This is a genomic window from Pseudomonas guariconensis (assembly GCF_040822035.1).
Classification (GTDB): Bacteria; Pseudomonadota; Gammaproteobacteria; order Pseudomonadales; family Pseudomonadaceae; genus Aquipseudomonas; species Aquipseudomonas guariconensis.
The window spans coordinates 2,248,945-2,306,049 of the sequence record NZ_CP162012.1 but is presented as its reverse complement, the minus strand read 5'-3'; the positions used below and the strand labels follow the sequence as shown (position 1 = coordinate 2,306,049).

The following is a 57,105-nucleotide window of genomic DNA, read 5'->3' as shown; positions in this document are numbered from 1 at the left end:
CTTGAGGCTGGGCAGTTCCAGCGTATTGAATGAATTGCCTTGGTCGATGAACGTCGCCACACGCCACTTTTCGGCGACTGAGTACTGGTACTCGGCGCTGCCTGCCACCAAGTAGCGGCCACCGATTCGGTCGCCGTCGCTGTTTTTCGGAGACAAGCTCTGGTAGTCGTAGCCGCGCACGCTCTGGTCGCCACCTGCGAAAAAGCGCAACGAAGGCGGGATGTTCTGTTTGTAGCCATTGGTAGCGCTACCGCCGAACTGCACACGGCCAAGCAGGCGGTGGCGCTGGCCGAGGGTGGTCAGGCCCTTGAGCAGCACGTTCCCGTGCAGCAGGTTGGTGTCGGACACCAGCCCTTCTTTTGCCCCTTGCAGGTCGAACTGCAGCCGGTAGCCGTTGTGCGGATCGATGCGGTTGTCGCTACGCAGGTAGGAGAAACTGACCCCGGGCATCAACAGGTTGCTCAACCCCGAATCATCACCCAAGCGGTACTCTTCGCGCTGGTACTTGAGCGAGACGACCCGCTGCCAACCGCTGGGCAGCTTGCTGTGCCACTCTGGGCCCACGGTCAGCAGTTTACTCAGGGTGTCGGTTCCGGCGATCTCCTCGTTTTGGTAACCGCCGGCAAAGCGCAGCTTGTCGGTCAGCGGTGGGTCCAGAGGCACGTCGTACCACAGACCGACGTTTTGCCGCGGCGCGGACAGCTCGGTTTCCCAGCCATAGCTGTGCCCTTGAGCATTGACCCAATGACGGGTCCAGTTGGCCTTGCCGCGTGGCCCGACGTCGGTCGAGAACCCCAGGCCCAGCCCCATGGTACGAGGCTTACGGGTTTGCAGGTGAACGTCCACCGGGATTTCCTCATTGACCGCCGCGGTCGGCGCCGCGTCGACGCGTACGCCTTCGAAATAGCCACTCGATTGGAGGTCGTTGTTGAGCTCGGCGATCAGCTCGGAATCATAGGGTGTGCCGGGTTTGAAGGAGACCATGCGCTGCAGCAGGTCGTTGTCCAAGGGCGTATCGCCGCCGAACGTGACAGCCCCCATGCGGTAGCGGGGACCACTTTGGTAGATGAGTTCGATATCGGCCACGCCCGCCTGGGGGTCGACCGACAGGCGCTGGCGGGTGAAGTGGCCGCTGAAGAAACCATAACGCGATGCCTGGTTCTGGATCAGACGCTTGGCGTCTTCGTAGACCCCGTGATTGAGTGGCTCGCCTGGGCGCAACGCCTTGCTGTCGGGAATGCGAAATGCCCTGAGCTCGCTGGCCGGGCCTTCGATACGCACGGTGACGTTGCGCAAGTGCACAGGCTCGCCGGGCTCGATGCTGATGATCAGTTGCGGGGGATGGTCCTTGTCGCTCGGTGGCTTGACCTCGGTGTCGATCTGCGCCTGGTAGTAGCCCAGGGCCTGGGCGGCCTTGCGCGCCTGCTCCTGAGCACCACGACTGAAGCGTAGCAAGGCTTCTTCGTCACGGTTGCCGAGGCTGCCAATGTAGTTTTCGATATTGCTCTTGAGCGCTTTGTTGGCCGGTTTTACCTGCACCTTCAATTCGCTCTGGGCCCATGCTGCGGTACTGGCGGCCCAAAAAATCAGGCCCCAGGTTAGTCTTCCTGAATACGTCATGGGGCGAATGCTACCAGAGGCGACCCGTTCAGGGTGCCGCTTGTCGAACGTCTTACCCAATCGCAGTCTCCACGGACATCGGGTTGGGACGCATGAAAACGCGCTCACGGATCGGCCCTACCGCAATTTCACCCACCTCCTGATAGCCCACACGCTGGTAGAACGCCAGAAAATGAGCATTTCCAGTATTGAGCACCACGCCTTGGCTCTGCGGGTCTTCGCTGCACCAGTCATGAACAGCTTGTAACAATTGTTCACCATAACGTTGCCTCTGGTACCGAGGATGCACGCCCACCAGCGACAGCACATGCACCCTGCCCGGCGGCAAGGCACTGGACAGCGCCGCTTGGTAATCCAGGTAGCGCCGGGTGCAACGTATGCCTGTGCCGAGGATCATGCGCAGACGCCAGGCCCAACTGTCGGTCACCCCCAGGCGCCGCAGCGAAGGTGCAATCAGCGCCAGACCGACCAAACGATCGTCCACCAGCAAGCCGATGGCTGGCAGTTGAAGGTAGAAGTGCTGTCGCACCCATTCACGCAGCATCATTCGAAGACGCCGCTCATACCCTGGGCGCTGGGCCTCGAAGACATAGGCGAGCGTGGGATCGTGACGATAAGCGTGATAAAGGAGCGAGCGCACCTCGCGGTGGTATCCATCATCGAGCAGACAGACACGGGCCGAGGCAGCAGTGACGTCGGGCATTGCAGGTGATCCTCCTGGAACGGACTTGGACGGGCCGGTAAACGCCTTGAGTGTATCGTTTCAGCTGCCTTGGCACGTTAGCAGCCAGGGCCTTAGGGTGCCATGCTGGTGGTGGTCGCCGATGTCAGCTAGCATCCCTGCTTTTATCAGGATTATCTTTCAATGAAGATCGTCTCGTTCAACATCAATGGTTTACGCGCGCGCCCCCATCAACTGGCGGCGCTGATCGACAAGCACCAGCCGGATGTAATCGGCCTGCAGGAAACCAAAGTCAGCGACGATCAGTTCCCGTTGGCCGAGGTACAGGCCCTGGGCTATCACGTGCACTATCACGGCCAGAAAGGCCACTACGGCGTCGCCCTGCTCTCGCGTCGGGAGCCTCTGTCGTTGTTCAAAGGCTTTGCCAGCGACGAGGAGGATGCGCAACGGCGTTTCATCTGGGGCACCTTTGCCGATGCACAGGGCACCCCCATCACTGTCATGAACGGTTATTTCCCGCAGGGAGAAAGCCGAGATCACCCCACCAAGTTTCCGGCCAAGCAACGGTTCTATGGTGACTTGCAGGCATTGCTCGAAAGCCAGTTCAGCAGCGAGCAACCCTTGTTGGTGATGGGCGACATGAACATTTCGCCCCAAGACTGCGATATCGGTATCGGGCCTGACAACGCCAAGCGCTGGCTGCGCACGGGCAAATGCAGTTTCCTGCCTGAGGAGCGTGAATGGATGGAGCGGCTCAAGGGCTGGGGATTGGTCGACAGCTTCAGGCATTTGCATCCTGAGGTGGATGACCGGTTCAGTTGGTTCGACTATCGCAGCCGGGGGTTCGAGGATGAGCCCAAGCGGGGACTGCGCATCGACTTGATCATGGCGTCGCAGGGGTTGGTGTCGCGGCTCAAGGCGGCTGGGGTCGATTATGAGTTGCGGGGGATGGAGAAGCCTTCGGATCATGCGCCTATTTGGTTGGAGTTGGGGTGAGGGGTTTGGGCTTGGGCTTGGGCTTGGGCTTGGGCTTGGGCTTGGGCTTGGGCTTGGGCTTTCAGGCTGTGTGAATATCCGGGTTTGGTGGGGGCGCCACCGGCGCTTTTCGCCTTTACGGCGACCTACTTTTGCTCTTGGGCAAAAGTAGGCAAAAACCGCTGGCTCCCACATCCGGCCCCTGCGCTGCGCTCCGGGGTCCCCTCGCTGCGGTGTCTTGCGGGGCTTCGCGGCCTCCGGCTGGCTACGCCAGCCTCCATCTCGCGTCTTCGGCTACCGCCGAAGGGCGCTGCGCGCCTGCCCCTTCAGACACCTTCACTCGGCCTTCTGAGGTCGCGATGGGTGGTGTCTGGACTATCGCGCATCAAAAGCAACGGCAAACAAGTTAATTGTTTGGCTGTTTGTTCCGGCCTATTTGCGGGTAGGAGCGCCGCCGCTCCTACAGGCACAGCGCCGTTCTCAAGAGCTGTGAGCCTGTGTGTGCGGCGGTTCGGCGCCCCGATTTACCCGCGAATAGGCCCAAAAGCTCACCACAAAAACCACTGAATGAAACAACGCCAGCCCAGGCGCCGCCCGTAACTTGCGCCCCATCAGCAGGCCGAGTGGAGGTGTTTGTAGGGGCAGGCGCGTAGCGCCCTTCGGCGTAGCCCAAGTCGCGAGATGGAGGCTGGCGTAGCCCCGCAAGACACCGCAGCGAGGGGACCCGGTGAGAAGCGCCGGGCCGGATGCAGGGCGCGCGGCTTTTGGTTACTTTTGGCCAAGACCCAAAGTGACCCGCCGTAAAGGCAGAAAGGTGACTACCTGTCGATAAAACAATCGGATAAGCCCACCAACAAGAAACCAACAGAAACCAACGATTCACTGCAAAAGAATCTGAATCTGCTCCCGCAAACTATCCAGATCGAACGGCTTGGCCAGTATCGGCGCCCGCCGCGCAATCGGGCTCTGGCACTCGCGGATCTCCGCCGGATACCCACTGATGAAAATCACCTTCAAGTCCGGCCTCAACTTGACCGCAGGCTCAGCGATCTCCACCCCCGAAATCCCACCCGGCAAACGAAAATCCGTCACCATCAAATCCAGATGCGGCTTGCTCGCCAAGATGGCAAAGGCCTGTTCACCGTCTTCGGCCACCAGCACGTGATACCCCTCCCCAGCCAGATAATCACGCAGGATCATGCGAATCGCCGGTTCATCCTCGACGACCAATACGACATCTTGTGCATCTTCACTCATGACTTCGCCTTGGGATTCAATAACTTGGCCATCAGACCGTCACCTCAGGCAGAGGTTGCCTGCGTCTGGTCGCTTTGTCGACGTTGTGCCGCCAGCGGCAGGTAGAGGCTGAACGTCGCGCCTTTACCTTCCTCGCTGTCGACATGAATGCGTCCGCCATGGGCCTGGGCGATCTGTTCGGAGATATACAGCCCCAGCCCCAGGCCCGCGCTGGATTGCTGCGTCGCGACGCGTTCGAACTGCTGGAAAATACGCTGCTGATTGGCCGCGCTGATGCCGATCCCTTGATCCTGCACCTGCACGCAGGCCATGGCGTCGTGCTCGAACACTCGCACTCGCACCGGTCGCCGTTCGCCGTAACGCAAGGCATTGGACAACAGATTGGCCACCACTTGCTCAATCCTGAACTCGTCCCACTCTCCCGGTAACGCCTCGCAACGCTCCAGTTCGAGATGGGTTTCCAGGGCCGCGGCCTGTGCCGCGAAATTCTCCACGAGCCCTCGCACCAGTTGCGCCAGGTCGAACGCCTTGGGTCGGATCGACAGCTTGCCGGTACGGATGCGGGCCACATCGAGCATGTCTTCGATCAAGCGGATCAGGCTGTTGATCTGCCGTTCGTCACGCTCGACCATCGCCCGCAAGCGATCTTCACTGAACGCCGCAATATTGCCCTTGGCCAGATGCATCTTGCGCAGTTGGGTTTCCAGAATCAGGCCATTGAGCGGCGTGCGCACCTCATGGGAGACGATCGACATGAAGTCGTCGCGCATGCGCACCGCGCGCTCCAGCTCGCTACGCGCCACTTCGAGCTCGGCCAGCAGTTGCGCCTGCTCCTGGCGGCTGCGCTCCAGGGCTTCCAGCTGACGCCCCAGCGCCTTGCGCTGGCGGAACAGGTCGACGAAGACCGAGACCTTGCTCTTGACCGCCAGGGTGTCCAGGGGCTTGTGCATGAAGTCCACCGCGCCGCTTTCATAGCCTTTGAACGCGTAGTTCATCTCGCGACCGGCCGCACTGACGAAGACGATCGGAATGTTCTTGGTCTTTTCGGTGCCACGCATCAGTTCGGCCAGCTCGAACCCGTTCATGCCAGGCATCTGCACATCGAGAATGGCCAGCGCGAATTCATGCTCGAGCAACAACGACAGCGCCTGCTCGGCGGACTGGGCCCGGTGCACTTCGCGGTCCTCACCCTGGATCAGGGCTTCGAGGGCCAACAGGTTTTCCGTCAGATCGTCAACGATCAACAGTTTGGCGGTGATATCGCTCAGCATGCGCGCGGTTCCAGGGTAGCGAGCAAATGCCCGATACCACTCAGGGAAAGAATATGGTCGGGCTGCTGCAAGGCCAGCGCGGCCTCCGGCATCTGCGCGACCTGTGCGTCGCGAGGGTCCTGGATCACGGTCCGGCCCCCGCTGTTTTTGATCTGAAGCAAACCCTCGGCACCGTCTTCGTTGGCACCGGTGAGCAGCACGCCGAGCAGGCCGGCGCCATAGGCATCCGCCGCCGACTGAAACAGAAAATCGATTGCCGGGCGGGAGAAATGCACCGGGTCTTCCTGGCTCAACGACAGGGTCAGGTCGCGTTCAATCGACAAATGGTAACCGGGTCCGGCCACATAGATCACCCCGTCGACGATGCGCTCTTTGTCCCGGGCCTCATGTACCGGTCGATGCAAGCGTCGCTGCAACACCGTGGCCAGCTGGCTATGGCGATCATCGGGCAGGTGCAATACGCACAGCACCGGAATGGCAAAACCTTCGGGCAGCCCGCCTAATACTTGCAACAGCGCCGAAACGCCGCCCGCCGAGGCACCGATGACCACCGCCGCCACGCCACTCATGACTTGCGATAGATCCGTTCAGGCCGCACGAGCGCTTCGAAGCGCTCGCTGTAGGCGGAAAAATCCAAGGACTCCTTGCTGCCGAGTACCAGGAACCCACGATGGCACAAGGACTCATGGAACAGGCCCAAGGCGCGATCCTGCAGCGCCTTGTTGAAATAGATCAGGACATTGCGGCACGACACCAATTGGGTTTCGGAAAACACACTGTCGGTGGCCAGGCTATGGTCGGCGAAAGTCACGTTCTCGCGCAGGCTGCTATCAATGATCGCGTTGCCGTAGGCGGCCGTGTAGTACTCGGACAAGTCCCGGCGTCCTCCAGCCTTGCGGTAGTTCTCGGCGTAGGTCTGCATGGCCTTCAGGGGGTAGATACCCTGCTTGGCTTTTTCCAGTGAATGGGGGTTGATGTCGGTGGCATAGAGGATGGTGCGCTCCAGCAAACCCTCCTCGCGCAGCAGGATCGCCATCGAGTAGACCTCCTCACCCGTGCTGCAACCGGCGATCCAGACCTTGAGCGACGGCCAGGTGCGCAGCAGCGGTACCACCTCCCTGCGCACGGCCAGAAAGTGCTCAGGATCGCGGAACATCTCACTGACCGGAATCGTCAGGAACTGCAGCAACTGCATGAATGCTGCCGGATCGTGCAAGACCCGCTCCTGCAAGGCCGATACCGTGCGGCAATCGAACTGGCGCACGGCGTGCAGGATCCGGCGCTTGATCGAAGCGCCGGAATAATCGCGAAAATCGTAGCTGTACTTGAGGTAGATCGCCTCGATCAACAGCCGGATCTCGATATCGGTGTTGCGTTCGTTACTCAAATTCGCTCCAGTTGCGGCAGCCATACACGGATCAGTGAGAACAATCGGTCCAGTTCGATCGGTTTGGCCAGGTAATCATTGGCGCCAGCCTGCAGGCAGCGTTGCTGGTCGTCCTTCATGGCCTTGGCGGTCACGGCGATGATCGGCAACTTGCGCCAGCGCGCTTGCTGGCGGATCAACCGAGTGGCCTCGTAGCCGTCCATCCCGGGCATCATCACGTCCATGAGCACCAGGTCGATGTCCGGGTGCTGCTCCAGACGCTCGATGGCCTCATGCCCATTGCGACCGATCTCGACGATGGCGCCCTTATGCTCAAGGGCGCTGGTCAAGGCGAAGATATTGCGCACATCATCGTCCACCAAAAGGATCTTGCGCCCTTCGAACACTTTGTCACGACTGCGTGCGGTCTTGAGCATGCGCTGGCGCTCATGGGAGAGCTGCGATTCGACCTTGTGCAGGAACAGCGTGACCTCATCGAGCAGCCGTTCAGGCGAGCGTGCGCCTTTGATGATGATCGAGCGCGAGTACTTGAGCAGGTCCGCCTCCTCCTCACGGGTGAGGTTGCGCCCGGTGTAGACGATCACGGGCGGGAAGGACCGGATCGTCTCGGACGTCATGCGCTTGAGCAACTCGTTGCCAAGCATGTCCGGCAGCTTGAGGTCGATGATCATGCAGTCGTAGATGTTTTCGCGAAGCAGCGCCAGGGCATCCTGTGCCAGAGCCACTGCAGTGATCTCGACATCCTCATCGCCGATCAGGCGGGCGATGCTCTCGCGCTGCAGATCATCGTCCTCCACCAGCAGGATGTGCTTGAGCTTCTGGGTGAGTTTGGCTTCCAGGCGACCGAACACCGCCTTGAGTTCCTCACGGCTGGCCGGTTTGACTGCATAACCCACCGCGCCCATGTGCATGGCCGCCTCGATGCGATCCTCCACCGAGATGACATGCACCGGGATGTGCCGGGTGCTGGCCTGTTCCTTGAGCCGTTGCAGCACCGTCAGCCCCGAATGATCGGGCAGGCGCATGTCCAGCAAAATGGCATCCGGCGTGTACTGGGCGGCCAACGCGTAACCCTCGTCGGCCCCTTGGGCCACCAGGCAGCTGTACCCCAGCTCATGGGCAAGGTCATAGAGGATACGGGCGAAACTTGGCTCGTCCTCCACCACCAGGATGCAGCGGTTGGCGAATGGCGCCTGCTCGCGGTCATCGGCAAAAGCCGGTGCCTTGGCAGGTGGCGGCGCGGCAGGCAGCGTTGCCGGTGGCGTCGGCGCCGGCGCGCTCACCCGCGGCGCAGAGGGTCCTACCTCATCGGCTTCGAGCTGCTCGGGCAGGACAAGACTGAACGCGCTGCCCTGCCCTGGCGCGCTCTCGACCTTGATCTGCCCGCCCAGCAACCGCGCCAGGTCACGAGAGATCGACAGCCCCAGACCGGTGCCGCCGTAACGGCGGTTACTGGTGCCATCGACTTGATGGAAGGCGTCGAAGATCGCCTGGTGCTGGTCGGTCGCGATGCCGATGCCGGTGTCACGGACTGTGAAAACGACACTACGGTCCTGCTGCTGGTCGATGGTCAGGCTGACCTTTCCGTGCTCGGTGAACTTGATGGCGTTGGACAGCAGGTTCTTCAGGATCTGCTCCAGGCGCTGACGGTCGGTGAGCAGCGTTGCCGGTACCCCCGGCTCGAGTCGTACGTCGAACGCCAAGCCTTTGTCCTGGGCAAGCGGCTGGAACAAGCTGCGCAAGCCATCGGCCAGGCTATCGACCTGGGTGACCTGTGGCCGCACTTCGAGCTTGCCCGCCTCGACCTTGGCAATGTCGAGAATATCGTTGATCAGATTGAGCAAGTCGTTGCCCGCTGAATAGATGGATTCGGCGAACTTGACCTGTTCGCTGCTCAAATTGCCCTGCGCGTTCTCGGCCAGCAATTTGGCCAGGATCAACGAGCTGTTGAGCGGCGTGCGCAGTTCGTGGGACATGTTGGCGAGAAACTCGGACTTGTAGCGATTGGTGCGCTGTAAATCCTCGGCTCGGGCCTGCAGCTCCAACTGCGCCTGATTGAGCTCGCCATTCTTGCGGCCCAGGGCATCGGTGCGCTCGGCCAACTGCTCGTTGGTCTGCTCAAGCTCCGCCTGTTGAATCTCCAGATGCGCCTGGGACTCCTTGAGTACGCGGGACTGCTCCTCAAGCTCCTCGTTGGCGGTCTTGAGCTCTTCCTGCTGCACTTGCAGCTCTTCGTTGAGCTGTTGCGTCTCGGCCAGTACCTGCTGCAGGCGATGTCGGTAGCGTGCGCTTTCTATGCTGATGCCCAGGCTGCCCGCCACTTGCTGCAGCAGCTCCACATCGCGCTCCTGCAAAGGCCGCAGGAACCCCAGCTCCAACACGCCATTGACCTGACCATCATCGTGGGTCGGCAGCAGCAAGGCACTGCGTGGCAGACCGCTGCCCAGGCTCGAGCTCAGCCGCAGGTAGTCCTCAGGCAGGTTGTCCAGGCGCAACGGCGCCCGTTGACGGACCGCCTCGTCCAACAGGCCTCCCTGGCCAGCGGTCAATGGCCCTTGGGCCTGTTCGGTGTCCAGGCCGTAGCTGGCCACACGCACCAGTTGCCCTTGTTCATCGCGTACATGGAAGGCCCCCACCACGCTGCCCAGGTAACTGGCGAAAAAGCGCAGGATATTGTCGCCGAGCATCGCCAGGGTCAGTTGGCCCAGGACCTGTTCGGCGAGCTGGGTCTGGCCGCTGCGCAGCCATGCCTGGTGCTCCAGGCGCTCGGTGGCGCGGCGCTGGGCCTGCAAGTTGTCCACGTAGCTGTTCGACAGCAGCAGCAGGTCGCGACGGCCAAGATACGCCAGCAAGGCACTGAGCGTGACGATGAACAACACAAAGGCCGTGATCGCCCAGACCGTGACACTGTTGACCTTCTCGTTGCGCGCCATGCGCAGTTGCTGCTCGGTGACAATGAAATCGTCGAACTCCTTGCGGATTTCATCGGTCAAGCGCTTTCCGCGGCCATTGCCTATGGAAGTCTGGTAATCGCCCTGGTTGCGCCGCGAGGCGATCATTTGGCTGCTGAAATCGTTCCAGGCCTGTTGCAGGGCCACCAGGCGGTCAATGCGCTCTGTCTGTTGCGGGTTGTCCTGCACCATCGCTCGCAAGGCCTTCAGACTCGTGAAAATGCGAGGCTTGGCCACTTCGTAGGGGTCGAGGAAGCGCTCGTCCCCGGTGATCAGGAACCCGCGCATACCCGTTTCCATGTCGATCGACAGTTTGACGGTTTCGTTGGCATTGCCGATCACCCGATCGGTGTGCTCGACCCATTGCATGGCCGAGAGCAGGTAGTTGATCACCGCGACGAAAGCCACGGCGCCCAGCAGGCCTACCCCCAGGGGGAGCCCTACGTTGCGGCTCAACAGTTTGCGAAAGCTCTGTTGATCCATCGAGGCTGCTTGAATCATCTGAAAACGCCCGGGTAAAAAAGTCCATTGAAAGGATCGCGGCCACTACGCAAGGCGGACGCTATAGCGAGTCTAACCAGCTTTGCCCGCTCTGACAGGGCAGTTAGCCAGTATTTGAAGGTTGCTAGCGCCAATCGTTCCATCGATCGACAGGGGCCGTTATGCTGGGGAACTTCTGCAACGTACGCACCACACAAGTAAGGACAACCCATCTGAACAGGACGCCCCCATGCAACTTCTGGTAGTCGAAGACGACGACATCGTTCGGATGTTGATGGTCGAAGTGCTCGACGAACTGGGCTACACCGCCATCGAAGCCGAGAACGCCACCGCGGCCTTGAAGATCCTCGAGGACGCCAACCAGCCATTGGCACTACTGATGACCGATGTAGGCCTGCCGGACATGCGCGGCGAGGAACTGGCAGCCAAGGCCCGAGCACTGCGTCCAGCGCTGCCCGTGCTGTTTGCCAGTGGTTTTGCCGAGAGCTTCGATGTACCGCAGGGCATGCACCTGATTGGCAAGCCCTTTGGTATCGATCAGTTGCGCGACAAGGTGATGGGGATACTGGGAACGCCTTGAGCGCAGGCGCCGCCCTAGGGTCGGCGCTCGCCGAAATAGTAGCGATCCAGACTGCCTTTGCCAAAATAGCGCTCGTATTCCTGGATGGCGTACAGGTCCATCATGCCTGCGATGTAGTCGATGATCAGCCTGTGCCTGTCCGCCTTGAGTGAGCGAAGCTCCGGCGGCAGCAACCTGTTTTTCTCGTTATAACGCTCATCGCTGTACACCTCGAACAGCCCCTTGATCACCTGCTCGCCTCGTTTTTCGTAGAGCTGTACGTCTTTCTTGCGCAGGATGGCCTTGAACAAGAGTTTCTTGAGGCCCTCCGCCAACTTGGCATAACGCGTGTAACCGAGTTTGCCATCCACCAGGCCGATGTCCGAACACAGCGTGTTGACGATCTTGGAGGTCAGCTCCTTCTTCAACACCATGGCGTACTCTTCCGACGACCCCAGTCGATGCGAGCACATCGCATCGTTCTGCACCGCCTGCGCCAGTTGCTCCATCATTGGATACGCCTCGGCGAAAGTGTCGCTGATCTTGAACTCGTGCAGGATCTCTCCCAGGCTGATCAGACCAAAACTCAAGGCGTCCTCCAGATCATGGGCGGCATAGGCGATTTCATCGGCAAGGTCCATGATCTGGGCGTCGATGCTTTTGCTGCCTTCGAAACCCTGCTTCGCCAGTTCGGCACAGAGGAACTGGTAATCCTCGTCGTAGAGGAACTTCGCCGGATTGTCCTCCCGGCGATGAAAGTACTTGGTCACCGCCATCAGCGTACGGACATTGAGGTTGAGCCCGTCGTACAAATGATGCTTGCGCTCCAGGGTACGCAGAATACGAAAGGCCTGGGCATTGCCTTCATATCCGCCACAGTCGCCACACAGTTCGTTGAGCACTTTTTCTCCATGGTGCCCGAATGGCGGGTTGCCGATGTCATGGGCCAGCGCTGCAGTCTCGGCGACGACAGTGTCATTGAGCGCCAGGTCAATGGCTATCGAACGCGCGATCTGTGCGACCTCCAGGCTGTGGGTGAGGCGATTGCGGTTGAAGCGCCCGGCGTCGATACCCAGCAGTTGCATCTTGCCTTGCAAGCGCCGGAAGGAAGAGGAGTACAGGACCCTGGCATAGTCGCGCATGAGTTCCTGACGCCCATTGGATCGTCCATCGTCATGGACGAAGACTCGGTACTCCAATTTCGCAGCTTCGATTTCTTGTTCCTTGGCGTAGGCCTTTACATCGCTGTCGTACATGTCATCCCTTTCCTCGGTTGTACGTAAGTCTCATCGTGGCCGCTATGGCCGAAACGGCAAGCAGGCCGCATCCGATGTCGCGACATCCGCCTCGAACGCCTGCTCACTGTAATCGCGTGGGTAATAGGAAAAGCGCTTCAGATCAAAGTAATCCTGCTTTGCCATGTAGCGCCTGGACAGCGCCAGGCTCTCGCGCTCCACCTGCTCAGCGTCCAGTTCAGGGCTCAGGTTCAACTGCGTGATGCCATAGTCCTCGGCGCTTGCTGGGTCGACAGGTGTCGCGCCCCGTGCCCTTAGTGCCGTCAGAAACTCAGAACAATGGCTGGGCGGGCCATAGACCACCACTGGCCCGACCGACACGCCCTTGATGCAATGGGCATGGGCATTGAGCCACTGTCGGGTCTGCTCAAGGGTGTGCGCCGTTTCACCGGCGTAAAGCATCACGTTTACCTTGACCCAAATGCCGTGACGGGCACAGGCCTGCAGTAATTTTGACGCCGCCCCTAGGTAGCGCGCCGGGTCCCGGGCCTTGTTCATCGCCAGGATCTGCTCGGGCGCCGCCGACTCAAGGCCAAGGTCGATGACTTTCATGCCCGCCGCAGCCAGGCTTGGGACTATCTCGGGTTTGATGCCATCGACCCGGCTCTCGCAGCGCCAGAGAATCCTGGCATTACAGCGCTGGAACTGTTCGGCCAGCGCCTGGGCCCATCGCGGGTTGGGCAGGAAGAAGGACGACTGGAAGTACGGATGGATGCCGTGGTCGCCATAGTCGCCTGCAAGCTGGCGCAGCTCGTCGGCGATCCGTTCAGGGGCTTTGAGCTTTTGCAGCGGGACGTCTCGCTCTTGGCAAAAAGTGCAGCCCTTGCCACATCCGCGCGAGGTCTCGATGCTGGGCTGATAACGATGATGCCCCTCGACCAGCAGATGGTTGAGCCCAGCGGCCCGCCCATCCCATGCACCCTGAAACCCCAGCAACGAAGGCAACAGGTCTTCACCCAAGCCTTGAACGATCGATCGACCAGCGGCAGCTTGCCGTGCAGCCATTGCCGGTCAGGCCCTGTCACCCATCGCCCACCGAGTACGATACGCACCCGTGGCTCCATGCCCTTGACCGCAGAACAGAACACGCGCGCCCACTCCAGAGCATGGAAGCTGGTCATCGACAGCATCAGCGGCGCATCGACCCGGAGCAACCCCTGCCGGTGAAGACGCTCGGCGAGCGCAACGGGAGCCTCGTGTTCGCCATGCACCAACAGGGTCTCGAGGCCGTTTCGCTGACACAGGGTCGCCAGACCTAACGCGCCGTAGTTCAGGTACAGCTGCCGACGGGCCAGGGCGTGATCCCGCTTCTTGGGGCGCAGCAGGCCGGCGGACACGAACAGCACCGGTACACGTCCCGCGCCGATCAGCATTCGCCGAGTTCTCGGGCACACCAGTCACACTCGCCGTCCTCGGACTCGCCCTGCACGAAGAGTATCTGGCCGGCTTCACCGGCTTTGCGGTCGTCTTCGATGCAGCCGTCACAAAGGGTGATCGTGGGGTATTGCTCTGCGGCGCGATCAGACATCAGATCGCCATACACTACGCATTTCTTCATGGTCGCATCCCAGGTGATGAGGGCCTTTCGTTAGCCGTTGGCATCCTTTGCCTCGGTCTGGACACCTTCAGCCAGGCCACTCCGACCTGTCAAAAACGCAGTGTTTAGACAACGCCTGGAAAACCAAGCGCCTTCTTACAACGCACGACTGAACGACCGACACAGACCTTCTTGTCGATGGATCGAAAGCCTGTCGGTGTTCTGAAGTACACTTGCCGTCCAACCTGACCAAGGCTTACCTCATGGCTCGCTTCCCTCGCCTGCTGCTCCCCTTGCTGCTGCTCGCCACTCTCGCCGCCTGCGACCAGAAACCCACCCGCGAAGAAAAGATCCTGGCCAACCTGCCGCTGCAGGAAGCCTACGAGCACAACATCGAGAAGATCGCCACACTGCTCGCACCCAAGCATCCGCAGTTGTCCGAGCAACAGATCCAGGCCGTGCTGCGCAAGCACCTCACCGCCGAGGACCAGCGTCAGGACCTGTTCAAGCTCTACAGTGAACAGCACTTCAGCGATGCCGAATTCGACCTCATCGTCGCCGCCACACACGATCCGCAGAAAGCCAAGGCGCTGGAAAACAGCGACGAAGGAAAGCGCCTTAGCGAGAAGCTGACCGCCTTTATGCGCGAAAGCGCCAGCGACGAGCAGGTGCAGGCCCTGGCCGAGCAACGCATGCAGCAGGTCGAGGACGAACTGAGCGAGCTGGAAACCTCCCAGGAGTGAAAACGGCTGCGACTGAGCCCTGTAACAGGTAAGGTTGTTTCTCTTCCCCGCCCAAGAGGTCAGGATTGCCACACACCAAGAAAGGCCTGCGCCTGGATCTGCGCACGCTGATTCTCGTACTTGCGGCACTCACCGCCACCGTGATGCTGCTGACCAGCTACTTCGCCAGCTACCGCGTGCAGCGCCAGCTGCTGATCGACCATGCGCTGGAAGCCAATCGGGTGTACGCCGCGAAACTGGCCTCGATCACCGAGATGTTCCTCGGTAACGCCCTGCAACAACTGGCCTTCAGTGCTTCGGTCCAGGGCCGCCAGCTCGACGATGCTTTGGCGATGCAGAACGAAACCCAACGGCTGCTGCGCCAGAGCAGCGCCTTCAACTCGACGTTCGTGGTCGATGCCCAAGGCGTCCTGCAGGCCATTTCACCGGCGCCGCTGCGAAAGATGATCGGTGCCCGCCTGCAGACCCCTGGCGCCACCCAGGCACTGCGCGAACGGCACGCGTTGGTGTCGACGCCGTTTCTTTCCACCGCCAGCAACCTGGTAGTGGTGCTATCGCAACCTATCTTCGACGCCAAGGGTGGCTACCTTGGTTATGTAGGCGGCACGCTGTACCTGCGCGAGCACAACATTCTCAAAAGCCTGCTAGGCGAGCATTTCTACAAGGATGGCTCCTACCTCTATGTGGTCGATCGCAACCGACGCCTGCTCTATCACCCGGATGCCGAGCGCGTGGGCACAGTGGTCCAAGGCAATGCGTTGATCGATGAACTGGAGGCCCTGGGCAATGGCACGCAGCAGGTGCGCAACAGCACCGGCGTGGACATGCTGGCGGGCTTCGCCACCGTGCCCAGCACGGGCTGGGGCATCGTTGCCCAGCAGCCGTTGGCGCAAACCGTCGCCCCACTCAAGCGCCTGATACTCGATGTGGTCGGCATTTCCGCGCCGCTGGCCCTGCTGGGCTGCCTGGTGCTCTGGTGGCTGGCCGTGGCCATCACTCGACCATTGCAACAACTGGCCGCCAGTGCACGCGCCCTGGACCGTCCCGGAACGGCCGAGGGCTTGCAACGGGTCAAGGCCTGGTACTTCGAAGCCGCCGAGCTCAAGCGAGCGCTGCTGTTTGGCTTGAACCTGTTGCAGGAGCGCATCGGCCGGCTCAACCGGGCAGCCCAGACCGATCCGCTCACCGGCCTGGGCAACCGTCGCCACCTGGACTTCAGCCTGTCGCTGCTGGAGGCTGAAGCCTGTGACTTTTGCGTCGTGGCACTGGACATCGACCACTTCAAGCAGGTCAACGATGGCCATGGGCATGAGGTGGGCGACCAGGTGCTGCGTCGACTGACCGAACTGATGCGCCGCTGTTGCCGGGAAGGCGATGTGCTGTGCCGCACCGGCGGCGAAGAGTTCTTGATGCTACTGCCCGACGCCAGCCTGCAAGCCGCCCTCGCCGTGGCCGAGCGCTTGCGCAAGGGCGTGCAGGATACCCCCATCGAGCCGGTGGGTGCGGTGACGCTCTCGCTGGGCGTGGCGCGTTGGGAAGCAGACAGCAACGAGGCGCCCAGCGAAGCCCTCAACCGCGCCGACCGGGCGCTCTACGCGGCCAAGCAGGCCGGGCGCAATCGCGTGATGACCAGTGACTGAGGACACCGTCCGTCGCGGTTTCGGCACCCACCTTGGCATCGAGGGTTCCAATGCACGCAGACCTGATCCAGGAGACGTGCCATGAGACACCCACACCTGCTTTCATTGAGCCTTGCCCTGTGTCTGGGCGCCAGCGCGCCTTTGGCGCTGGCGGCCGGCACTGCCAATACCGTACGCACTCCCAGCGAGCAGATACCCGGCACCGGCACCATCGATCGCGACGGCGGTGCCATGGGCTCTGGCACTCCCGGTGATGCCACGGGCAGCGGCAACGGTGGCACCGATGCCAACGACACCGACAACACCGGCGGCGACGGCACCTCCCAAGGCAGCAAGGGCGACCAAGGCCCGGGCACCGGCAACAGCGGCGATGTCGATGACGCCGGCACCTCGGGCAGTTCGGACATCCACGATGATCGTGAAGCACCCTGAGGCCTGCACCTGCTCTAGTACAGGGCCTCTGCCCGACATGTAACAAGCCTTGTCTTAATACTGTCATCTTACGGTCATAGGATTGACCTCGATCTGCAACCTATCAGGGATGAAGTACCATGCGTCGTGTCGTGTTCAACCACAAAGGCGGTGTAGGCAAGTCCAGCATCGCCTGTAACCTCGCTGCCGCCAGCGCCGCCGAAGGTTATCGAACCTTGCTGGTCGATCTGGACCCGCAGGCCAACGCCACCTACTACTTGACCGGCCTTGCCCACGATGCAATCCCTGCCGGCATCACCGATTTCTTCCGCCAGACCTTGACCACCACGGCGGCCGGCAATAAGCACCGCGTGACGATCACCGAAACACGCTACGACAACCTGCACCTGGTCACCGCCAGCCAGGACCTCACCGACCTGCAGCACAAGCTCGAAAGCAAATTCAAAATCAACAAGCTACGCAAATTGCTCGTGCAGCTGTCGGATGATTACGAGCGCATCTACATCGATACGCCCCCAGCCCTGAACTTCTATACCTTCAGTGCCCTGGTGGCGGCCGAGCGGCTACTCATCCCGTTCGATTGCGACAGTTTTTCGCGCCAGGCGCTACGCAGTGTTCTGGTGGAAGTGGAGGAACTGCGCCAGGACCACAACGCCAACTTGGTGGTCGAAGGGGTGGTGGTCAATCAGTTCGCCGGGCGTACGGCCCTGCACCAAACCCTGGTCGATCAGTTGCGCGCCGAGGGGCTGCCGGTGCTGCCGGTGTACTTGAGCAGTTCGATCAAGATGCGCCAATCCCATGAAGCGGCGATGCCGCTTGTACACCTGGCGCCCCGACACCGCTTGTCCCAGGAGTTCGTCGATCTGCTGGATGTGCTGGAGCGGGCAGCCTGAACCGGCGCAGCATCTGGGCGCCATGCTGCGACAATCCACCACATCACGACCGTTCGTCCGAATGGTAGATTCGCCGCCATGAAAACCTTGCGCCGGACACGTGTGTTGACCGCCTGGACGCTCTATGCCAGCGTCCTGTTCAGCCTATTGCTGTGCGGCCTGCACCATGGCCAGATGAGTGGCCTTCGCCTGTCCGGACTGGAAGGCGGGTTCTGCTCGCTGTCGAGTGACCACGGCCCGGCCGTCGACCTAGGCGACAGCGGCAGCGACTCGCACATGGCGCAGCTCGATTGCCCAGTGTGCTCTTCCTTCGCCCTGGCAGTACCGCTGACCAGCAGCGCTTGGACTTTCACCCAGGCCCAAGGCAATTCGCCCTCGCCGATCGTGGTGCGCAGCTGGGCGCAACCGCCACCGCGCTACCTGCGCCCTGCCCTCAACCCTCGCGCCTCCCCCTCCGATTTCCTCGCAGCAGCAACTTCAGCCTGACCTCGACCGGGTGCTTTCGCGTGCACGGTCGTGGCCAGCCATGACCTTTGCGTGGAATCCCTGACAACATGATCCGCAATACTTCCCTGGTGCTCCTGATGGGCACCTGCAGCTACGCCTGGGCGGGTGCCAACCCCGTCGAACTGACCGCCACCACCATCGATGGCGAACGCGAGGCACCCAGTGGCGTGCAACTGGACGAGCCGATCCAGACCGGCTCCCGATTGGGCCTGACTGCGCGGCAGACGCCAGCCTCGGTGAGCGTTTCGGACCGCCGCGTGATCGAGGAACGTGATGCCAAGGACACCCAGGACGTACTCAACACCATGACCGGCGTGAACGCGTCGGCCAATCCGGGCTACGGTGGGTTCGTGTCCTACCGGGGCTTTACCCAGAACCAGGTCACCCAGCTCTACAACGGCATCAACCTGGGCTACAGCAGCGCCACCCGCCCGGTGGACGCCTGGGTCGTCGACCGGGTCGAACTGATCGGCGGGCCGTCGTCGTTCCTGCATGGCACAGGCGCCGTGGGAGGCTCGATCAACACCATCACCAAGCTGGCCAGCCGTGATGAACAGACCTTCGACGGCCGGGTGCGCTATGGCAGCTACGACGATTCGGAAGTCGCCTTCGGCATCAACCAGGCCCTGGCCAGCAACCCGGCCGACGCCCGGCATTTCGCCCGACTGGACTTCAGCCGTGGCCATGGAAACGGATACGTGGACCGCAACGAACGCTGGACCGACAGCCTGGCCTTCTCCGTGCTCAGCGACCTTGCCCCCGACCTCACCCACACCCTGGCCCTGGAATACCAGCAAGACAAGGAAGACAGCCCCTACTGGGGCTCGCCCATCCTGCCCGGGCGCAGCACGATGAAGATCGACCGCAGCCGGCGCTTCGAGAACTACAACGTCGCCGATGGCCGCTATGAGCAGCGGGTTCGTTGGCTGCGTTCGATCCTCGATTACCAGATCAGCGACACGACGAGCGTGCAGAACACCCTGTACCACTACAACGCTCAGCGCGACTACCGCAACCTCGAAAGCTACGCCTACAACGACGCAGGTAACGTGGTGCGCTCGAGCCCCTACCTGCAACGCCACGAACAGCGTCTGCTGGGCGACCGCATCGAACTGCGCCACGATGATCAAGTGCTGGGCCTCGCCAGTCAGTGGTCCTTGGGCCTGGACTATTCGCGCATGCGCCAGACCCTCTACCCCACTTCGGGTAGTTGGCGTGATGTCGTCGATCCAGCGCATTTCGACCCGGGCAGCTTCGATGACATCCCCGGCGTGAACGCAGGCCTGACCAAGCAGCGTCACAACGAGGTGACCAACCGCGCCCTGTTCGCCGAGAACCGCCTGCAACTGACCGACCGCCTGGCCCTGCTCACCGGTCTGCGCTACGACTACCTGGACATGCAAGTGACCAACTATGGTCCTGTCTCGCCGACCAGCCCGGCCTTCTTCGAGCGCCGCTGGGAGCCGTTGAGCGGGCGCATCGGCCTGACTTACGAGCTGACACCTGCTGCGAGCGTTTACATGCAGTACAGCACCGCGGCCGACCTGCCCGCCGGCTCGCTGGCCGCAGCGACCTACTCCAACGTCGGCCTGTTCGACCTCTCCAAGGGCGAGCAGTGGGAGGCTGGCAGCAAGTTCGACTTCCTCGACGGAAGGGGTGCAGCGACGGTGGCGGTGTACCAGATCGTGCGCAAGGACTTTGCCGTGCGCGATTCCAACGACCCCAACGTGATGGTCCAGGCTGGCCAGCAGACTTCCCGCGGCATCGAGCTGTCGGGGCGGCTGCAGGTCACGCCCAAGCTGCTGGCCGAGGGCAACTACGCTTATGTCGATGCCCGATACGACGATTTCAACGAAGCGGCCGGCGGCCAGTCGGTCTCGCGCAAAGGCAACACCCCAGTCAACGTGCCAGCCAACGTCGCCAACCTGTGGCTGACCTATAGCTTCACCTCGGCTTGGTCGGCGGGCGTGGACGTGCGCTACGTCGACTCGGTGTACGCCAACAACGCCAACACCCTGCAAGCGCCGGCCTACACATTGCTGGGCAGCTTTGCCCGCTATCGGCTGGACGCGCACACCACCCTCACCGCTCGGGTGCGCAACCTCACCGATGAGCTGTATGCCAAACAGGCGTATGGCGGGCAGTACTACATGGGCGCGCCGCGTACCGTCGAGGTGGCGATGGACTTGCGCTTCTGAGTGGCGGACCGAAAGCTGGCGGAAAAATCTCAATACACATTGTATTTTTCCGCCATTGCTCAACCCCTTTAAGATCCCGCACGCCTCTCTCACTACGCCGGAGCATGAACGCTCCGGCTATCGACCAAGGATGTTCCCGTGCGACCCGCTTTCTTACACGCCTACCCGCTCCACTTGTGTTTATGGGCAAGCATGCTCTCGCTCGCAGCCTGCCAGGCATCGACCGTCACCCCAGCCGAGAAGCCCTTTATCGAGGCCATGCAGTCTGTCCTTGCCAACGACGTAACGACCGCAACCCAAGGCAAGCTTAGCGGGGCAGTCGATCTCAAGGTCACCCTCGATCGCCAGTCCCGCCCCGTCGCCTGTTCAACCCAGCCCGGCAAACCGGAGTACGCCGCCAAGCTGCCTGCTGAAGTGGTCCGTTCCGCCTATCCGGTTCTGGCCCGCGCAGTCGAACGGCAATGCTGGAAGACCATTTATCCCTTGGTGCCGAGCGAGCTGTATGGAGGCGAAGAGACCGTCCAGATCACTGCCCCCATCGTGATAGTCGCGCCCTGGCCGACATTGGCCAGCGATCACCCCTGGCGGATCCATGAAGCGCGCAAGGCATTTTTCTGGCAGCAACTGATGCGTGAGCAACCCGTCGACAGCGTTGGCCAGGCGGTCATCCGCTACCAGGCCGACGCCCAGGGCAAAGTCACCGGTTGCCTGGTTGATCTGGCCCCCGTACCGCAGCGAACCGATGCCTTTCGCCTGGATGGGCAATTGCAAGCCGACCTGAGCCGTCGCTGCATGCAACTCGACCTGCGTGACATGCCTAGTTTCATGCTGGAGGCGCAGGCGCCTGCAGAAAATCATGCGGTCGTTGAATACGCCCCCTGGAAAGTCGGCCGCCAATAGCCGTCTCGATTGCACAGAACGCCCTCCGGCGCCCTGCAGGCCAAAACAGGTATCCCGATGTCGCCCACGAAAAAGCGCGCCCTCCCGCCTGCCGTTCTACTGGTCTTCACAACAACGATGCCGTGGCCTGACCACGGCACTTGCGCCCAGGCTGCCTTTGAAGACCGGAGAACATCCCAATGTCCGTACCCCATGAGGTATCCCCCGCCACCTTGCGCCGGGTGATCGCCGCCTCGGCCATCGGCAATTTCGTCGAATGGTTCGATTTTGCCGTCTATGGCTTTCTCGCCACGCTGATCGCCAGCCTGTTCTTCACAGGCGAAGATGCCAGCGTCGCCTTGCTCAAGACCTTTGCCGTATTCGCCGTAGCGTTCGCCCTGCGACCGCTGGGCGGTATCGTGTTCGGCGCGCTGGGCGATCGGCTGGGTCGCAAGCGCATCCTGTCGCTGACCATCCTGTTGATGGCCGGCTCAACCACCCTGATCGGCCTGCTGCCGACCTACGCCAGCATCGGCCTGGCGGCGCCGCTGTTGCTCACCGTGGCGCGATGCCTGCAAGGTTTTTCCGCAGGCGGCGAGTACGCCGGCGCCTGCGCCTATCTGATGGAACATGCACCGCAGGACAAACGGGCCTTCTACGGCAGCTTCGTGCCGGTCTCGACCTTTTCCGCCTTCGCCTGCGCGGCAGTGATTGCCTACACCCTGGAGGCGAGCCTGACCCCCGAGGCCATGAGCAGTTGGGGCTGGCGTGTTCCGTTCCTGATCGCCGCGCCTTTAGGCCTGGTCGGCCTCTACCTGCGCTGGCGGATGGAGGAAACCCCAGCCTTTCGCGAGGCCATGGCCGAGGGCAAGGAACACAGCCACTCGCCGCTCAAGCAAACCCTGCGCCACCACGGCAGGGCGATCCGCAACCTGGGCGCGTTCATTTCGCTGACCGCGCTGTCGTTCTACATGTTCACCACTTACTTCTCTACCTACCTGCAGATGGTCGGCAACCTGAGCCGCGCCCAGTCGCTGCTGGTGACCACCGTGGCGCTGCTGTTCGCCGCGGTCGGCTGCCCGCTGGCCGGCGCCTTCTCCGACCGGGTCGGGCGGCGCAAGACCATCGGCTTCACCTGCCTATGGGTGATGGTGGCGGTATTCCCGGCCTACTGGCTGGCCAGTTCCGGCTCGATGTCCGGCGCGTTGCTGGGGGTGATCCTGCTGGCCGTCGGTGCCTTGCTCAGTGGCGTGGTCACCGCGGCGTTGCTGTCGGAGACCTTCCCGACCCGCACCCGCTACACCGCCTCGGCGATCACCTACAACGTGGCCTACACCCTGTTCGGCGGCACCGCGCCTCTGGTGGCCACCTGGCTGATCAGCCAGACCGGCAGCAGCCTGGCGCCGGCCTTTTACCTGGTGGTGATCGCATTGGTGGCGCTGGTGGGCGGCTTGGCACTGCCGGAGACCTCGCGGATCTCTCTGCACGAGGACGCCGGCGAGCGCCAGCCTGCGCGCGCGATACCCTAGCGATTGAGCAAAGTGCGGCGTGTGGGGCGGCTCAAGCCGCCTCCTCACGCCGGTGCGCCCACTGGTACAACGCCGGCAGCACCAGCAAGGTCAAGGCGGTGGACGACAGGATGCCGCCAATCACCACGGTCGCCAGCGGTCGCTGCACCTCGGCGCCGGTCCCGGTGGCCAGGGCCATGGGGATGAACCCCAGCGAGGCCACCAGAGCGGTCATCAGTACCGGTCGCAGGCGAGTCAGTGCCCCTTCCTCGATCGCCGCATGCAGCGTGCGCCCTTCCTCACGCAGGTTGCGGATGAAGGCGATCATCACCAGTCCGTTGAGTACCGCGACCCCGGACAACGCGATGAACCCGACCCCGGCGGAAATCGACAGCGGGATGTCCCGTAGCCACAGCGCCAACACACCGCCGGTCAAGGCGAACGGGATGCCGGTGAACACCAGCAAGCCGTCCTTGAGGTTGTTGAACATCATCAGCAGCAACGCCATCACCAGCAGCAATGCAACCGGCACCACCACCTGCAGGCGCTCGGTCGCCGACTGCAACTGCTCGAACTGGCCACCCCAGCGGGTCCAGTAGCCCGCTGGAATCTGCACCTCGTCGATCAGCCGTTGCTCGGCCTGTTCGACGAACGAACCCAGGTCACGACCACGCACGTTCGCGCTGACCACCACCACCCGCTTGCCATCCTCACGGCTGACCTGGTTCGGCCCCAATTGCAAATTCAACGTGGCCAACTGCGACAGCCGGATGAACCCGATTTGCGCAGCTCCCGCGGCGCTGCTGGCCGGAACGGGGATCAGCAGGCCCGACAGCCCGTCGACATCGGTGCGCAATGTTTCGGACAAGCGCACCACCATGTCGAAGCGTCGGTCGCCTTCGTACAGGGTACCGGCGGTACGGCCACCGACGGCGATGGCAATGGCGTCTTGCACATCCCCCACGTTCAGGCCGTAACGGGCGGCCTTGTCGCGATCGATGTCGATGGTCAGCACCGGCAGGCCGGTGGTCTGCTCCACCTTGACCTCGGAGGCGCCCGGCACTTGTTGCAAGCTAGCGGCGATCTGCGCGGCGATCCGGTTGAGCACGTCCATGTCATCGCCGAACACTTTCACCGCCACATCGCTGCGCACGCCGGAAATCAGCTCGTTGAATCGTAACTGGATCGGCTGGGACAACTCGTAGTTGCTGCCCGGCACACTGGCCGCGGCACGCTGTACTTCGGCGATCAGCGCTTCGCGCGGCTTGCCGGGATCGGCCCATTGCTCGCGCGGTTTGAGCATCACATAGGCATCGGAGATGTTCGGCGGCATCGGGTCAGAGGCGATCTCGGCAGTGCCAGTGCGGGCGAATACCCGCTCCACCTCCGGCACCTGGGCGATGATGATCTGTTCCAGGCGCTGCTGCATCTGCACCGACTGGCTCAGGCTCGTACCCGGTACCCGCAGGGCCTGGAGGGCGAAGTCGCCCTCGCTGAGGCTGGGGATGAACTCGCTGCCCATGCGGCTGGCCAATGCACCGGACAACACCACCAGCAAGGCGGCGCCGGCGAAGGCCAGCGTGCGCTGGCGCAGGACCCAGGCCAGGACAGATGCATAGCGCTGGCGGGCGGTGCGCATCACAACGCCCTCTTCTTCCTTGACCTTGCCGGTGACGAACAGGGCAATGGCCGCAGGCACGAAGGTCACCGAAAGGATCATCGCCCCCAGCAAGGCCATCACCACCGTGAACGCCATGGGGTGGAACATCTTGCCCTCGACGCCGGTCAGGGCAAAGATCGGCAAGTACACCACCATGATGATCAGCTGGCCATAGATCAGCGGTCGGCGCGCTTCGCGGGCGGCAGCGAACACCTCATGGAAGCGCTCGGCGCGGGTCAGCATGCGGCCGTGGCGCTGCTGGGCGTGGGCCAGTCGGCGGATGGCGTTCTCGACGATCACCACCGCGCCGTCGACGATGATGCCAAAGTCCAAGGCCCCGAGGCTCATAAGGTTGGCGCTGACCTTGTTGTTGAACATGCCGGTGAAGGTGAACAGCATCGACAGCGGAATGACCATCGCGGTGATCAACGCCGCGCGGATATTGCCCAGGAACAGGAACAAGACCGCGATCACCAGGATCGCGCCCTCCACCAAGTTCTTCTTGACCGTGGCGATGGCCTTTTCCACGAGGTTGGTGCGGTCGTAGACCGTCACGGCCATCACCCCCTTGGGCAGCGTGCGGTTAATGTCGGCCAGCTTGCGCGCCACCGCCTGGGACACCGTGCGACTGTTCTCGCCGATCAACATGAACACCGTGCCCAACACCACTTCGCGGCCGTTCTCGGTGGCCGCACCGGAGCGCAGCTCCTGGCCCAGGCCTACTTGGGCGACATGGCTGACGCGGATCGGCGCGCCGTCGACACTGGAAATGACGATGTTCGCAATGTCCTCAGCCGAAGCCACCTGACCCGGGGCGCGGATCAGCAGTTGCTCGCCGTTGCGCTCGATGTAGCCGGCGCCGACGTTGGCGTTGTTGCGTTCCAAAGCGCCGATCAGATCGTTGAGCGTGAGTTTGTAGGCCGCCAAACGTTTTGGGTCCGGAGCGATCAGGTATTGCTTGGCATGGCCGCCGATGGAGTTGACCTCGGCCACGCCCGGCACGTTGCGCAGTTGTGGCTTGATGATCCAGTCCTGGATCACCCGCAGGTCAGTCGCCGTATAGGGCGTGCCGTCGTCCTTGAGCGCCCCTGGCTCGGCCTCGACGGTCCACAGGAAGATCTCACCCAGCCCGGTGGAGATCGGCCCCATGGCCGCTTCGATGCCGGCGGGCAACTGCTCGCGGGCCACCTGCAGGCGCTCATTGACCAACTGGCGGGCGAAGAAGATGTCGGTGCTGTCTTCGAAGATCACCGTCACCTGGGACAGCCCCGAGCGCGACAGCGAGCGAGTCTGCTTGAGCCCCGGCAGGCCGGCCATGGCGGTCTCGATGGCAAAGGTGATGCGCTGCTCGGTCTCCAGCGGCGAGTAGCCGGGCGCGGCCGTGTTGATCTGCACCTGGACATTGGTGATATCCGGCACCGCATCGATCGGCAGCTTCTGGTAGCTGTTGATGCCGACGGCAGCCATCAGCACCACCGCGAGCATCACCACCAGGCGCTGCTCGATAGCAAATTGGATCAGGCGTTCGAACATGAAGAGGTCCCCAGTCAGTGGCTGTGCTCGGCCGAGCCCTTGCCGAGCTCAGACTTGAGAACGAAGCTGCCAGCGGCCGCCACCTGGGTGCCGGCCGCCAGGCCGTCGGTGATTTCCACCTGGCCTGCGTCGCGTCGGCCGGTTTTCACCGGGCGGGCCTGGAAACCCTCGTCGGTGCGGGCGAACACGACGGTCTGTTCCTCCCACGTTTGCAGCGCTGCCTCTGGTACCACCACGGCGGCATCGAAGCGCTCGACGTTCACCGCGATGTTGACGAACAGCCCCGGACGCCAGGCGCCGTTGGGATTGGCCAAGGTGGCACGGGCAGTGGCTGCGCGGCTTTGCTCGCCCAGCAGACTGCCCACATAGTTGACCTGGCCTTGGACCTGAGCCCCCAGATCCGGCGCGCTCACGGTGACCGTCCGCCCGGTCGTGACCCGGCTCAAGTCACGCGGGGTGACCGAAAAGGTGGCCCAGACCCGGCTCAGATCCGAGAGGGTGAAGGCGTTGCTGGTCTCGTCGACCACTTCGCCGACGGTCAGGTGCTTCTCCACCACCACGGCGTCGAAGGGGGCGCGCAGCTCGTAGCGATTGCCTGCGCCGGCCGGAGCGACGGCGGCGACTTTCTGCTGGGCGTTGGTCAGCGCGATTTCGGCCTCCTGCAAGGCCTGGCGGGCTTGCAGGTAGTCCTGTTCGGCACTGATACGTTCCTGCCACAGCTGTTGTTCGCGCTTGAAGGTCAACCGCGCCAGTTCCACGCGGCGCTGGGCAGCCTGCTGCTCGCTGCGCAGATCGGAGATCTGCTGGCTGGCGATCACCGCCAGGACTTGTCCACGCTTGACTGGCTGGCCCAGGTCGGCGTGCACCGATTCCACCACCCCGGGCACACGGGGCACTACATGAGCGGTATGGTCCTCGTCGAAGCGGATCTCGCCAGGGAAGCTGATAGCGGTGCCCAAGGTCATCGGCGCGGCAGCGACCAACTGCACACCAGCGGCTTCGATCTGGGTGGCGGACAGGTGCAGGCTGCCCTCCTGTTCCTCATGCCCTTCATCGCCACCCTCGGCGTGAGCATGACCATCGTCTTGCTGCGGGCTGTCATGGGTAGGGTTGTTTTCGCCCTGGGTGTCTTGAGGAGCCTGGCCGATGGATTGGGTCCAGGCCAGGCCGCCCAGGCCGAACATGGCGATGGCAGCAGCCAGGATGGCGAGTTTGCGGGTGTTTTGCATGGTTGCTCCTAAAGGGATTGCCGATGGCATCGGTGCAGACGGGCAAGACAGGCCTCGGTCAACGGTCTGGGCCAAGGTCGCCGTAGATGCGCTCGACCTGAGCACGGGCATCGGTTGCCGAGGCCAGGGCCTCCAGGTACAGCCCACGTGCCTCGATCAGCGTGCGCTGGGCATCGAGCACATCGAGGAAGGCGAACTTGCCCATCTCGAAACCACGGGTGGCGGTGTCCACAGCCTGCTGCGCCGAAGGCAGGATGGTGCGGTCATAGGCCTGCACCTCCTGCATTGCCGACGCCCACTGGCTGACGGCGCTGCGGATGTCGCTGTGCAGGCGCAACTGCACGGCGTTGCGCAGGTCACGGGCCTGGTCGGCGCGGCGCGCGGCAGCCAGCACATTGCCCTGGTTGCGGTCGAACAACGGCAGGGGCATGGACAGACCGACCACGTTGACCCGTTCACGCTCCTCACGGCTGTACTGGCTGCCCAGGCTCACGGTCAGGTCGGGGATGCGCTTGGCTTTTTCCGAGCCGAGGGACGCCTCCCCTCTCTGGATCTGCGCTTCTGCCAGGCGCCACTCGGCGGTTTGCGACACCTTGTCGAGCAAGGTCTGGGCGCGAGGTGCCGGGCCCGGCGACAGCTGGCTCGTATCCAGGCGAGCGAAGGCCGCCTGCGGGCTGCCGGTCAGCCGCGCCAAAGACTGATTGGCGACGACGCGCTGCGACTCGGCACGGCGCACCTGCGCCTGCGCCTGGGCCAGCTGAACCTGGGCGCGGGTGGCCTCGACCGGCGAGGACTGTCCCGCCTTCACCCGCCCTTGCACGACCCGCAGGCCGCGCTCGGTCAAGGCCTGGGATTGCTGCGCCAACTCCAGGGCGGTCTGGGCGCGCAAGGCGGCATGGAAGGCCTGCACCACATCGGCACGCAGGCCATTGCGCTGGCGCTCCCACTCCAGCTGGGCGACGCTCTGGCCGGCGGCGGCCACGTCGATGCGTGCGCCGCGCTTGCCGCCCAGTTCCAGGGCCTGGCTGAGGGTCACGGTGGTCGTTCGGGTATCGCGGCGGGTGTCCTCGGCTTCCCAGGACAACTCTGGGTTGGGCAGTAGCCCCGCCTGGCGCCGCTCACCTTCGGCGATACCGATTTCGCGGCCGGCGGCAGCAAGGTCGGGGTTCTGGGCGAAGGCGGCCTCGATCGCCTGGGGCAGGCTCAGGCGCTGCTCAGCGCGCAGGCTGGGCGCAGCGAGGCCAGCCAGCAGTAGACAGAACAAGGCGGTACTGCGGGGGATGAACCGGTTGCGCGGCACGTTTGAAGTCCTCGTCGGCAAGCGTCGGAAAGCATGGCGAGGGACTGTAAAGAGCGCCGCCTATCGGCTCGGTGGCGGCAAAATTACAATTTTGAAAGGGAGGCCGAAGGACGACACTATCCGATAACCGCACACATTCGCTGCGGGGCAAACGAAGGAAATTGACGAAACTAACCAGGTGGTACATATATCGAGGCATCCAAAAACAACAAAGCGATGCCCCGCCATGACGCCCCGAATCCTCGTGCTCAACGGCCCCAACTTGAACCTGCTCGGCACCCGCGAACCCGACCAGTATGGCCAGGAAACCCTCGCCGACCTGGCCCAAGGCTGTGCCGACTGCGCACACGCGCTCGGCCTGGAAATCGAATTTCGCCAGACCAACCATGAAGGCGAGCTGATCGACTGGACACACGCCGCACGCGGACGCTGTGCCGGCATTCTGATCAATCCCGGCGCCTGGACACACACGTCGGTAGCCATTCGCGATGCCTTGGCGGCGAGCGAGTTGCCAGTCATCGAGGTGCACCTTTCCAACGTGCACAAGCGCGAGCCGTTCCGTCACCTCTCCTTCGTGTCATCGATCGCCGTGGGCGTGATCTGTGGCCTTGGCAGCCACGGCTACCGCCTGGCCCTGACGCATTTCGCCCAACTGCTCAAGGAGCCACGCGGATGAACCCGAACACTGTCCTGGCCGGGCTGATCGGCCGTGGTATCCAAGCCTCGCGGACCCCAGCGCTGCACGAGCACGAGGGCGACGCCCAAGCCTTGCGCTACCTGTACCGGTTGATCGACGCCGACCAGCTGGGCCTGGATGACAGCGCTTTGCCCGGCCTGCTGGATGCGGCCCAGCGCACCGGGTTTACCGGCCTCAACATCACCTACCCGTTCAAGCAGGCGATCCTGCCGCTGCTCGATGAGCTGTCGCAAGAGGCTGAAGGCATCGGTGCGGTGAACACTGTCGTGCTCAAAGATGGCAAGCGGGTCGGCCACAACACCGACTGCCTGGGCTTTGCCGAAGGCCTGCGCCGGGGCCTGCCGGATGTGGCACGTGACCAGGTGGTACAGATGGGCGCCGGCGGCGCGGGCTCGGCGGTGGCTCATGCGCTGCTTGGTGAAGGCGTACGCCATTTGGTGCTGTTCGATGTGGACAGCGCGCGCGCCCAGGCGCTGGTGGGCAACCTCAGCGCCCGCTTCGGCGAAGGCCGGGCGTCACTCGGCACGGACCTGGCCGCCGCCATGGCTACGGCGGACGGGCTGGTCAACACCACCCCGGTGGGCATGGCCAAGCTGCCCGGCACACCCCTGCCCGTGGCGCTGCTGCATGCCCGGCTGTGGGTGGCCGAAATCATTTATTTCCCGCTGGAAACCGAGCTGCTGCGCCATGCCCGGGCGCTGGGATGTCGCACGCTCGATGGCAGCAGCATGGCGGTATTCCAGGCAGTCAAGGCATTCGAGCTGTTCACCGGCCGAACCGCCGATGCCGGGCGCATGCAAGCGCATTTCGCACGCCTGGGGTGAGGTACCTGCTCGCGGGTACATCGCCGTACCCGCGAAGCAGATTGCACGTCATCAGGCGGGCAGCATCCCACGCACCATGAACGCAGTCGATTCACGCACCTCGCGCCAGTACCGCTCCAAGTCCATGGGCTCGCTGCGGCACAGGCGCAGCAGTTGCAGGTGCCCATAGTCGTTGAGCATGAAGGCGGCATAGTCGACATCCAGATCGGCGCGTAACTTGCCCAGCCCGCGCAGCTCGTCCAACAGCGCAGCGATCTCGCTCACCAACGCATCGTTGACCCGCTTGTAGGGCGCAGGCAACGCCGACTGATCAGGCCCAAGCAGCGCAATCACTTGGGGCAGGATCTCGCGCCACAACGCAGGCGACAGCACCTCGAAGGCGAACTCGGTCAGGCAACGCTCGAAATAGCAAATGGTGTCGATCGGGTCGTCCAGCTCGGGGATGCGCTGGCGCGCGGCGCTGATGGCGCGGTGATCCGCCTCGCGCAGTTTCTCCAGAAGGATCTCCTGCTTGCTGCCGAAATAGGCGAAGACCGTAGGCACCGAGACCGCCGCCGAACGGGCGATCTGCTCCATGGTGGTGGTCTGGAACCCTTGGCTCTCGAACAGGCTAAGGGCCGACTGACTGATGGCCTGGCGGCGCAGGGCCTTTTGTTGTTCGCGCAATCCGCTCATGGCTCTCCTGGCTGGCGTTGGCGGGTGGGCGCCCAGCATAACGGCAAACTCATTCGATTAAAAATTTTATTGACTAAAAGTTTTTATGGATTAAAAAATATTTCCACGTGATCGACCGACCACGCCGTACCGGCCGCACCCTGCCCGACAACAACAACCAGCGGGAGCCTTGCAATGCCTACCCTCGCCTGTCGTCCGCGGCCCTCCCTCGCCCAGCCCCACGAGTACCGCCATGACTGAACATGCCGACCTGATCATCCACCACGCCCGTATCTACACCGTCGATCCGCACCGCCCCTGGGCCAGCGCCGTGGCGGTGCGCGGCGAGCGTATCGTGCATGTCGGCGACGACCGAAGCGTGCTGGCTTTCAAGGGCCCTGCCACCCGCATGCTCGACGCCCAGGGCAAGTTGGTGCTGCCAGGTTTCGTCGAATCCCACTGGCACTTTTCCACCACCGCGTTCGCCCATCAGGCCTTCGTCAACCATGAAGACCCCCATCAGGTGCTGGCTGCGCTCAAGCGCTACGTGGACGAGAACCCCAACGAGAAGGCCATCACCGGCATGGGTTGGGTCCAGGCCTTGGTGCCTGGGGACATGCTGCGCCGCGAAACCCTGGACGCGATCTGTGCCGACAAGCCAGTGTGCCTGTTGTCCACCGACTACCATTCCATGTGGGTCAACTCCAAGGCCCTGGAGCTGGCAGGCATCGACCGTGACACGCCACCGGTGGAAGAAGGCGCCAGCTGGTTCGAGAAGGACCCGCACACCGGCGAACCCACCGGCCTGATCGTCGATGGCGCGGCCTATTCGCTACTGATGCAGCGCCTGAGCGACCTGGGTTATCTGCCTGTCGGCATCGATCTGTACCTGCGCTCGATCGCCTTGTGGCAGGAGAAACTAGTCGCCGCCGGCATCACCACCGTGTTCGACGCAGGCTTCCTCGACCCGAGCGGCGATCAGTCGCTGCTGTACCAGACCCTGATGCGCCTGGAAGACGAGCAACGCCTCAAGCTCCGGGTGGTCGGCAGCTACATCGACATGGGCACCGACCCGGACCCGGTGGCCAGTCTCAAGGCCCTGCGCGCTGAGTACGCAAGCCCTCTGGTCAAGGCCCAGGCGCTGAAACTGATGCTCGACGGCACCGAGATGAACCACACCGCCTACCTGCTCGAGCCCTACTGTGACAAGCCGCACAGCTGCGGCAGCACCACCATGCCGGAGGAAACCTTCGAGCGGCACGTGCGCGAGGCCGACCTCAACGGCATCGATGTGATGGTCCACGCCGTGGGCGATGGCGCCGTGCGCATGGCCTTGGATGTGTTCGAGCGTGTCAGCGCGAGCAACCCGCCACGTGACCGTCGCCATGTGATCACCCACGCGTTCCTCACCCACCCGGACGACATCCCGCGTTTTCGCCGCATCGGCGTAATGGCCAATACCCAGCTGCAGTGGGGTGTGGTCGACGCCTATACCCAGGCGATCCAGAAGTCCTATGGCCCGCAGCGCTGGGCCTCGATGTACAAGTTCCGCAGCTTCATCGAACAGGGCGTGACCGTGTCCATCGGCATGGACGGGCTGGCCTGCCAGTGCCGCTGCCAGCATCGACCGGTGGAGCACATCGAGTCCGGCCATACCCGGCAGTTGGCGGGCGAGCCCGATGCCCCGGTGATGCCGGACATCCACGAGAAGCTGAGCATCCCCCAGCTGATCGCCGCCTACACCATCAATGGCGCCTACCAGTTGGGCCTGGAGAAAGAGATCGGCTCGATCAGCGAAGGCAAGCGCGCGGACATCATCATTCTGGAACAGGACTTGTTCGAGCTGGACCGCTACCAGATCGGCAAGACCGAGGTTCTGCTGACCCTGATGAACGGCCAAGTCACCCATGACCAGCTGAGCCGCGCCCTGACCTGAGCCCAGGCCCTTCGTCCCAAGCCGCTTCGCAGTGTCGCGCCAACGCGCGGGCTGCGGGGCGCTCCACTGCGACACGCATCAGCCATTTCATTCATCGGGACCCCACAATGCACAACAACAATTCCCGGCTCCAGCGTGCTTCTCTGATCTTCATCGCCAGCACGGCCATCATCGTAATTGGCGTTCAACCCATGTTCATCGGCCTGCTGGCCGAACGCCTGGCCCTTTCCCTCAGCCAGCAAGGCCTGGTGATCGCCATGGAAATGGGTGGCCTGGTCTTGGGTACCCTGCTTAGCCCCTTGTTGGCTCGGCAAGGTAGCCAGCGCCGCGTCTATCTACTGGCCGCGCTGCTGGCGCTGGCCTGTAATCTGTTCACGGCGCAAAGCGCCAGCTTCACCCCGGTACTTGCCTGGCGCCTGCTCGCGGGGATTGGCGGGGGCCTGTTGTACGCCAATGCCCTCAACGACCTCGGCCGCCTGCCGGGACAGGACCGCTCCTTTGGCCTGGTGCTGTTCCTGCAGACAGGCATCTTCGCGTTCTCAGCCGCCACTCTGCCGCTGGTGGCCGAAGCGTTCGGCAGTTCGCTGGCAATCGCCTCGATGGCGGGCTGGTTCGGCCTGATCAGCGTCAGTTGCATCGCCTTACCGGTCTGCCACGCCGTCACCCGCGGCACCGTGCTGGCCGCCAGCGGTCAGGGATCGGCGCGCATCGGCCGCTATTCATTGCTGGGTATGTTGTTCCTGCAACTGGCGATCTACAGCGTCTGGGGCTTCCTCGATCAGCTGGGGCATGACCAAGGCCTGAGCGCCGTGGAGGTGGGTTGGGCATTCGGCATGGGCGTGCTGGGCGGCCTGCCTGGCTCGGGTCTGCCGAGCCTGTTGGGGGCACGGGTCAGCCGCGGGCCGATGATCGGCCTTGGCTCGTTGCTGGTGCTGTTGGCCATCGTCCTGCTCGCCGGGGGTACACCGAGCGCGATCAGCCTGTTCGTGGCGCTGTTCATCCTGAACTTCGGCTGGGCCCTGGCGTTGAGCTACTACATGGGCGCCATCGCCACCAACGACCCCCAAGGCCAGTTCACCCCACTGGTGCCGATCACGCTGGCCAGTGCGGCTGCAGTTGCGCCAGCGTTCATCTCGATGCTGTTGCAGGTGACCGGAAAGCCTTCGATCTTCATCACCGCAGCCAGTGCGGTGACCATCGGTTTTCTGCTCAAGTGCATGGCGGGCATGCGCGAGCGGCAGAAGGCCCTATGAAAAGGGGCGCCAAGCGCCCCAAGATACGCGGTCACTCAGCCAGCAACGCCTGTATCACCTTCTCCTGACCGTCATAGCCGCCTTCGCCGTAATGCACATGGCGCACCTGTCCCTGACGGTCAATGAAGTAATGGGCTGGCCAGAACTGGTTGCCCCAGGCGTTCCAGATCCGGTAGTCGTTGTCCACCGCTACCGGATAACCGATGCCTAGACTGGCCACCTTCTGGCGCAGGGTGCCCAGATCATGCTCATAGTCGTATTCCGGCGTATGCACCCCGATCACCACCAGCCCTTGGTCGGCATAGCGCCGAGACCAGTCGTTGACATAGGGCAGGCTGCGCTGGCAGTTGACGCAATCCCAGGTCCAGAAATCCACCAGTACCACCTTGCCCTTGAGCGCCGGGGCATCCAGCGGCGCCGAGTTCAGCCACTGGCTGGCGCCGGCCAGCGAAGGCATGGCGCCCTGCCCGTCCCGCGCCGCCAGGTAACCGGCCAGGCCAAGCCCAACCAGGCCCATGCCCAACCCGCCGACCTTGATCAGCATGCGCCGGTCAATTTTCATGGCAGCCGCCGGTGGCGTAGGTACGGTACTCGACGCTCTGACGCTGGCCGTGGGAGTCCAGGTAATCCATGCGGGTGGTGACCACGCCACAGGCGTTGGCCTGGTCGTCCTGGGTAGAGAGTACTTTCTGGATATCCAGATGATCGCCATAGCGGTATTGCATCACGTTGTCCTGCATCGGTTGCGGGCTTGCCTGGGCACCGATGGCGCCCAAACTGGACAAGGCAAACAAGGCGGCGATGGCAAAAGTCTTGGTGGTCATGGCATCTCTCCTGCGAGTGTTTATGCGGTGGGGAGTCTTCCCCGGTCGAGAGCCATTTCACCGCTGGCGGGTATCCGGGCTGTGTCCGCAAAGGCCTCCTATTGCCTTGTGCTGTATCTGCACCGCCGACGGATACACTGCAATACAAAGCCCGGTCCGCAAGGGCCACAACGCTCGGTACACTGCGCCTATCCAACCCTGTACAGGAACCCTCCGATGGAACATGTCGATCACATCCTGATCGTCGACGACGATCGCGAAATCCGCGAGCTGGTCGGCAATTACTTGAAGAAGAACGGCCTGCGCACCAGCATCGTCGCCGATGGCCGGCAAATGCGCGCCTTCCTGGAGAACAACGCGGTCGACCTGATCGTGCTCGACATCATGATGCCCGGCGACGACGGCCTGCTGCTGTGCCGTGAACTGCGCGCCGGCAAGCACCGCAACACGCCTGTGTTGATGCTCACCGCACGCAACGATGAGACCGACCGCATCATTGGCCTTGAGATGGGGGCCGACGACTACCTCACCAAACCCTTCTCGGCGCGTGAACTGCTGGCGCGCATCAACGCCGTGCTGCGTCGCACGCGGATGCTGCCGCCCAACCTGACCATCAGCGAAAGCAGCCGGCTGATCGGCTTCGGCCAATGGCGGCTGGACACCACCGCCCGCCACCTGCTCGACACCGACGGCACCCTGGTGGCCCTGAGCGGCGCGGAGTATCGCCTGCTGCGGGTGTTTCTCGACCACCCCCAGCGGGTGCTCAGCCGCGAACAACTGCTCAACCTCACCCAGGGCCGCGAGGCGGATATCTTCGACCGCTCCATCGACTTGCTGGTCAGCCGCCTGCGCCAACGTCTGGGCGACGACGCCCGCGAACCCACCTGCATCAAAACCGTACGCAGCGAGGGCTATGTGTTCTCCCTGCCGGTGCAGTTGCTCGAGTCGCCGTCATGAGATGGCCCCGTACCCTTGCCTCGCGCCTGGCGCTGATCTTTCTCACCGGGCTGGTGCTGGCCTACGGGCTGTCGTTCGGCCTGCAGTTCTACGAGCGCTATGTCAGCAGCCGTTCGATGATGCTCAACAACCTGGAGCAAGACGTGGCAACCTCGGTGGCGATCCTCGAGCGCTTGCCAGCAAACGAACGTGCTGCCTGGCTGCCACGCCTGCAACGGCAAAATTATCGCTATCAACTCAGTGAAGGCCTCAGTGGCCAGGCCATGGCCAGCGAGGACCCGCCCATGGCCGCCGAGTCGATCGTCAAGGCGATCGGCCAGGATTATCGCCTGACCTTCCAGGAGATCCCGGGCCCCATTGCGCATTTTCAGGCCCACTTGCGCCTGGCGGACGGCGCGCCGCTGACCATCGACGTCACGCCAGCCGGCGTGCCCTTGGCCAAATGGCTGCCGGTGGTGCTGTTGATCCAGCTGGCGGTGCTGCTGGGCTGCACCTGGCTGGCCGTGCGTCTGGCGATCCGTCCACTGACCCGGCTGGCCCGTGCGGTGGACGATCTGGACCCGGACAAACCCGGCCCCCAACTGGACGAAAGCGGCCCCCGAGAGGTGCGCTACGCGGCCGTCGCCTTCAACGCCCTGCAGGCGCGCATCGCGGCCTACCTCAAAGAGCGCATGCAACTGCTGGCGGCCATCTCCCATGACCTGCAAACCCCCATCACGCGCATGAAATTGCGGGTGGAGGTGATGGACGACGGCCTGGAGAAGGACAAACTCTGGAGCGACCTGAGCGCCATGGAACACTTGGTGCGCGAAGGCGTGGCGTACGCGCGCAGCATGGACAGCAGCACCGAGGCGCCCTGCCGCATCAAGCTCGATGCCTTCCTCGACAGCCTGGTCTTCGATTACCAGGACAGCGGCGCCAAGGTCGAGCGCCTGGGTGCCACCGATGTCACCCTCCACACCCGCCCCCATGCCCTGCGCCGGGTGCTGGTGAACCTGGTGGACAACGCGCTGAAGTTCGCAGGTGCCGCGCAGCTTGAGGTGGAACACACCGGGAACGGCACCTTGATCCGTGTGCTCGACGAAGGGCCTGGCATTCCCGCCGATGAGCTGGCCGAAGTGCTCAAACCGTTCTACAGGGTGGAAGGTTCTCGCAACCGCAGCACCGGAGGTACCGGCCTGGGGCTGGCGATCGCTCAGCAACTGACCCAGGCCATGGGAGGGCAACTGACCTTGAGCAACCGCGCTGGCGGCGGGCTGTGCGCGCAGATCGAGCTCAGATGACGTGGGGGCCGCGTCCCGGCCCCGGCTTCGACTACACGCCGATACATAACGCCACTGCCCTGGACACACTGCAGATACCCTCGCCGCACACACTCCTTGTCACACCTCGAGCCCCAGGGCTCGAGTTCTCCAACCTGCTGACAAGAGAGCCTGACCATGAACGCATTGCCCCGCGCCTTTAACGCCCTGGATCGCCTCGGTACCTGGAGCGCCGACCTGCCCCTGCGCCTGTTCCTGGCCTGGGAGTTCTTCGAATCGGGTATCGAGAAATTCAACGGCGCCAACTGGTTCACTGATCTGCAAGCGAGTTTTCCCTTCCCGTTCAACCTATTGCCAGCCAATGTGAACTGGCAGCTCTCGCTGTGGGCTGAATTGATCTGCCCGCTGTTGCTGCTGCTCGGCCTGGGCACGCGCCTGGCCTCGGCCGTGCTGATGGTGGTGACAGTAGTGGCTATCGCCGCGGTGCACTGGCCGGCGCAGTGGTCGAGCCTGGCCGAGCTTGCCCAGGGCTATGCGATTACCAACCAGGGCTACGGCAACTTCAAGCTGCCGGTCATCTATCTGGTGGCCTTGCTGCCACTGTTGCTCAAAGGGGCCGGCCGCCTGAGCCTGGATCACTGGCTGCGCGGCCGGTTCCAGCCAATGAGCGTCAGAGCACCCGTCTGATCAATGGCTCGAGGCGGCTGTAGCGCAGCCGCCGCAGCAGCTTGAGCACTTCGCGCGGGTGTTCGCCGGCCTCGCCCAGCTCCTCGGCCGACGACAGCCGGGGGGCGTGCCGACGGATCCTTTCGAGTTCGGCCTCACGGGGGGCGAGCCACTGTCCCTGGGGGTCATCGATCAATAGGCCGTTCTCAAGGTCCAGATTGAACCCACGGGGATTGAGGTTGTTGCCGGTGAGCAAGCTGTAGCGTTCGTCGATCCACACGCCCTTGGCATGGAAGGTGTGCCCCGGATCGTTCCAGATCCGCACCTGCAGCTGGCCGCTGGCAATGGCGGCCTGGCGCCGATGGGCGAAGGCGCGCAGGTTGTCCTCGTACAGATAGGGCAAGGCGGCGCTGGCGGTGAAGGGTTGCCCGGGGGCGACGTAGAAATCGTTGGCGGTTCGGTGACCGATGATCATCTCCACCGTCACCCCACGGGCCAGCGCCCGGTCGATCTCGGCGATCAGTACACGGGGCGGGTTGAAGTACGGTGTGCTGAGCACGATCTGCGAACGCGCAGCCGCAAGCAGCGCGCACACGCTGCGGTTGAGCGGATTGCCTCGGCCGATGCCCAACAGAGGGATCACCCGCAGCCCTTCCCGGGCCGGAGCCACGGGCAGGTCGTAGGCCATGTGCCTCAAACGCGCTCGCAGCCGGCGAATCGCACCACGCAGGCGTTTGGTCGTCGGCGGTGCAGGCAAGTCCAGGCGCGGTGTCGCGGTACTTGCCAGTATTTGCCGCACCAGGCCGGCCATGGCGTCAGCCAACCCGGCATTGTGGAACAGGTGGTATCGATCCAGCCGGTAGCGGTCGAAGCGGTGTAGGTAGACGTTGTTCAGGCTCGCCCCGGTGTACAGCACCTGGTCATCGATGATGCTGCCTTTGAGGTGCAGCACGCCGAACAGCTCGCGGGTCTGTACCGGCACACCATGGATGACCACATCAAGGCCTCGGCGTTGACGCTGGGCCTGGTACCACGCCGCGTTGCCCGGTTGCCGGCCCGCCCCCAGCAAGCCGCGTCGGGCCCGGAACCAGTCGACGACGACGAGAACCTCCAGCGCTGGTCGTGCCGCCTTGGCCTGGTACAAGGCGTCGAGCACTTCTTGGCCGGCCTCGTCCTCTTGCAAGTACAGGGCGACGATGACAATACGTTGAGTGGCGCTGGCAATCAGCTCAAGCAAGCGAGTGCGGTAGCTCGCCGCATCGGGCAACACCTCGATGGCACCGGGGGCCAGGGCGAAGCCTTCCTGGGGTACCGGCACGGATTTACGGTTCAAGCGGTCGTCTCCTGTGCAAAAGGGGCTCCGGGTCGTGGGCATTCCGGCCCCTTGTCATCCGGGTGTACTATCGGGCCGGCCACGGCATAGAACAACAAGAATTCCTCAAGGCTGGTTTTTTCTTATAGCCCGGAAACAACGACGCCTCAGCTTGCACAGGTAAATCGCACATGGTCCAGCCCTGCTCTGCGCAGCCTGCCTCCCCCCTCCCCCCACCCAGGACGTTCGGCTTTCTGGTACAACCCAACTTCACCACCATCGGCCTGGCCTCGGCGGTCGAGACCCTGCGCATGGCCAACCTGGCCGCCTGCCGCCCGTTGTTTCGCACCGTAGTCGTCGCCGCCACGCCGGAACCTGTGACCGCCAGCAACGGCATGCGCGTGCTGCCTGACCATGGCATCGCCGACGCACCCGCATTGGATGCCCTGTTCGTGGTAGGTGCCAACCCCATTGCCAACGACCGTGACAGCCGCCGGCTGATCGACTGGTTGCGACAACTCGCCCGCCAGCGGGTACCCCTGGGTGGAATTTGCACGGGCAGCTACCTGCTGGCACGGGCGCAGCTGCTCAAAGGCTACCGCTGCACCATCCACTGGGAAGACATCGAAGCGCTCAAGGAGCGTTTCCCCGGCATCGTCATCTCCAACCAACTGTACGAGCTCGATCGCGACCGCTACACCTGTTCCGGCGGCGTGGCCGCCATGGACATGATGTTGCAATTGGTCGCCCGCCTGCCCGATGGCCAAGCCATCGCCGCCAAGGCGGCCGAGCTGTTGCTGTGCGACCGGGTGCGTGGTGAGCGTGACCGCCAGCGGGTTCCGCTGCGCACCCGCCTCGGCAATGCGCAACCCAAGCTAAGCCAGGTGGTGGCGATCATGGAAGCCAACCTGGAAGAACCCCTGGGGCTGGAAGAGCTGGCAACCCTCAACGAGGTGACGGTGCGCCAACTGGAGCGGCTGTTTCACAAGTACCTGCAGCGCACCCCCAGCCAGTACTACCTGGAGCTACGTCTGTCACGGGCGCGGGAGATGCTGCTGCGCAGCGACGCCCAGGTGCGGGAAATCGCCCTGGCCTGTGGCTTTACCTCGCCTGCGCATTTTTCCAAGAGCTACAGCCGGTTCTTTGGCCTGTCACCGCTCGGAGAGCGGCGACAGGCGTCGTTGCACTGACGGGTTGCTAACGAAGGTAGGGTTCACCTCGAACAAGGTTTCCCGGCGGCACCTGGCACCGGCTCCGCCGATGTTCGCAGGTGAACCCCGCTCCCACAGGTTCTGGATTGCTCGCAAACACCCGTCCTACCGGTTGGGAGCGCTGGGCGCTCTGCGCAGTCAATCCTGCAACGCACGATGCGCCGTTTCCCGGCAGGCCAGCATAGCCACCAGTGCCACCACCGCAGCGACCAGCAGGTAGCCCGCCGGGGCCAGCTTGTTGCCAGTGACCTGGATCAGCCAGGTGGCAATGAACGGCGCGGTGCCACCGAACAGCGCGTTGGCGATGTTGAAGCTCAAGGCAAACCCGCTGAAACGCACACGTGTGGGAAAAATCTCCGCCAGCAAGCAGGGCAAGGTGCCGTCGTTCATCGCCAGCATCGCACCGAACAGGATCTGGATCGCCAGGATCACCAACAGCGGCTGATGATCGAGCAAACTGAACAGCGGCACCGTCAGCCCCAGAAACAGCAGCGAGGCGACCACCAGCATGGGCTTGCGACCAAAGCGGTCCGACAAGCGCCCCATCAGGAAGATCAACCCGATGTAAGTTGCCAGCGACACCGTCGAGGCAATGAACGAGTCGCGCTCGCTCATGCCCATTTCGTTGGACAGGTATGTGGGCATGTAGCTGAGCAGCAGGTAGAAGGCCACCGCATTCAGGCAGGTCACGCCAATGCCGATCAGCACACTGCGCCGGTGCAGGGTCAGCAATTCGCGCAGCGGTGTGGCGCCCGCGCAGCCCTTGCTTTCCAGGCGCTGCTCCATCTCCAGGAATTTGGGCGTGTCCTGCAGACTCATGCGGATATAGCGCCCCACCAGGCCGAACGGTGCAGCCAGCAAAAATGGCAGGCGCCACCCCCAGCTGTGCAAGGCCTCGGTGCTGAGCAGCGCATGCAAGGCGGCGACGAACGCGGCGCCGAACAGCAACCCGGCGGCAGTGCTGGCCGGCACGATGCTGGTGTACAGCCCGCGACGGCCTGCTGGCGCGTATTCGGCCAGAAACGCCGAGGCCCCGGCATACTCGCCGGAGGCGGAAAAACCCTGCACCAGGCGAATCAGCAGCAAAAGGCACGGTGCCCACACGCCGATCTGCGCATGACTGGGCAATATGCCGATGCAGAACGTCGACACCGACATGATCAGGATCGACCACGACAGCGCGTTGCGCCGCCCATGGCGGTCACCGAAATGTCCCCAGACCACCCCGCCCAACGGCCGGACGATGAAGGACAGGGCAAACACTGCAAAGGTGGCCAGCAGGCCAGTGGTCTTGTCGGCATCGGGGAAGAACGTGGCGGCAATGATGGTGGCTAGGTAGCCATAGGCGGCATAGTCGAACCATTCGACGAAGTTGCCCATGAAGCTGGCTCGCGCGGCCTTGCGCAGCGCCTGGCGTTCGGCGTCCTGTGCCGGGAGGTCAAGGTGACGGGCGCTCATGGTGATCATCGCGCACCTCCCAGGGCGGGCAGCAAACGAGATTTCGGCACAACGGAATGACGCTGGGACATGACGGATACCCTCTGTTCTTGTAATTGGCGGCAGGGTCGAGCGGTCACTGGCGGGAAGGTCGCGGGCAGGCCCGCGACCGTGCCCGAGGGTCACTTGCGGATGATGTTGTGCTCCGGCCCGTACGGGAAATGGGTAATGTTCTCGGCACCGTGCTCGTTGACGATCAGGATGTCGTGCTCACGGTAGCCACCCGCGCCGGGGTGCCCTTCGGGCAGCATGATCATCGGCTCGATCGACACCACCATGCCTGGCTCGAGGACGGTGTCGATGTCCTCGCGCAGCTCCAGCCCCGCTTCGCGCCCGTAGTAATGGCTCAGGGTGCCGAAGGAATGGCCGTAACCGAAGGTGCGGTACTGCAGCAGGTCATGACGAAGGAAAATCTCGTTCAGCTCGCGGGCGATGTCGCAGCAGCGGATGCCGGGGCGCACCAGCTTCAGGCCCGCTTCGTGCACCTCGACGTTGGCTTGCCACAGGCGCAGGTACTCGTCCGGACAGTGGTCGAGGAACAAGGTGCGCTCAAGCGCGGTGTAGTAACCGGCGATCATCGGGAAGCAGTTGAGGCTGAGGATCTCGCCCTTGCTCACCGTGCGGCTGGTGACCGGGTTGTGGGCACCATCGGTGTTGAGCCCGGACTGGAACCAGGTCCAGGTGTCCATCAGCTCGGCGTCAGGGAAGCTGCGGGCGATCTCGCGCACCATTGCCTGGGTGGCATGCAGCGCCACTTCGTACTCAGGCACCTGATCGCGCAAGGCCTCGACCACTGCCGCGCCACCGATATCGGCGATACGCGCGCCCTGACGGATCAACGCCTGCTCTGCGGCGGACTTGATCATGCGCATACGCATGCAAGGCGCGCCGATGTCGACCAACTCGGCCTTGGGATAGCAGGCAGCGAGCTTGGCATGATTCTGTAGGTTGAGATGGTCATGCTCCACGCCGATGCGCGAGGCCAGCGGCAGGGCCTGCTGGATGGCGACGAAGAAGTTGTCGCGCTGCCAGTCGGTGTAGACGATGTTGTCGGTGCCGACCGTCCGCCGCCAGGGTTGGCCGCCATCGATGTTGGCGCTGATCGAGACCACCTTGTCCTGGGTGACCACCAGCGCATAGGGGCGCCCGAACGAGCAGTAGAGGAAGTCGCTGTAGTAGTTGACGTTGTGGTACGAGGTGAAAATCGCCGCCTCGATGTCATGCTCGGCCATGTAGGCGCGCAGGCGGGCTTGGCGGGCAGCGTATTCCTGGGCGCAGAACGTGGGTTTGGCCTTCTCGCCATTGTGGATCTTCAGGGTCTTGGGCATTTGCATGGTGGGTTTCCTTGTCGTTATGGGCATGCTGTTCAGGCCGGTTGCCTGGGATGCATTGCAGCAGAACGATCAAGGGCGCTTTTGTATCTATCCGACCTGAAATTGGCGAAACGGCCACCGCCCCTTGGCGGCCTTTTTGCGGATCACCTAGACACAAGGCCGCCCCACAGGCACAGCGCAATGGCGTGCGCAGCACCTGTGGGGCGGCCATGTATCGCGATAGGGGGCGCACAGGCCCCTCAAGCCACGGTCACTTCAAGTCGAACCTATCGAGCTCCATCACCTTGACCCAGGCAGCGACGAAGTCCTTGACGAACTTGTCCTGGCCATCACTGCTGCCATAGACCTCCGACAAGGCCCGCAACTGGGCGTGGGAGCCAAACACCAGGTCGACGCGGGTACCGGTCCACTTCACCTGGCCAGTCTTGCGGTCGCGACCTTCGAAGGTTTCGTTGTCCGCCGAGGTCGGCTTCCACTCCACGCTCATGTCCAGCAGGTTGCGGAAGAAGTCGTTGGACAGCACACCGGGCTTGTCGGTAAAGACCCCGTGTCGGCTGCCACCGACATTGGCGCCCAGTACCCGCAGGCCGCCGATCAGCACGGTCATCTGCGGTGCGGTGAGGGTCAGCAACTGGGCTTTGTCCAGCAACAGTTTTTCGGCCTTGACGCTGTAGCGGGCTTTGGTGAAGTTGCGGAAACCGTCGGCCAAGGGCTCGAGCACACCGAACGACTCGACATCGGTCTGCTCCTGGGAGGCGTCCATGCGTCCAGGCCTGAACGGCACATTGACTGTGTGCCCACCGTCCCTGGCAGCTTTTTCCACCGCGGCGCAGCCCGCCAGCACGATCAAATCGGCCAGGGAAACCTTCTTGCCCGAGGCGTTGAACTCACTCTGGATCTTCTCCAGCGCCTTGAGCACTTTGTCCAATTGTTCAGGCTGGTTGGCTGCCCAGAACTTCTGCGGCGCCAGGCGCAGGCGGCCGCCGTTGGCACCACCGCGCTTGTCCGAACCCCGGAAGGTCGAGGCCGAGGCCCAAGCGGTGGAGACCAGTTCGCCGACGCTCAGGCCCGAGGCCAACACCTTGGCTTTGAGGGCGGCGATGTCTTGATCGTCGATCAGCGGGTGGTCCACCGGCGGGATCGGGTCCTGCCAGAGCAGCACCTCCTGGGGCATTTCCGGGCCCAGGTAGCGTGACAGCGGGCCCATGTCCCGGTGGATCAGTTTGTACCAGGCACGGGCGAAGGCATCAGCCAACTGGTCGGGGTTGTCCTTGAAACGCCGGGCGATCGGTTCGTAGATCGGGTCGAAACGCAGGGCCAGGTCGGAGGTGAGCATGGCCGGCGCGTGACGCTTGGAAGGATCGTGGGCATCGGGGATCTGTCCTGCCCCGGCGCCGTTCTTCGGCCGCCACTGGTGGGCACCGGCCGGGCTCTTGGTCAGTTCCCAGTCGAAGTTGAACAAGTTCTCCAGGTACTCGTTGCTCCACTTGGTCGGGGTAGACGTCCAGGTCACTTCCAGGCCACTGGTGATGGTGTCGCCGCCCTTGCCGGTACCGAACTTGTTCTGCCAGCCCAGACCTTGCAGCTCAAGGCCTGCGGCTTCTGGCTCAGGGCCTACGTTGTCGGCGGGGCCGGCGCCGTGGGTCTTGCCGAAGGCATGTCCGCCGGCGATCAGGGCCACGGTTTCCTCATCGTTCATGGCCATGCGCCCGAAGGTCTCGCGAATGTCCTTGCCCGAGGCCACAGGGTCGGGATTGGCGTCCGGGCCTTCCGGGTTCACGTAGATCAGCCCCATCTGCACGGCAGCCAGCGGGTTCTCCAGGTTACGCTCCCCTCCCAGGGTGCGGCTTTCTTCTTCACCGTGCTTCTGCGGCTCGGCCACCAGGTCGCCCTGGCCTGGGGCTTGGGCCTTGCCATAGCGCGTGTCGCCTCCCAACCAGACCTTCTCGGAGCCCCAGTAAACGTCTTCGTCCGGCTCCCATACGTCTGCGCGCCCGCCGGAGAAACCGAAGGTCTTGAAGCCCATGGATTCGAGGGCGACGTTGCCGGTGAGCACGATCAAGTCGGCCCAGGAGATCTTGTTGCCGTATTTTTGCTTGATGGGCCAGAGCAGGCGCCGGGCCTTGTCCAGGCTGACGTTGTCCGGCCAGCTGTTGAGCGGCGCGAAACGTTGCTGGCCAGAGCCTGCGCCGCCGCGACCATCGCCGATGCGGTAGGTACCGGCACTGTGCCAGGCCATGCGGATGAACAGCGGGCCATAGTGGCCGAAGTCGGCGGGCCACCAGTCCTGGGAGTCAGTCATCAAGGCGTGCAGGTCCTGCTTGAGGGCCTGGAAGTCGAGGCTCTTGAACGCTTTGGCGTAGTCGAAACCGGGATCCATCGGGTCGGACTTGGCAGAATGCTGGTGGAGGATCTTCAGGTTCAGCTGGTCCGGCCACCAGTCACGGTTGCTGGTGCCACCACCCGCGGTTTGATGAAACGGGCATTTCGATTCGTTCGACATCTGCGTGTACCTTTGGGTCGGTTGTCCAGATTTCCCGGTCTAGGCCAGGTGTTCGATCGGCTGAGCACGCAAGCTCATGCGCCCCCTCATCAGGTCGCGTCGGCGAAAGCCCGACACAGGCTCGTCAACGGCGGAAAAAGCAGGCGCCCCGAGGGGTATCCCTGCCCACGCCCACCCGCCGTTGTCACGGGGCAGAATGAAGACTAGCCGAGCGGCGGCAGGTTTCTAATAGAGTGGCTATGTGGGGGTAATAGGCTGGGACTTTCGGGGGCCGAGGTTCACTTGCCGCGCTGCATCCAGGCTGCGCCCAACCCACTCAGGCAGATGATGGCGATGCCCACCAGGCTGCTGGTTTCAGGTACCTGGCTGAAAATCACCAGCCCCAACAGCCCTGCGAAGACGATCTGACAGTAGCTGAACGGCGCCAGCAAGGCTGGGGCGGCGAAGCGGAAGGCCTGGGTCAGCAGCAGATGGGCGGTCATGCCGCAGCCGCCCAAGGCCAGCATCAGCAAGGCGTGATTCCAGTGCGGCAGTTGCCAGAAGAACGGCACCAGGGCACTGAGCACCAGGGTGTTGCACAGCCCGGCGTAAAAGTTGCTGGTGGTCGGGGAGTCATAGGCGGACAGCTTGCGGGTCAGCAATTGATAGAAGCAAAAACCCAGTGCCGAGCCCAGGGGGAAGAGGATCGCCGGCGTGAACATCGCCCCGCCCGGATGCACAACCACCAGCACGCCGATAAAGCCCATCACCACCGCCACCCATTGGCCGAGGGAGACACGCTCCTTTAGCAGTGGTGCCGAGAGCGCAGTGACCAGCACCGGAGCCAGGAAATTGACCGACGTCGCCTCGGCCAGCGGCAGATACTGCAAGCCTGCAGTGAACAGCAGGCTGGTGCTCAGCAGACTCAGGGCTCGCAGGGTCTGCAGCAGCGGCCGGCGGGTTCGCAGTACTGCCATGCCGGCTTTGGGCAGGAAGATCCCCGCCATCAGCAGGGTGTGCACCAGATAGCGCGCCCACACCACCATGACGATCGGGTACAAGCCACCGAGGAACTTCGACAGCGCATCGTGACTGGCGAACAGGAACGTTGCCACGACCACCAGGGCGATGCCGCGCAGCGGTTGGTTGACTCCGGACAGCGGGGTTCTGGAACTCATGGCGCTCTCGACGGCGCGCGTGGCAGGGCCGGCGCAGGTATGGGCGGATTCTAGAAGAGATGCACCGGGATGAGAAATCGGCGTGCACGGGTTTGTGTTCGCTGATCGACCGGATTTGCCAGTGTGGGTACCGCCTCCACCTCCTCCGGCCGGTTCGTGGGTAAACCCGCTCCTATAGGTATGCGGTGCAATTGAGAGCGACACCGAACCTGTGGGGCGAGTTCACCCGCCAAGCAAGCACCGCCGAGCTTCAGCCTTGCACGGGCACGACACTCCTGAGCCGCTGGCTCGCTGGCGCCGGCTTGCCATACAGGTAGCCCTGGAAATGCGAGCACCCTTCCGCCGCCAGGCGGCGCATCTGTTCAGGCGATTCCACCCCTTCGGCCGTGGTCTTGATCATCAGGCTGTTGGACAGTTCGGTGATGGCGCGAATGATCGACATCGCTTCGCGGCTGTCGCACATGTCATGGACGAACGACTTGTCGATCTTGATCCGGTCGAACGGAAACGAGCGCAAGTACCCGAGCGATGAATATCCCGTGCCGAAATCGTCGAGGGAAATCGACACCCCCAGATCCTTGAGCGCCCGCAGAGTGCGTACGTTTTCCTCGCTGTTGCCCAATAAAACCGACTCGGTGATCTCAAGTTCCAGCCGCTGCGCCGCCAACCCCGAATCGGCCAGGGCCAGGGCCACGGTCTGTACCAGGTTGGCGTTCTTGAACTGCACGGCGGACAGGTTCACCGATACCGTCTGGGTGCCTTCCCACGTGGCGGCTTCCTGGCAGGCCAGATTCAGGGCGCGGGTGCCGATCTCGTGGATCAGCCCGGTTTCCTCGGCGATGGGGATGAAGTCCATGGGCATGACCATGCCACGGGTGGGGTGCTCCCAGCGCAGCAGGGCTTCGTAGCCGGTGACGCTGTTGGTTTGCTGGTCCACCACTGGCTGGTAGTGCAACTGCAACTGCCCCAGGTGCAAGGCGGTGCGCAGGTCGGTCTCCACCAGACGGCGCTGGCGGGCAGCGACATCCATCTCGACGCTGAAGCATTCGTAGCGGTTACGGCCGTTGCGCTTGGCCTCGTACAGGGCCATGTCGGCATAGCTGAGCAGTTGCTCGGCCTGGCCATGATCGTCCGGCGCAAGGGCGATGCCAATGCTCACGCCCACCGAAAACTGATGCCCTTCGATGCGAAACGGCGGGCTGATCGCCTCGATCAGGCGTTGGGCGGTATGGCAAGCGGCCTCGCGGGTATCCAGCCCGGCCAGGACCACGGCGAACTCATCGCCGCCAAGCCGGGCCAGGGTATCGTGCTCGCGCAACTCGCGGCGCAGGCGCTTGCCCAGCGCGCGCAGCAGCTTGTCGCCGAAGGCGTGACCGAGGGAGTCGTTGATGTTCTTGAAGTTATCCAGGTCAAGGCACAGGGTCGCGGTCAACTTGCCGCTGTCCTGGCCGCGGCCCAGCGCCTGCTTGAGCCGCTCGCTGAACAGGGTGCGATTGGGCAAGCCGGTCAACGCATCATGGTGCGCCATGTAGTGGATCTGGGCGTGGGCCGCCAGTTCCTCGGTGGCATCCTCGGCCACGAACAGCACGTAGTCAGCCTGCCCTTCGCGGTTCTGGCTGAGCAACGTCCTGCTGCGCAAGGTGCGCAGGCCGAGCGCTGTGGCCACGCGACTCTCATCGGCATAACCCTTGACACTGCGCGCGCCTCGGGCCAGCTGCTGGGTCAGGTACTGGGCAGCTTCAGGTGCCAGGCACTGCTCGGGCAACTGGCCGACCATGCATGTGCCCTGAGCGCCAAACAGCTGCTCGGCTTGCTGGTTGGCCAGCAGGATGCGCTGGCTGTCGAGGTCCTGGACGATGACACTGGCTGGGATGTTGGCGATCACCGAGTCGAGAAAACGCGACAGGTCGGCCATTTCCTGGCTGTACTGCTCGGCCAACTGCTTGGCCTGGCGCAGCTCGGCCTCCTGGCGCCGGTGCTCGGAGATGTCGCGGGTGGTCTTGGCGAACCCCACCAGTTGCCCTTGGTCGTCGTGCACCGCGTCGATCACCACATGGGCATGGAACGTCGATCCGTCCTTGCGCAGGCGCAGGCCGCTGGCCTCGAAGCGACCGGTGCGCCGGGCCTGCTCGAGGTTCTGCTGCGGCAGCCCCGCAGCACGTTCATCCTCGTGGTAGAACAGCGAGTAATGCTTGCCGACAATCTCCTCGCTCGAATACCCCTTGGCCCGCTGCGCTCCGGGATTCCAGTTGGCCACCCTGCCATCGGGGGTCAATAGGTAGATGGCGTAATCCGCCACACTTTGGATCAACAGCCGGTACATGAGGTCGGGGCTGACTGGCGTCATGATTTACCCTATGGCAGCACGGAACATGCCGGCCTGTCAGGGCCGGATCGAAGTCATCAAGTGCTGGCATTATGCCGTTAGCCGAAAGCGTTTTGTGAAGTGCGTCACAAAAATTTATGGTCAGCTCAGTGGACGGGCGAGACCAGAAAGTTGAGCAGCAGCGGCTCATCGTCCAGGGCGATAGCCCGCCAGGCACGGGGCAAGTCCGCCAGTACAGCGCGACAGAACGCCACTGCAGGCGGGTCTTGGGCGTAGCAGCGCAGCAGCCAGTCTCCTGTACCGCTGCATAGCAGTTGCTGGGCAATGGCCTTGCCGATGCCCTGGCGGCGATAGCGCTTGAGAATGAACAGGTCGGCGAGTTCCGTGGCCGCAAGCCCCGGCAGCTCACTGCGCTCGATCAGCACAAAGCCTGCGATGAAGCCATCGACCAAGATCACGCTGGCACTCCAGCCGGGCGATTGCCAATACCGGACCAGGTGTTCTTCGTGGATATAGAAGCGCCCGTCCACTTCGACGTCTTCGGCTTCCCAGTCGGAGGACTCGTAGGCGTAGAACTGGTAGAGGTTGCGGATCAGCTCGGCCTGGTCGGCGGAGGTCTGGAGCAGTTGGAGGGGGGCGTGCATGGTGTGGCTCGGCGAAAAAGAGGTGGGATTCTAGCGAAGTTCGCGGGGCGCGTTGCGCCCCGGATTCCCCCTGGGAACTGGCGACAGCCTGCGGCGCAAGGCGATGCGGCCCTGGCCATCATCGTTCTTCCAGCACCGCCCTGCCCTTGACCGCTCGCGGCCCTTTCCAGGCCCAGAAGATCAGCCCTGGCAAGGGCACATACACCACGAAGACGACCCATAGCATCTTGCGTTCGGCACGCCGGTCGCTGCCGATGATGTGCCAGATGGCGACGATCTCCAGCAGGATGAGAATGGCCGCGACAATGATCCAGATCGTTCCGATTTCCATGAGCGTTCTCCCGTAAGCATGTACTGCATTGGGCGACGCTCAGGCGCAAGGGTTCAGTCGGATCCGTCAGGCTGGCTCAGGGCGTGGCACGCTCCAGGGCGGCCTTGAGCGCCGTGGCATCGGTGTACACCCGCTGCCCGGCGAGCACCCGGTGATCCAGTTGCAGCCACAGCACCTGCCCCTCCCCGACGCCATAGCGGCTGGCCACCCGTCCCTCGCGGTCGAGCACCACGCGGTAGTTGTAATCGCGCATGGCGGGGATGGCGAACAGCTTGCCGATGATCGCGGGCATGCGCTGGATGTCAGCAAGGAACACAGCATGACGCGCTTGCAGATACCCCTTGGGTTGCTCGGCCAAGGCGGCCTTGACGAGCTTTGCGCCATCCATGTCGCGTGCCACCAGCAGGATGCGGGTGTCGGTATCGAGGCTGTAGGGCTGGTCGTATTGATCGAGCAGCGTCCAGGGTGCGAGCGTGTCGCCCGACTCCAGCGCCTGGGCCAGCAGTGGGAGCAGGCTCAGCAGCAATGCGGCGGCGTATTTCATCGGGGATTGTCCTCGAGGCGGTGGCTCAGCATAGCCCAGTGACCCTGCGCCCGCCATGCGTGCTCCGGTTGTCTTTCCCGCAGACTCCCAGCACACTCATCCGGCCAGCCAGGAAGCGGAGTCAGCAGTGTCCACGCCACGCCAGTTCAGCCAGAAAACCAGCACCAGCAACATGTTGAGGCTCAAGTCCACTGCCGGTAACGGCCAGATGCCCTATCGGGTCGACTTCGTCCTGCTCGAACACTTCTCCATGGCCAGCTTCACCGTGGCGATGGATGTGCTGGTGACGGCCAATCTGCTGCGCGCCGACAGCTTCCGTTTCACGCCGCTCTCGCCCAAGGGCGACCGGGTGCTGAGCGACCTGGGCCTAGAGCTGGTGGCCAGCGAACTGAACGCCGCCAGCCTCAAGGAGCTGGACCTGCTGGTGATCTGTGGCGGCTTGCGCACGCCGCTCAAGTACCCCGAACTCGACCGCATGCTCAGTGACTGCGCCGCCCATGGCATGGCGCTGGGCGGGCTGTGGAACGGCGCGTGGTTCCTCGGTCGCGCTGGCGTGCTCGACGACTACGGCTGCAGCATTCATCCAGAGCAGCGCGCCAGCCTTGCCGAGCGCAGCCCGCAAACCCGCCTGACACCGGCCAGCTTCACGCTCGACCGTGACCGCCTGACCGCCGCCAGCCCCAACGGCGCGATGGAATTGATGCTCGGCCTGGTCCGACGCCTGTATGGTGATGCGCTGGCCGAAGGGGTCGAGGAAATTCTCTCGTTCTCCGGCGCCCGCTATCGCCAGGTCGGGCCGGGGGCGAAGAAGTCCATGAGCCTGCATCTGCGCACCATCGTCGAACTGATGGAGAACAACCTTGAGGAAACCCTGAGCCTCGACCAGCTGGCCGCCTACAGCGGACGCTCGCGGCGCCAGATCGACCGCCTGTTCCAGGCGCAGCTCGGCACCTCGCCACGGCGCTACTACATGGAACTGCGCATCACCAAGAGCCGCCGCCTGCTGCAGTACTCCGACCTGTCAGTGATGGAAGTGGCGGTGGCCTGCGGCTTTGTCTCGGTGTCGCACTTCAGCAAGTGCTATGCGGCGTACTTCGGGTATCCACCCTCGCGCGAGCAACGGCTGGGCGAATGAGTTTCTGGGGCTGCTTTGCAGCCCCGAAGGCATGAATCAAGCGCGGATGTAGCGCAGCACCGCGTCACAGATCATCTGCTTGTGGCGCTGCTTGATCTGCTCGTCGGAGAGGTCGATCTGGAAGATCTCACTGAAGGTGTGGCGATTGGATACCCGGTAGAAACAGAACGAGCTCATCAGCATGTGCAGGTCGATCACCTCGATACCGGCGCGGAACACGCCCTCCTCCACGCCCCGGCGCAAGGTGCGGCCCAACGCTTCAAGCACCAGACTGCTCATCTCGCGGATGACCGGCGATTGCTTGACGTACTCGCCGTAGTGGATGTTCTCGGTGCAGACGATGCGCACGAAATCCACGTTATGGTCGTGGTGGTCGAAGGTGAACTCCACCAGCCGCTCGATGGCCTGCACGGCCGGTAGAGACTCCAGGTCCAGGCTGTGCTCGGTCTTGCGGATATCGCCGTAGAGTTTGACCAGGCACTCGACGTACAGCTGCTCCTTGCTGCCGAAGTAGTAGTAGATCATGCGCTTGGAGGTGGCGGTGCGCTCGGCGATGGCGTCGACCCGCGCCCCGGCCAGACCTTGCTGGACGAACTCGTGAATGGCGGCCTGGAGGATATCCTCGCGGGTTTTTTCGGGGTTGTTCTTGCGCGACTTGCGCGGCCCTTCGATCTCAGGCTGGCCGAGATTGACTACCGAATCACTCATACCCACTCGCAGGCTGTTGTTTTCAATGGGGTGGGATTATCCGCGAGCGGGACGATGCAGGGAAGCGTGGTGTTGGTCGGGTGGTCAGGTTTGGGGGCCCTACCTGGTCTGGTGGGCCCTTGTCGAAGCACCGCAACCCAGAGTCATCACAGGACCGGTTTGCGCCCTGCCCCGCTGCGCGCCTTGGCCAGCGCCGCCAGGCGCACCGCCACGTTGGCCGCGCCGTACCCTGCGTAATCTCCCTTGCGCTGCAGGACCTCGAAGAAGAACCGCCCCTCGAACGGCTCGGTGTACACGTGGAACAGCTCCCCGCCCTGGGCATCGCGGTCATAGAGCACGTTGTAGTACGCCAGTTCGCTCAAGAACTCGTCGTCGAAGTCGAAGCGCGCCGCCAGGTCGTCATAGTAGTTCAGCGGGATTTCCAGCAGCGGCACGCCGGCTTCCTTGGCCCGGGCCACCTCGGCAAAGATGTCGTCGCAGGCAAAGGCGATGTGGTGCACGCCCGAGCCACGGTAGCTCGAAAGCGCGTGGGCGATGGCGGTGTTGCGGTTTTCCGAGATGTTCAGCGGCAGCCGAAGCGTGGCGCAGGCGCTACGCAGGGCGCGGCTCTTGACCAGACCATAGGGGTCGGGCAACACCACCTCGTCGTCGGCGGCAAAATCGAACAGGCTCTTATAGAACAGCACCCAGCTGTCCAGCGACTCGGCCGGCAGCGCCAGGGCCATGTGGTCGATGCGCTGCAGGCCGCCACTGGGAATGGCCTGCGGGTCGAGGCGAAAATCACTGTCATAGATCGTCTGGCCCTCGCCCGCCTGCTCCACCAGATAGATCAGGCTGCCGTCGGGGGCGCGCACAGCGGGGATCTCCCGCTCGTTGGGGCCGACCAATCCACGGAACGGTTGCCCTCGGTAAGCGGTCGCCCGCCCCAGGGCAGCCTGGCCGTCGGTGACGCGCAGCGCCGTGGCACACAGCGATGGGCCATGGGCCTCGAAGAAGTTGTGGGCGAAGGAATAGGGTTCGGCATTGAGCACGATATTGATCTCGCCCTGGCGCAGCAGGCGCACGTCCTTGCTGCGGTGCTGTCCGCTTTCGGCAAAGCCCAGGCGCTTGAGCCATGCGCCCAACTGCGCTCCGGTGGCCTCGTCCACCGCGAACTCGAGAAACTCAACGCCCTCGTAGCCGCTGGCCGGCGGCGGGTCGAACAACACGCCCGGCTCCACGGTGTGGGCTTGCTGGGCGAGCCGCACGCGGGTCTGCTCCTCCAAGTAAAGCAACGAGCGCAGGCCATCGGCGGCGTTCTGCCGGGGCGGGGCGGCGCGGAAACCGTCGTTGAAGATCTCCAGCGACAGTGGGCCGCGGTACCCCGTGGCCAGAATCGGGGCGAGAAAACCCGCCAGATCCATCTCACCCTGGCCAGGGAAGCAGCGGAAATGCCGGCTCCACTCCAGCACATCCATGGCCAGGATCGGGGCATCGGCCATCTGCACGAAGAAGATCTTCTCGCCAGGGATCTGGTGGATGCCACTCGGATCGCCCTTGAGCGACAGGGTGTGGAAGCTGTCGAGGATCACCCCCAGGGCCGGATGATCGGCCTGGCGCACCAAGTTCCATACCTGCTGGTAGGTATTGACGTGACGCCCCCACGCCAACGCTTCATAGCCAATGCGCAGCCCGCGCTGGCCGGCACGCTCGGCGAGCAGGCGCAGATCGTCCACCAGCAGCTGCTCATCGCCCAGGGCGTCGGCCTGGACGTTGCTGCACACCAGCACCAGGTCGGTGCCCAACTCCTGCATCAGGTCGAACTTGCGCTCGGCGCGGTCGAGGTTTTTCTGCAGGCGCTCGCGTCGGCAGCCCTCGAAGTCGCGAAACGGCTGGAACAGCGTGATCGCCAGGCCCAGATCGCGGCACAACTGACGGACTTCACGGGGGCTGCCGGCGTAATACAGAAGATCGTTCTCGAAGATCTCGACGCCGTCGAAGCCGGCAGCGGCAATGGCTTCGAGCTTTTCCGGCAATGTACCGCTCAAGGACACGGTGGCAATCGAACGCTGCATGGGGGAGTTCCTTGTTATTGGCGCGCCCCCCGAAGGTTGCGCGGGCTGACGGTCACAGGCCCGTGGGAGCCTGGCACGATCGATTATTCGCAGGTAAAGTCAGCCCCGCAATGCGTTTTGTACGAAACAGTTAGTTTTTGTTCGATTACCGAACAAAAGCGGTTTTGGCGAATTGATTCAGGTCTGCCCCTGGACAACCATGAATCCCCAGCAACGGCCCCTGCCCCCACGTTCAGCAGGTGTCGTGCTGACAGGCCCAGCGTCACGGCATAATAAATTCAATAACCGGGTACCGACCTATGCACACTTCCCTCGCCCTGCGACCCGCACCTGCTTGTTCGTCCCATCGGCATCAGTCATCGACTGATCACTCCTGAACAGCCTCCCGCTGACCTACAAGAACACCGGAGAAAACGATGGCCCACTCCAACTCCCAAGCCAAGAAAGCGACCGCCAGCGGGTGGATCGGCTCGGCACTCGAGTACTACGACTTCTTCATCTATGCCCAGGCTGCGGCACTGATCTTTCCGCAGATCTTCTTCCCCTCCACCGACCCGAAAATGGCCATCATCGCCTCGCTGGCGACCTACGGGGTCGGCTACCTGGCCCGCCCGCTGGGCGCCTTCGTACTCGGCCATTGGGGCGATACCCGCGGTCGCAAGAACGTCTTGTTGCTGTGCATGTTCCTGATGGGGCTGTCGACCATGGCCGTCGGCCTGCTGCCGACCTACCACGACATCGGCCTGCTGGCCCCGGCCCTTTTGGTGGTGCTGCGCCTGGTCCAAGGCTTCGCGGTGGCCGGCGAGATCTCCGGCGCCAGCTCGATGATCATGGAGCACGCCCCGTTCGGGCGGCGTGGCTACTACGCCAGTTACACCCTGCAAGGCGTGCAGGCCGGCCAGGTGATGGCAGCGGCGGTGTTCCTGCCGCTGGCTTATTTCATGCCTAGCGAGGCCTTCAATGAATGGGGCTGGCGTATCCCGTTCCTGATGAGCGCGCTGGTGCTGGTGGCCGGCTATTTCATCCGCAAGGAAGTCCACGAGACCCCGGCCTTCGTGCAGGAAGAACAGCAGGACAAAGTCGCCAAGTCGCCGATCAGTGAAGCCTTCCGACACAGCTGGAAATGCATGGTGCTGGTGGCCTTCATGGCGTTGATGAACGTGATTCCGGTGGTGGCAACCATCTTCGGCGCAGCCTACGCGGTACAACCGGCCTATGGCATCGGCTTCGACAAGAGCGTGTACCTGTGGATCCCGGTGGTGGGCAATATCGTCGCGGTGCTGGTGATCCCGTTCGTCGGCAACCTGTCGGACAAGATTGGCCGTCGCCCGACCATGATCGCCGGCTGCCTGGGCTCGGGCCTGCTGGCCTTCGTCTACCTCTATGCGATCAGCATCCAGAACGTGCCGCTGGCCTTTGGCGTGTCGATCCTGATGTGGGGCATGGTCTACCAGGGGTACAACGCGGTATTCCCAAGCTTCTACCCGGAGCTGTTCCAGACCCGCTATCGCGTCTCGGCCATGGCCATTGCGCAAAACATCGGCACCATGCTCACCGCCATGTTGCCCGCGCTGTTCGCCACCGTCGCCCCGCCCGGCTCGGACAACATTCCGCTGGTGGTCGGTAGCCTGGCGTTCTTCATCACCTGCCTGTGCGCCCTCGCCGCCTACATCGCGCCGGAAACCCACCGTCTGGCCATGGAAGACCTGGGCAACCCACAGGCCAGGCCCATGGACAAAGGCGCCTATGAAGCCAGCCGCAAAAGCAGTTTCCAGGCGGTGAGCCGCTGACACACACCCTGTGAGAGCGGCCTGAGCCGCGCAAAAAGCCCGCTCCCGCAGGGCCCATGCTGACCTTGTGGGAACGGGGTTCATAGAGGCTGCTGTCAGCCGTTGACGATGGTCTGAAGCCTCGCCCACAACTGCTCCACATGCGCCCGCTCGGTCGGTAGCGCCCCCACCGACACCCGCACCATCCAGCGCCCCTCCAGGGTCGCCGGGGTCACGTAGGCATCGCCGGAGCCATTGAGCCGATCCGCCCAGGCCCGGGTATGGGCATCCAACGCCTCCCCCTCCAGCCCCGGCGGGCAGTGACGAATGCACAACGTCTGCAGCTGCACCGGCGCCAACAACTGCCAGTGCGGTGCGGCCTCGATCTGCTCGGCCAGCCAGCGGGCGTTGTCCAGGTCCCGGCGCAGGCGCTGCTGCAGGGCCTCGACGCCTTCGCTGCGCAACATGAACCACAGCTTCAGCGCACGGAAACGCCGGCCCAGGGGGATACCCCAGTCGCGCAGGTTTTTCACCTGGCCATCGACTGCCGATTGCAGGTAGCTGGGGTTGGTGCTCATCACCCGGATCAGGTGTTGTGGATCACGCACGTAGTAGATCGAACAGTCGAACGCCACACCCAGCCACTTGTGGGCATTGACCACCACCGAGTCGGCCAACTCGATGCCATCCCACATCCAGCGGCACTCGGGCAGGATCATCGCCGAACCAGCCATGGCCGAGTCCACGTGCAGCCACAGCTTGTGCGCCTGAGTGATGGCGCCGATCGCCGCCAGCGGGTCGAGGGCCGTGGTGGCCGTTGTGCCGGTGGTGGCGACCACCGCGCAAGGCTGGTTGCCGGCTGCCAGGTCCTGCTCGATGGCAGCCTGCAGCGCCTCGGAGCGCATGGCGAAGTGTTCGTCGGTGGGGATCAGGCGGATGTTCTGGCGGCC

Annotated in this window: 48 protein-coding genes (2 of these 48 cut by a window edge); 20 read left to right on the top strand and 28 right to left on the bottom strand. The window is 63.3% G+C overall.

Annotated elements, in window-relative coordinates:
* Together AB1N67_RS10585 and AB1N67_RS10580 are read right to left on the bottom strand one after the other, a co-directional pair.
* Positions 1 to 1,620: the 5' portion of an autotransporter assembly complex family protein gene (locus AB1N67_RS10585; RefSeq protein ID WP_102082585.1), read on the bottom strand. 123 nt of this gene lie to the left of the window's left edge; the window shows 1,620 of its 1,743 coding nt (coding positions 1–1,620); it begins with the start codon at positions 1,618 to 1,620; the stop codon falls past the left edge of the window.
* Between the two features lie 52 nt (positions 1,621 to 1,672).
* On the bottom strand, positions 1,673 to 2,323 hold the full coding sequence (locus AB1N67_RS10580; RefSeq protein ID WP_070574573.1) for an N-acetyltransferase: 651 nt from the start codon (positions 2,321 to 2,323) through the stop codon (positions 1,673 to 1,675).
* A gap of 162 nt (positions 2,324 to 2,485) precedes the next feature.
* On the opposite strand from AB1N67_RS10580, the gene xthA reads away from it, so the two are divergent.
* Positions 2,486 to 3,298 (top strand): exodeoxyribonuclease III, encoded by an 813-nt coding sequence (xthA, locus tag AB1N67_RS10575; RefSeq protein WP_043215524.1) that lies wholly within the window; start codon positions 2,486 to 2,488, stop codon positions 3,296 to 3,298.
* Between the two features lie 858 nt (positions 3,299 to 4,156).
* Here xthA and AB1N67_RS10570 read toward each other — a convergent pair.
* Genes AB1N67_RS10570 through AB1N67_RS10550 form a run of 5 tightly spaced genes read right to left on the bottom strand, consistent with a single transcriptional unit; the run spans position 4,157 to position 10,644 of the window.
* Positions 4,157 to 4,534, bottom strand: coding sequence for a response regulator (locus tag AB1N67_RS10570; RefSeq protein ID WP_043215057.1), 378 nt, complete (start codon positions 4,532 to 4,534; stop codon positions 4,157 to 4,159).
* 44 nt (positions 4,535 to 4,578) lie between these two features.
* Positions 4,579 to 5,805, bottom strand: coding sequence for a hybrid sensor histidine kinase/response regulator (locus AB1N67_RS10565; protein WP_102082344.1), 1,227 nt, complete (start codon positions 5,803 to 5,805; stop codon positions 4,579 to 4,581).
* Positions 5,799 to 6,374, bottom strand: coding sequence for a chemotaxis protein CheB (locus tag AB1N67_RS10560; RefSeq protein WP_043215061.1), 576 nt, complete (start codon positions 6,372 to 6,374; stop codon positions 5,799 to 5,801). The genes AB1N67_RS10565 and AB1N67_RS10560 overlap by 7 nt, the downstream gene beginning before the upstream one ends.
* Positions 6,371 to 7,192: a protein-glutamate O-methyltransferase CheR gene (locus AB1N67_RS10555; RefSeq protein ID WP_043215065.1), complete on the bottom strand. Its 822-nt coding sequence runs from the start codon at positions 7,190 to 7,192 to the stop codon at positions 6,371 to 6,373. Before AB1N67_RS10555 ends, AB1N67_RS10560 begins: the two co-directional genes overlap by 4 nt.
* Positions 7,189 to 10,644 carry a response regulator gene (locus AB1N67_RS10550; RefSeq protein ID WP_090342279.1) on the bottom strand — a complete coding sequence of 1,152 codons (3,456 nt, stop codon included), beginning with the start codon at positions 10,642 to 10,644 and terminating at the stop codon, positions 7,189 to 7,191. The genes AB1N67_RS10555 and AB1N67_RS10550 overlap by 4 nt, the downstream gene beginning before the upstream one ends.
* Positions 10,645 to 10,873: 229 nt before the next feature.
* On the opposite strand from AB1N67_RS10550, the gene AB1N67_RS10545 reads away from it, so the two are divergent.
* Entirely contained in the window at positions 10,874 to 11,224 is a 351-nt protein-coding gene (locus AB1N67_RS10545; RefSeq protein WP_043215070.1) for a response regulator, read from the top strand.
* A gap of 14 nt (positions 11,225 to 11,238) precedes the next feature.
* On the opposite strand, the gene dgt is transcribed toward AB1N67_RS10545, so the two are convergent.
* The 3 genes from dgt to AB1N67_RS10530 form a co-directional block, all read right to left on the bottom strand.
* Positions 11,239 to 12,459 carry a dGTP triphosphohydrolase gene (dgt, locus tag AB1N67_RS10540; protein WP_070575457.1) on the bottom strand — a complete coding sequence of 407 codons (1,221 nt, stop codon included), beginning with the start codon at positions 12,457 to 12,459 and terminating at the stop codon, positions 11,239 to 11,241.
* A 42-nt stretch (positions 12,460 to 12,501) separates the two neighbouring features.
* Positions 12,502 to 13,503, bottom strand: coding sequence for a radical SAM protein (locus AB1N67_RS10535; RefSeq protein WP_367863784.1), 1,002 nt, complete (start codon positions 13,501 to 13,503; stop codon positions 12,502 to 12,504).
* 361 nt (positions 13,504 to 13,864) lie between these two features.
* Positions 13,865 to 14,056: a hypothetical protein gene (locus AB1N67_RS10530; RefSeq protein WP_043215077.1), complete on the bottom strand. Its 192-nt coding sequence runs from the start codon at positions 14,054 to 14,056 to the stop codon at positions 13,865 to 13,867.
* A gap of 242 nt (positions 14,057 to 14,298) precedes the next feature.
* Between AB1N67_RS10530 and AB1N67_RS10525 the strand changes: the two genes are divergently transcribed.
* The 8 genes from AB1N67_RS10525 (at position 14,299) to AB1N67_RS10490 (ending at position 22,856) form a co-directional block, all read left to right on the top strand.
* Positions 14,299 to 14,778 carry a hypothetical protein gene (locus tag AB1N67_RS10525; protein WP_324724629.1) on the top strand — a complete coding sequence of 160 codons (480 nt, stop codon included), beginning with the start codon at positions 14,299 to 14,301 and terminating at the stop codon, positions 14,776 to 14,778.
* A gap of 65 nt (positions 14,779 to 14,843) precedes the next feature.
* Positions 14,844 to 16,418, top strand: a complete 1,575-nt coding sequence (locus AB1N67_RS10520) for a sensor domain-containing diguanylate cyclase (RefSeq protein ID WP_090342271.1) — start codon at positions 14,844 to 14,846, stop codon at positions 16,416 to 16,418.
* Between the two features lie 81 nt (positions 16,419 to 16,499).
* Positions 16,500 to 16,850 (top strand): hypothetical protein, encoded by a 351-nt coding sequence (locus tag AB1N67_RS10515; RefSeq protein ID WP_090342268.1) that lies wholly within the window; start codon positions 16,500 to 16,502, stop codon positions 16,848 to 16,850.
* A gap of 119 nt (positions 16,851 to 16,969) precedes the next feature.
* The gene (locus AB1N67_RS10510; RefSeq protein WP_043215089.1) at positions 16,970 to 17,743 is read left to right on the top strand and encodes a ParA family protein; all 774 of its coding nucleotides are present in this window, start codon (positions 16,970 to 16,972) and stop codon (positions 17,741 to 17,743) included.
* Between the two features lie 78 nt (positions 17,744 to 17,821).
* The gene (locus AB1N67_RS10505) at positions 17,822 to 18,229 is read left to right on the top strand and encodes a DUF2946 domain-containing protein (RefSeq protein WP_043215091.1); all 408 of its coding nucleotides are present in this window, start codon (positions 17,822 to 17,824) and stop codon (positions 18,227 to 18,229) included.
* Between the two features lie 68 nt (positions 18,230 to 18,297).
* On the top strand, positions 18,298 to 20,448 hold the full coding sequence (locus AB1N67_RS10500) for a TonB-dependent siderophore receptor (RefSeq protein WP_182818832.1): 2,151 nt from the start codon (positions 18,298 to 18,300) through the stop codon (positions 20,446 to 20,448).
* Between the two features lie 192 nt (positions 20,449 to 20,640).
* Positions 20,641 to 21,348: a hypothetical protein gene (locus AB1N67_RS10495; protein ID WP_145997246.1), complete on the top strand. Its 708-nt coding sequence runs from the start codon at positions 20,641 to 20,643 to the stop codon at positions 21,346 to 21,348.
* Positions 21,349 to 21,527: 179 nt separating this feature from the next.
* Complete coding sequence (locus tag AB1N67_RS10490; protein WP_090342257.1) at positions 21,528 to 22,856, top strand: MFS transporter; 1,329 nt, start codon at positions 21,528 to 21,530, stop codon at positions 22,854 to 22,856.
* A 31-nt stretch (positions 22,857 to 22,887) separates the two neighbouring features.
* Here AB1N67_RS10490 and AB1N67_RS10485 read toward each other — a convergent pair whose 3' ends face one another.
* From AB1N67_RS10485 to AB1N67_RS10475, 3 genes are read right to left on the bottom strand one after another with little or no spacing between them, the layout of a single operon-like run.
* Positions 22,888 to 26,028, bottom strand: coding sequence for an efflux RND transporter permease subunit (locus tag AB1N67_RS10485; RefSeq protein ID WP_367863783.1), 3,141 nt, complete (start codon positions 26,026 to 26,028; stop codon positions 22,888 to 22,890).
* Positions 26,029 to 26,042: 14 nt separating this feature from the next.
* Entirely contained in the window at positions 26,043 to 27,257 is a 1,215-nt protein-coding gene (locus tag AB1N67_RS10480) for an efflux RND transporter periplasmic adaptor subunit (RefSeq protein WP_367863782.1), read from the bottom strand.
* A gap of 58 nt (positions 27,258 to 27,315) precedes the next feature.
* A complete protein-coding gene (locus tag AB1N67_RS10475; protein ID WP_367863781.1) occupies positions 27,316 to 28,557 on the bottom strand; it encodes a TolC family protein in 1,242 nt (413 codons plus the stop codon).
* 226 nt (positions 28,558 to 28,783) lie between these two features.
* Here AB1N67_RS10475 and aroQ point away from each other — a divergent pair, with 226 nt between their 5' ends.
* The gene (aroQ, locus tag AB1N67_RS10470; RefSeq protein WP_043213671.1) at positions 28,784 to 29,233 is read left to right on the top strand and encodes a type II 3-dehydroquinate dehydratase; all 450 of its coding nucleotides are present in this window, start codon (positions 28,784 to 28,786) and stop codon (positions 29,231 to 29,233) included.
* A complete protein-coding gene (locus AB1N67_RS10465; protein WP_250034844.1) occupies positions 29,230 to 30,078 on the top strand; it encodes a shikimate dehydrogenase in 849 nt (282 codons plus the stop codon). The genes aroQ and AB1N67_RS10465 overlap by 4 nt, the downstream gene beginning before the upstream one ends.
* 51 nt (positions 30,079 to 30,129) lie before the next feature.
* Here AB1N67_RS10465 and AB1N67_RS10460 read toward each other — a convergent pair whose 3' ends face one another.
* Complete coding sequence (locus AB1N67_RS10460; protein ID WP_043213676.1) at positions 30,130 to 30,753, bottom strand: TetR/AcrR family transcriptional regulator; 624 nt, start codon at positions 30,751 to 30,753, stop codon at positions 30,130 to 30,132.
* A 232-nt stretch (positions 30,754 to 30,985) separates the two neighbouring features.
* Here AB1N67_RS10460 and AB1N67_RS10455 point away from each other — a divergent pair, with 232 nt between their 5' ends.
* Both AB1N67_RS10455 and AB1N67_RS10450 read left to right on the top strand, forming a co-directional pair.
* Positions 30,986 to 32,668 (top strand): amidohydrolase, encoded by a 1,683-nt coding sequence (locus AB1N67_RS10455; RefSeq protein ID WP_043213679.1) that lies wholly within the window; start codon positions 30,986 to 30,988, stop codon positions 32,666 to 32,668.
* Positions 32,669 to 32,775: 107 nt separating this feature from the next.
* Positions 32,776 to 33,921 carry an MFS transporter gene (locus tag AB1N67_RS10450; RefSeq protein ID WP_102082334.1) on the top strand — a complete coding sequence of 382 codons (1,146 nt, stop codon included), beginning with the start codon at positions 32,776 to 32,778 and terminating at the stop codon, positions 33,919 to 33,921.
* Between the two features lie 31 nt (positions 33,922 to 33,952).
* Here AB1N67_RS10450 and AB1N67_RS10445 read toward each other — a convergent pair whose 3' ends face one another.
* A complete protein-coding gene (locus AB1N67_RS10445; RefSeq protein ID WP_052352489.1) occupies positions 33,953 to 34,483 on the bottom strand; it encodes a thioredoxin family protein in 531 nt (176 codons plus the stop codon).
* A complete protein-coding gene (locus tag AB1N67_RS10440; protein WP_043213683.1) occupies positions 34,473 to 34,745 on the bottom strand; it encodes a DUF2790 domain-containing protein in 273 nt (90 codons plus the stop codon). Before AB1N67_RS10440 ends, AB1N67_RS10445 begins: the two co-directional genes overlap by 11 nt.
* Positions 34,746 to 34,961: 216 nt before the next feature.
* Here AB1N67_RS10440 and AB1N67_RS10435 point away from each other — a divergent pair, with 216 nt between their 5' ends.
* From AB1N67_RS10435 to AB1N67_RS10425, 3 genes are all read left to right on the top strand, one after another.
* A complete protein-coding gene (locus tag AB1N67_RS10435; RefSeq protein ID WP_102082333.1) occupies positions 34,962 to 35,702 on the top strand; it encodes a response regulator in 741 nt (246 codons plus the stop codon).
* Positions 35,699 to 36,985 carry an ATP-binding protein gene (locus tag AB1N67_RS10430; RefSeq protein ID WP_102082332.1) on the top strand — a complete coding sequence of 429 codons (1,287 nt, stop codon included), beginning with the start codon at positions 35,699 to 35,701 and terminating at the stop codon, positions 36,983 to 36,985. The genes AB1N67_RS10435 and AB1N67_RS10430 overlap by 4 nt, the downstream gene beginning before the upstream one ends.
* A gap of 156 nt (positions 36,986 to 37,141) precedes the next feature.
* Positions 37,142 to 37,651, top strand: coding sequence for a DoxX family protein (locus tag AB1N67_RS10425; RefSeq protein WP_102082331.1), 510 nt, complete (start codon positions 37,142 to 37,144; stop codon positions 37,649 to 37,651).
* Here the strand turns inward: AB1N67_RS10425 and pssA are convergent.
* Positions 37,635 to 38,963: a CDP-diacylglycerol--serine O-phosphatidyltransferase gene (pssA, locus tag AB1N67_RS10420; protein ID WP_232095235.1), complete on the bottom strand. Its 1,329-nt coding sequence runs from the start codon at positions 38,961 to 38,963 to the stop codon at positions 37,635 to 37,637. The genes AB1N67_RS10425 and pssA overlap by 17 nt on opposite strands.
* Positions 38,964 to 39,133: 170 nt before the next feature.
* On the opposite strand from pssA, the gene AB1N67_RS10415 reads away from it, so the two are divergent.
* A complete protein-coding gene (locus AB1N67_RS10415; protein ID WP_253132681.1) occupies positions 39,134 to 40,132 on the top strand; it encodes a GlxA family transcriptional regulator in 999 nt (332 codons plus the stop codon).
* Between the two features lie 159 nt (positions 40,133 to 40,291).
* Here AB1N67_RS10415 and AB1N67_RS10410 read toward each other — a convergent pair whose 3' ends face one another.
* The 8 genes from AB1N67_RS10410 to AB1N67_RS10375 form a co-directional block, all read right to left on the bottom strand.
* Positions 40,292 to 41,620 (bottom strand): MFS transporter, encoded by a 1,329-nt coding sequence (locus tag AB1N67_RS10410; RefSeq protein ID WP_090342229.1) that lies wholly within the window; start codon positions 41,618 to 41,620, stop codon positions 40,292 to 40,294.
* A gap of 152 nt (positions 41,621 to 41,772) precedes the next feature.
* Positions 41,773 to 42,984, bottom strand: a complete 1,212-nt coding sequence (locus AB1N67_RS10405) for a M24 family metallopeptidase (protein ID WP_043213695.1) — start codon at positions 42,982 to 42,984, stop codon at positions 41,773 to 41,775.
* Positions 42,985 to 43,234: 250 nt separating this feature from the next.
* Positions 43,235 to 45,487 (bottom strand): catalase/peroxidase HPI, encoded by a 2,253-nt coding sequence (katG, locus tag AB1N67_RS10400; RefSeq protein ID WP_043213697.1) that lies wholly within the window; start codon positions 45,485 to 45,487, stop codon positions 43,235 to 43,237.
* Between the two features lie 278 nt (positions 45,488 to 45,765).
* Positions 45,766 to 46,644 carry a DMT family transporter gene (locus AB1N67_RS10395; RefSeq protein WP_043213699.1) on the bottom strand — a complete coding sequence of 293 codons (879 nt, stop codon included), beginning with the start codon at positions 46,642 to 46,644 and terminating at the stop codon, positions 45,766 to 45,768.
* A gap of 250 nt (positions 46,645 to 46,894) precedes the next feature.
* On the bottom strand, positions 46,895 to 48,991 hold the full coding sequence (locus AB1N67_RS10390; protein WP_253132677.1) for an EAL domain-containing protein: 2,097 nt from the start codon (positions 48,989 to 48,991) through the stop codon (positions 46,895 to 46,897).
* 125 nt (positions 48,992 to 49,116) lie between these two features.
* Positions 49,117 to 49,614, bottom strand: a complete 498-nt coding sequence (locus AB1N67_RS10385) for a GNAT family N-acetyltransferase (protein ID WP_090342220.1) — start codon at positions 49,612 to 49,614, stop codon at positions 49,117 to 49,119.
* A gap of 118 nt (positions 49,615 to 49,732) precedes the next feature.
* Complete coding sequence (locus tag AB1N67_RS10380; protein ID WP_043213707.1) at positions 49,733 to 49,945, bottom strand: PLDc N-terminal domain-containing protein; 213 nt, start codon at positions 49,943 to 49,945, stop codon at positions 49,733 to 49,735.
* Positions 49,946 to 50,021: 76 nt separating this feature from the next.
* Entirely contained in the window at positions 50,022 to 50,489 is a 468-nt protein-coding gene (locus tag AB1N67_RS10375) for a hypothetical protein (RefSeq protein WP_043213709.1), read from the bottom strand.
* Positions 50,490 to 50,616: 127 nt separating this feature from the next.
* Between AB1N67_RS10375 and AB1N67_RS10370 the strand changes: the two genes are divergently transcribed.
* On the top strand, positions 50,617 to 51,624 hold the full coding sequence (locus AB1N67_RS10370) for a GlxA family transcriptional regulator (RefSeq protein ID WP_043213714.1): 1,008 nt from the start codon (positions 50,617 to 50,619) through the stop codon (positions 51,622 to 51,624).
* Positions 51,625 to 51,660: 36 nt separating this feature from the next.
* Here the strand turns inward: AB1N67_RS10370 and AB1N67_RS10365 are convergent, their stop codons facing one another.
* Both AB1N67_RS10365 and quiC read right to left on the bottom strand, forming a co-directional pair.
* Entirely contained in the window at positions 51,661 to 52,332 is a 672-nt protein-coding gene (locus AB1N67_RS10365) for a TetR/AcrR family transcriptional regulator (protein WP_043213716.1), read from the bottom strand.
* A gap of 146 nt (positions 52,333 to 52,478) precedes the next feature.
* Positions 52,479 to 54,386 carry a 3-dehydroshikimate dehydratase QuiC gene (gene quiC / locus AB1N67_RS10360; protein WP_090342211.1) on the bottom strand — a complete coding sequence of 636 codons (1,908 nt, stop codon included), beginning with the start codon at positions 54,384 to 54,386 and terminating at the stop codon, positions 52,479 to 52,481.
* Positions 54,387 to 54,802: 416 nt separating this feature from the next.
* Between quiC and AB1N67_RS10355 the strand changes: the two genes are divergently transcribed.
* Positions 54,803 to 56,176 carry an MFS transporter gene (locus AB1N67_RS10355; RefSeq protein ID WP_070575361.1) on the top strand — a complete coding sequence of 458 codons (1,374 nt, stop codon included), beginning with the start codon at positions 54,803 to 54,805 and terminating at the stop codon, positions 56,174 to 56,176.
* A gap of 95 nt (positions 56,177 to 56,271) precedes the next feature.
* On the opposite strand, the gene AB1N67_RS10350 is transcribed toward AB1N67_RS10355, so the two are convergent.
* On the bottom strand, positions 56,272 to 57,105 hold the 3' portion of the coding sequence (locus AB1N67_RS10350; RefSeq protein WP_367863780.1) for a DOPA decarboxylase. The gene runs 579 nt beyond the window's last position; the window shows 834 of its 1,413 coding nt (coding positions 580–1,413); its start codon lies off the right edge, out of view — the gene reads right to left on this strand; its stop codon occupies positions 56,272 to 56,274.

Excerpts from the sequence above, each read along its gene's own strand:
- AB1N67_RS10580 (WP_070574573.1), bottom strand. The coding sequence starts at position 2,323 with ATGCCCGACGTCACTGCTGCCTCGGCCCGTGTCTGTCTGCTCGATGAT.
- xthA (WP_043215524.1), top strand. The coding sequence starts at position 2,486 with ATGAAGATCGTCTCGTTCAACATCAATGGTTTACGCGCGCGCCCCCAT.
- AB1N67_RS10570 (WP_043215057.1), bottom strand. The coding sequence starts at position 4,534 with ATGAGTGAAGATGCACAAGATGTCGTATTGGTCGTCGAGGATGAACCG.
- AB1N67_RS10565 (WP_102082344.1), bottom strand. The coding sequence starts at position 5,805 with ATGCTGAGCGATATCACCGCCAAACTGTTGATCGTTGACGATCTGACG.
- AB1N67_RS10560 (WP_043215061.1), bottom strand. The coding sequence starts at position 6,374 with ATGAGTGGCGTGGCGGCGGTGGTCATCGGTGCCTCGGCGGGCGGCGTT.
- AB1N67_RS10550 (WP_090342279.1), bottom strand. The coding sequence starts at position 10,644 with ATGATTCAAGCAGCCTCGATGGATCAACAGAGCTTTCGCAAACTGTTG.
- AB1N67_RS10545 (WP_043215070.1), top strand. The coding sequence starts at position 10,874 with ATGCAACTTCTGGTAGTCGAAGACGACGACATCGTTCGGATGTTGATG.
- dgt (WP_070575457.1), bottom strand. The coding sequence starts at position 12,459 with ATGTACGACAGCGATGTAAAGGCCTACGCCAAGGAACAAGAAATCGAA.
- AB1N67_RS10535 (WP_367863784.1), bottom strand. The coding sequence starts at position 13,503 with ATGGCTGCACGGCAAGCTGCCGCTGGTCGATCGATCGTTCAAGGCTTG.
- AB1N67_RS10530 (WP_043215077.1), bottom strand. The coding sequence starts at position 14,056 with ATGAAGAAATGCGTAGTGTATGGCGATCTGATGTCTGATCGCGCCGCA.
- AB1N67_RS10525 (WP_324724629.1), top strand. The coding sequence starts at position 14,299 with ATGGCTCGCTTCCCTCGCCTGCTGCTCCCCTTGCTGCTGCTCGCCACT.
- AB1N67_RS10515 (WP_090342268.1), top strand. The coding sequence starts at position 16,500 with ATGAGACACCCACACCTGCTTTCATTGAGCCTTGCCCTGTGTCTGGGC.
- AB1N67_RS10510 (WP_043215089.1), top strand. The coding sequence starts at position 16,970 with ATGCGTCGTGTCGTGTTCAACCACAAAGGCGGTGTAGGCAAGTCCAGC.
- AB1N67_RS10505 (WP_043215091.1), top strand. The coding sequence starts at position 17,822 with ATGAAAACCTTGCGCCGGACACGTGTGTTGACCGCCTGGACGCTCTAT.
- AB1N67_RS10500 (WP_182818832.1), top strand. The coding sequence starts at position 18,298 with ATGATCCGCAATACTTCCCTGGTGCTCCTGATGGGCACCTGCAGCTAC.
- AB1N67_RS10495 (WP_145997246.1), top strand. The coding sequence starts at position 20,641 with ATGCTCTCGCTCGCAGCCTGCCAGGCATCGACCGTCACCCCAGCCGAG.
- AB1N67_RS10490 (WP_090342257.1), top strand. The coding sequence starts at position 21,528 with ATGTCCGTACCCCATGAGGTATCCCCCGCCACCTTGCGCCGGGTGATC.
- AB1N67_RS10485 (WP_367863783.1), bottom strand. The coding sequence starts at position 26,028 with ATGTTCGAACGCCTGATCCAATTTGCTATCGAGCAGCGCCTGGTGGTG.
- AB1N67_RS10480 (WP_367863782.1), bottom strand. The coding sequence starts at position 27,257 with ATGCAAAACACCCGCAAACTCGCCATCCTGGCTGCTGCCATCGCCATG.
- aroQ (WP_043213671.1), top strand. The coding sequence starts at position 28,784 with ATGACGCCCCGAATCCTCGTGCTCAACGGCCCCAACTTGAACCTGCTC.
- AB1N67_RS10465 (WP_250034844.1), top strand. The coding sequence starts at position 29,230 with ATGAACCCGAACACTGTCCTGGCCGGGCTGATCGGCCGTGGTATCCAA.
- AB1N67_RS10460 (WP_043213676.1), bottom strand. The coding sequence starts at position 30,753 with ATGAGCGGATTGCGCGAACAACAAAAGGCCCTGCGCCGCCAGGCCATC.
- AB1N67_RS10455 (WP_043213679.1), top strand. The coding sequence starts at position 30,986 with ATGACTGAACATGCCGACCTGATCATCCACCACGCCCGTATCTACACC.
- AB1N67_RS10450 (WP_102082334.1), top strand. The coding sequence starts at position 32,776 with ATGCACAACAACAATTCCCGGCTCCAGCGTGCTTCTCTGATCTTCATC.
- AB1N67_RS10445 (WP_052352489.1), bottom strand. The coding sequence starts at position 34,483 with ATGAAAATTGACCGGCGCATGCTGATCAAGGTCGGCGGGTTGGGCATG.
- AB1N67_RS10440 (WP_043213683.1), bottom strand. The coding sequence starts at position 34,745 with ATGACCACCAAGACTTTTGCCATCGCCGCCTTGTTTGCCTTGTCCAGT.
- AB1N67_RS10435 (WP_102082333.1), top strand. The coding sequence starts at position 34,962 with ATGGAACATGTCGATCACATCCTGATCGTCGACGACGATCGCGAAATC.
- AB1N67_RS10430 (WP_102082332.1), top strand. The coding sequence starts at position 35,699 with ATGAGATGGCCCCGTACCCTTGCCTCGCGCCTGGCGCTGATCTTTCTC.
- AB1N67_RS10425 (WP_102082331.1), top strand. The coding sequence starts at position 37,142 with ATGAACGCATTGCCCCGCGCCTTTAACGCCCTGGATCGCCTCGGTACC.
- AB1N67_RS10415 (WP_253132681.1), top strand. The coding sequence starts at position 39,134 with ATGGTCCAGCCCTGCTCTGCGCAGCCTGCCTCCCCCCTCCCCCCACCC.
- AB1N67_RS10410 (WP_090342229.1), bottom strand. The coding sequence starts at position 41,620 with ATGATCACCATGAGCGCCCGTCACCTTGACCTCCCGGCACAGGACGCC.
- AB1N67_RS10405 (WP_043213695.1), bottom strand. The coding sequence starts at position 42,984 with ATGCAAATGCCCAAGACCCTGAAGATCCACAATGGCGAGAAGGCCAAA.
- katG (WP_043213697.1), bottom strand. The coding sequence starts at position 45,487 with ATGTCGAACGAATCGAAATGCCCGTTTCATCAAACCGCGGGTGGTGGC.
- AB1N67_RS10395 (WP_043213699.1), bottom strand. The coding sequence starts at position 46,644 with ATGAGTTCCAGAACCCCGCTGTCCGGAGTCAACCAACCGCTGCGCGGC.
- AB1N67_RS10390 (WP_253132677.1), bottom strand. The coding sequence starts at position 48,991 with ATGACGCCAGTCAGCCCCGACCTCATGTACCGGCTGTTGATCCAAAGT.
- AB1N67_RS10385 (WP_090342220.1), bottom strand. The coding sequence starts at position 49,614 with ATGCACGCCCCCCTCCAACTGCTCCAGACCTCCGCCGACCAGGCCGAG.
- AB1N67_RS10380 (WP_043213707.1), bottom strand. The coding sequence starts at position 49,945 with ATGGAAATCGGAACGATCTGGATCATTGTCGCGGCCATTCTCATCCTG.
- AB1N67_RS10375 (WP_043213709.1), bottom strand. The coding sequence starts at position 50,489 with ATGAAATACGCCGCCGCATTGCTGCTGAGCCTGCTCCCACTGCTGGCC.
- AB1N67_RS10365 (WP_043213716.1), bottom strand. The coding sequence starts at position 52,332 with ATGAGTGATTCGGTAGTCAATCTCGGCCAGCCTGAGATCGAAGGGCCG.
- quiC (WP_090342211.1), bottom strand. The coding sequence starts at position 54,386 with ATGCAGCGTTCGATTGCCACCGTGTCCTTGAGCGGTACATTGCCGGAA.
- AB1N67_RS10355 (WP_070575361.1), top strand. The coding sequence starts at position 54,803 with ATGGCCCACTCCAACTCCCAAGCCAAGAAAGCGACCGCCAGCGGGTGG.